This window comes from Streptomyces sp. NPDC040622, from assembly GCF_055593965.1.
In genome coordinates this window covers 440,581-498,251 of sequence record NZ_JBVIXD010000001.1, presented here as the reverse complement: position 1 = coordinate 498,251, position 57,671 = coordinate 440,581, and the positions used below count along the sequence as shown (strand labels likewise).

Sequence of the window (57,671 nt, the reverse complement as noted above, 5' to 3'; positions counted from 1 at the left end):
CCCTGGACGGCCCCCGCGCCCTGACCCTGCTCGGACTGCTCGGACTGCTCGGACTGCTCGGACTGGTCGTCGGCGCGCTCTTCTTCGACCTCGATGTGGGCCTGATGGCCCTCACCGTCACCGTCGTGCTCTCCCTGGTCTCCCCCGCCTCGGCCAGGGGCGCGGTGGACCGGTGCGCCTGGTCCACCGTGCTGCTGGTGTGCGGGATCGTCACCTTCGTCAGCCAGATGGAGCGCATGGGCACCATCGACCACCTCGGCAAACAGGTCGCGTCCATCCAGGCACCGCTCCTCGGCGCCCTGCTGATCTGCCTCATCGGCGCCGTCGCCTCGGCCTTCGCCTCCACCACGGGCATGCTCGGCGCCCTCATCCCGCTGGCGGTGCCGTTCCTGCTGGACGGCCGGGTGGGGGCCGTCGGGCTCATCACCGCGCTGGCCATCTCCTCGTCGGTCGTGGATGCCTCGCCCTTCTCCACCAGTGGCGCACTCGTGACCGCCAACACCCCTCAGGAGCAACGCGACGTCGTCTTCCGGCGGCTCATGGCGTGGGGCCTGGGCATCAGCCTGGTCGGGCCCCTCGTCACCTGGGGGCTCTTCGTCGTGCCGACGTCACTCTGAGCGGGCCGACCGGGCACATCGGCCCCGTTCCGGCTACCGCACGAACTTCCAGGTGATCCCGTTGATCACTCCGACGTCCAGGGGCGCGAGCCTGCCGAACGCCGTCTGGCTGAGGTCGATGTGCGTCGAGGCACAGGAAGGACACTTGTCCCGCACCGGCACGGTGATCGTCCTGCCCTGGTACGTCACCTGGACCAGGACGCCCTTGCACAGCGGGTCGTTGTTCGGGTTCGCGCTGGTCCACCAGGCGGCGGAGACGGCGACCAGGTCCTGCGTCGACGCGTCGATGGGCGTACCGCAGGCGCCGTACCCCTTGTCGTTGTAGTACGTGGCCTTTCCGTTCATCGGCTGGCCGATGGGTATGTCGGCGTGTGCCGGGCCGGCGCCGAGCGCGACACCTACCACCGCGGCGGTCACGACGCCGGTCCACCGTCTGAGCCTCATGAGGGACACCCCACTCCCGTACCGGGCACTCTCCTGCCGAGAGCGCTCTCATCCGGCGAGAGCTTGCGGGCCGGCCGCCCGGCTCATCAAGGCACCCACACCTCACATGGCGTCAATACGCGCTGAGGCACGGTCGGTTGAGGATCACGGGAGGTGCAGCTGGCGAGCCGGGAGAGGGCGGCCTCGCGAGCGTCACGCCCGCGCGTCGGGCCTCACCCGGAACGGCGCGATGGCGGCGTACGGCCGATGGCCCGCAGCCGATGGCCCGCAGCCGTTGGCCTGGGCCGTCGGCGCCGCCTCAGAACGCGTCGACCCGCGCGCGCTCGCTCGCCCCGCCCGAGAGGAAGGAGGCCATCGCCCGCCCCTCCTCCGCCACCTCCGCGCGCTCCGCCCGGGAGAAGCGGCGCAGCGGGGTCGCCACCACGGTGTCCTTGGCCACCGTCCATGTCGCGGCGACGCGGCCGTCGACCAGGACGACGCGTTCCCCGGCGACCGAGAGGCCCCGGTGGGCGTCGTCGATGATCCGGCCGCGGTCGTCGTAGCCGAGGATCGCGTTGTCGAAGGCGGGCAGGAAACGGACCGGCGCGGGGGTGTCCGGGTCGGGACGGGGTGCGTCGGGGAGGTCGAGCAGCTCCCTGCCGCGCTCGTCGCGGAAGGCGATCAGTTCCGCGCGGCTCGCGGCGACCGCGGCCGGCAGCCCGGCGAGCCCGCTCCAGGAGCGCAGGTCGGCGGTGGCCGCGGGTCCGTACGCGGCCAGGTAGCGGCGCACGAGCTTCCTGCCGACCGGGTCGGAGCCACCCTGGGACGGCGGGTCGATCTCGCGCCCCAGCCAGGCGGCGAGCGGGAGGTTGCGCACGCCCGCCTTGGTGCGCCACAGCCCGCGCGGCGGCAGCTGGACCATCGGTACGAGGCCCGCGATCAGCATCTCCCCCAGCGCGCGCGGCGCCGTCGTCGGCCAGCGGTCGGCGACGGCGCGCGTGAGCTCGGCCATGGTCCGCGGCTCGCCGTCCGCCAGCACGGCGCGGCCCGCCGCCGCGAGCTCGGCGAGGTCCACGCCGTCGAGCTCGCGGCGGTACACCCCGAGCACCCGCTGGCGCAGCATCGCGTCGTGCCGGGACCGCCAGGCCAGGGCATCGTCGGCGGTGACGAGGTGGACCGTGCGCCGCATGAGGTGCGTGCGCACCACGCGCCGCTCGACGAGCAGGTCGGAGAGGGTCCGCGCCTCGAAGGCGCACAGCCGGGACCAGAGTCCGACGAACGGCTCCTGCGGTTCCTGGGCCTGCAGACCGCAGAGGTGCGCGACGGCGTCCAGGGGCGGCAGGGCGGCGCGGTCGAGGAGCAGCTGGCGGGCGAGCGTCGCACGGCCGAGGGCCCGGGCGTCGAGAACGGTCACCGGGCCACCGCCGCCGGGCGCTCTTCGGCCGGCCGTTCCGTCGGCCGAAGGAGCGGTCGCAGGGGCGGTCGAGGCGGGGCGGCGTCGGTCATGGGGCGGCTCCTGGCTGCGCGGGATCGCCCCGGCGGGGGCGACGCGGATCACCCTTCCAGCAGTCGCGGTCAGGTTCTGTCCGCGACCCGCTGCGCGCCGTCCCCGCCGGACCGCCCGCTACCCCTTCGGCTCGCGGAAGCGGCCGAACACCTTCGTGAGCGTGTTCATCGGCGAGGTCTCCCCCTTGGTCTGCGGTTGCCCGGGTGGCCTGGGCACGCCGTCGCCGCCGGTGACCTCGGCCAGCGCGGCCTGGGCCGCGTCGGCCGCCTCCCGGTACAGGTCACGGGAGTTCGTCATGGCGTCCAGGGCCTCGGCGTACCTGGTGACCATGTCCTGGGCGTGGGCCAGCTCCTCCTCCGGCGTGAGCAGGTGCCAGCCCTGGCGCAACCGCGTCAGGGCAGCCTCCGCCTCGGCCGGCAGCGGGCGCGGCAGCGCGGCGAACTCCTTGATCCTGTCGAGGAGTTCCGTGGGCTCCGAGCCGTCGAGGAAGACGCTGCGCACCGTGAAACGGTCCGCGTCGTACTCCGGGAGCCGCGGCGTCGTGGGCAGGACGACGGCGCCGCCGCGCGGCATCCGCACGCTCAGCTCCCGCTTCATCGCGAAGTCGGCGATCTGTGCCTGCTCGGGCGTGCCCCGGTGCTCGACCACCCGGTGGCGCAGGCTCGGCGGCAGGAACGCCGAGACCGGCTGCTGCCCCTTCGCGTCCGGCGTCATGGCCTCGTGCACCACGACGTGCACGAACCAGCTCTGCCGGGTGCAGTCCTTCAGCAGGTGGCGCAGCTCGTCGTCGTCCTTGGGCAGGTGGTTGGCCACCCGCAGCCGGAGCTCCGACACCGTGTCGTGGTCCCAGGGAACGCGGTCACTGTCGGGCCAGAACATGGTGGCGGGCGAGGGCCAGTGCGCGTCCCACGCCTGCTCCGCCTCGGCGGCGAGGACCCAGGTGACGCCCTCGCCCTCCTTGCGGCGGGTGTCGGGGTCGTACGTGGTCAGCTGGGCACGCACGGTGACGTCGTCGGCCACGTGCCAGCGGGCCTCGAAGAGGCGACGGGCCGACGGGCCGGGGTCGGCGGCCTCGTCCCGCGGATGCAGGACGGTGGAGCGCGCCGCCTCGACGGGGTCGAGGTCCAGGAAGTCGTCGAGCACCCCGGCCGCCTTGAGGGCGATCAGGTTGCGCCGGACGTCCTGCTCGGGCTCGGGCCCGATGTGGCGGCCGCGCGCCAGCCACGCGGTGTCGGGGGCGGTGGTCGGTGGGGTGCTCTTGTTGGCCATGGAGTCGTTCTGTGGGTGATCGGGACTCGACCAGTATGGTCCGTGGGCCTGTCAATGGAAGCAGTTTCCCGTTCCCGGTTGCATCCGACCCTCCCCGGCGGCCCTCGCGCGCCGTCCCACGGGGTCGGGACGAACGCCCGGTACACCGCCCGTCACGCTGGGTCGAGCGCGTGGAGCCGGCCGCCGGCCTCGGCGAAAGCCACCGGAATCCGGCCCCCCACCGGGGCTTTTCCTCGATCCTGGCCGAATTACGGCGGTACCCGGGCAAACATCCCGGGGCCGCGATCATCGTATCGAGTTAATGTCGGCGGCTTTCCTTGGTCCGGGGGGCGGACCGGCCGTTAGGGTCCTCCTGAATCTGGCCGGATTCCCGTTCATATACCCCTTATTCCTCCTCTTGCCCTGCGGTGTCCGCATACGTGCGACACCGCTCCGACCTGCTCCGACCAAGGAGAGCTCACCCGATGACTGTTGACTCGAGCCCGGAAACGCGGCAGGACCAGCCGCCGCAGTCCAGCCTGGGCACGGCGGCCGCACGAAACCTCACCACCACGACCAAGTCCGCCCCGCAGATGCAGGAGATCACCTCTCGCTGGCTGCTGCGGATGCTTCCCTGGGTGGAGACCAAGGGCGGCGCGTACCGGGTCAACCGTCGCCTGACGTACACGGTCGGCGACGGAAGCGTGGAGTTCGTCCAGGACGGCGCCAACGTGCGGGTGGTCCCCCGCGAGTTGGGCGAACTGGCGCTGCTGCGCGGCTTCGACGACGCGGACGTGCTGAAGGCCCTCGCGGACCGGTGCGCCCAGCACGACTTCGGGGCCGGCGAGACCCTGGCGACCCGCGGCGCGCCCGCGGACCAGCTCCACCTGATCGCCCACGGGCGCGTCGGTCAGACCACCGTCGGCAGTTACGACGACGAGGTCACCCTGGACGTGCTCGCCGACGGCGACCAGTTCGGGGAGTACGCCCTCCTGGACGAGGACGCCCGGTGGGAGTCCACCTTCACCGCCGAGACCTCCGGCACCCTGCTGACGCTGTCACGCGCCGACTTCGAGTCCGTGGTGTCCTCGGCGCCGGACCTCCGGGACCACCTGGAGAACTTCAAGTCCCTCCCCCGCCAGCCCCAGAACCACCGCGGCGAGGCCGCGATCGCGATGTCGGCGGGCCACACCGGGGAGCACGAACTGCCCGGTGCCTTCGTGGACTACGAGTTGAAGCCGCGTGAGTACGAACTGTCGGTCGCCCAGACCGTCCTGCGCGTCCACACGAGGATCGCCGACCTCTACAACGGGCCGATGAACCAGACCGAGGAGCAACTCAGGCTCACGATCGAGGCGTTGCGCGAACGCCAGGAGCACGAGCTCATCAACAACCGGGAGTTCGGCCTCCTCCACAACGCCGACTTCAAGCAGCGCATCCAGCCGCACTCGGGTCCGCCCACCCCGGACGACCTGGACGAACTGCTCTGCCGCCGTCGCGGCTCGAAGTTCTACCTCGCGCACCCCAGGACGATCGCGGCGATCGGGCGCGAGTTCAGCGCCCGAGGGCTCTACCCGGACCACGTCGACCTCGGTGGCCAGCAGGTCCCCGCCTGGCGCGGCGTCCCGATCCTGCCCTGCAACAAGATCCCCGTCACGAAGGAGCAGACCAGCTCGATCCTCGTCATGCGTACCGGCGAGGAGAACCAGGGCGTCATCGGTCTGCATCAGACCGGCCTGCCGGACGAGTACGAACCGGGGCTGTCGGTGCGGTTCATGGGCGTCGACGAGACGGCGATCACCTCCTACCTCGTCAGCACCTACTACTCCGCCGCCATCCTCGTGCCGGACGCGGTCGGCGTGCTGGAGAACGTGCAGATCGGCCGCTGGGCCAACTAGCGGACCCGGCCGCCCACCTCACCTAGGAGCCATGGATGCCCGCGCCCGAGCCGACACCTCCACCGTCGAGCCTGCCCGAGGCCGCCGCCCCCTTCGGGGCGCAGATCCTCGCCGATGCCGCGGCCCGCGCCCGCGACATCAGGGCCGCCCTCGGCGGTCCCCCCGGCGCACCCTCCGCCGCAGCCCCGCCGTCCCTCGACACCCCGCCCCTCGCCGCCCCCGCCGTCGAGACACCGGCCGTCGAGGCACCGGCGTCCGCGGTGCCGACGCCGGGTCCCGGCCTGGGGCGGATCCTGGGCGGGCCCAGCGGCCTCGGTACCGCCGGCCTGCGGCTCGTCCCGGCGGTGGAACGCGCGACCCTGCCGGAACCGACGGGAGCCGCCGCGGAAGGCACCCCGATTCCGGGGCTGTACCACCATCCGGTGCCCGAGCCCGATCCGGTACGGGTCGAGGAGGTCAGCCGCCGGATCAAGTCCTGGGCGCTGGACGAGGTCTCCCTGTATCCCGACGACTGGGAGGAGGAGTTCGACGGCTTCTCCGTGGGCCGCTACATGGTCGGCTGCCACCCGGACGCGCCCACCGTCGACCACCTGATGCTCGCCACCCGCCTGATGGTGGCCGAGAACGCGGTGGACGACTGCTACTGCGAGGATCACGGGGGCTCGCCCGTCGGGCTCGGCGAACGGCTGCTGCTCGCACACACCGCCCTCGACCCCCTCCACACCACGCGGGAGTACCAGCCCGAGTGGGCCGAGTCGCTCCACGCGGACGCGCCCCGGCGCGCCTACCGCTCCGCCATGGAGTACTTCAACCAGGCGGCCAGCCCCTCGCAGACCGACCGGTACCGGCACGACATGGCCCGGCTGCACTTGGGATATCTGGCCGAGGCCGCCTGGGCACAGCTGGACCGGGTCCCCGAGGTGTGGGAGTACCTGGCGATGCGCCAGTTCAACAACTTCCGCCCCTGCCCCACCATCACCGACACCGTCGGCGGCTACGAACTCCCGGCGGACCTGCACGCGCAGCCCGCCATGCAGAAGGTCATCGCGCTCGCGGGGAACGCGACGACCATCGTGAACGACCTGTACTCGTACACGAAGGAACTCGACGCTCCCGGCCGCCACCTGAACCTGCCGGTCGTGATCGCGGAACGCGAGGGGCTCTCCGACCGGGACGCCTATCTGAAGTCGGTCGAGGTCCACAACGACCTCATGCACGACTTCGAGACCGAGGCGGCGGCCCTGGCCGCCGACTGCCCCCTCCCCGGCGTGCAGCGCTTCCTGCGGGGCGTCGCCGCCTGGGTGGACGGCAACCACTACTGGCACCAGACCAACACGTACCGCTACAGCCTGCCCGACTTCTGGTAGGAAGAATGGATTCATCTGTGACCAGCACCGACCTCACCGCCCCCGCCACCTCCGGCGCCTCGATCTTCATCCCCGGCCCCGCGACGCCCTACCAGGGGGACATCGCCCGCTACTGGAACGCGGAGGCCAGGCCCGTGAACCTGCGCCTCGGCGATGTCGACGGTCTGTACCACCACCACTACGGCATCGGCGACGTCGACCGGAGCGCGCTCGGCGACCCCGCCGACAGCGAGAGCGAGAAGAAGCTGGTCGCCGAGCTCCACCGGCTGGAGTCGGCGCAGGCCGACCTCCTCCTGGAGCACCTCGGCGACATCGGGGCCGACGACACGCTGGTCGACGCGGGCTGCGGCCGCGGCGGCTCGATGGTGATGGCGCACCAGCGCTTCGGCTGCAAGGTCGAGGGCGTCACGCTCTCGGCCAAGCAGGCCGACTTCGCCAACCGGCGTGCCGAGGAACTCCGCATCCAGGACCACGTCCGCGCCCGGGTCTGCAACATGCTCGCCACGCCCTTCGAGACCGGTCAGGCGGCCGCCTCCTGGAACAACGAGTCGAGCATGTACGTCGATCTGCACGACCTCTTCGCGGAGCACTCCCGCGTCCTGGAGGTCGGCGGCCGCTACGTGACCATCACCGGCTGCTGGAACCCGCGCTACGGCCAGCCCTCGAAGTGGGTCTCCCAGATCAACACGCACTTCGAGTGCAACATCCACTCGCGCCGTGAGTACCTGCGCGCCATGGCCGACAACCGTCTCGTGCCGCAGGCGATCATCGACCTCACCCCCGACACCCTGCCCTACTGGGAGCTGCGGGCCACGTCCTCGCTGGTCACGGGGATCGAGGAGGCGTTCATCAACTCGTACAGGGACGGGTCCTTCCAGTACGTGCTGATCGCGGCCGACCGCGTCTGAGCCGACGAGGAAGGAGGGCCGGGCACCACGCGCCCGGCCCCCCTTCCTCGTCCTCCTACGGTTTCCGCGGCTGGGTGCGCGGCAGCCGCGTCGCACCCGCGGCGGCGAGCAGGCAGAAGCCGAGCACCCACCAGAAGGTGTCGCCGAACGCCGACGAGACGTCGTCGCCCCCGGCGGAGAGCCGGTTCTCCAGGACGACCGCGAGGGCCGCCGTGCCCACCGAACCGCCCACGGTGTTCAGCAGGTTGAGCGCTCCCGAGGCGCGCGGGAGGTGTTCGGGCTCGATGCGGCTGTAGACGATGTTCATCACGGGCGCGCCGATCATCGCCATGCCGACACCGCGTACCGCGAGCGCCGCGATGATCACGGCGTCCGGCGGCTCGTGGCCGAGCTGGGTGAACGGCACCGTGCCCGCGACGATCAGCACGATGCCGGCGACCACCAGGGTGCGTGGGGCGACCTTGTCGATGGTGCGGTTGACGAGGACCGAACCGGCCGCCGCGCCGAGGCCCTGCGGGGCGAGGAGGAGTCCGGCCTCCCAGGCCGAGAGACCGCGTCCCGTCTGGAAGTACAGCGGCAGCAGGAACGTCGTGCCGAACACCGACGCGCCGAGGACGAGCAGCGCGAGGGCGGCGGCACCGAACGGCGGCCGCGTGAACAGCCGCGGGTCCACCAGCGGTGTGCCGCTGGTCCGCAGCCCGTGCACGGTGAAGCCGGCCAGCATCGCGAGGCCCGCCACCACCCCGATCGTGGCGGGGAGCGTGCGCCCGTGGGCGACCTCGGTCAGCCCGTACACCAGCACGGCGAGGCCCGGCGAGAGCAGCGCCGCGCCGCGCAGGTCGAACGCGGTCCGCCGCGGCGAGGCGGGCACCACGGGCACGTGGCGACGGGCCAGCAGGACGGCGACCGCGCCGATGGGCAGGTTGACCAGGAACAGCCACGGCCAGGACGCCACGCTGAGGATGGACCCGCCGACCAGCGGCCCGAACACCGGCGAGAGCAGCGGGACGACCGCGACGACGCTGATCACGCGGCCGGTGCGGTTGCGGCCCGCGATCCGGGCGAGCAGTGCCTGCCCGGTGGCGGGCAGCAGTCCGCCACCGAGGCCCTGGATCACCCGGAACACGATCAGGCTGGTCGCCGACCAGGCCAGCGCGCACAGCACCGAGCCGAGCAGGAACACGCCCACCGCGGCGAGCCAGGTCCGCCGGCCGCCGAAGCGGTCGGCCAGCCAGCCGGACGCGGGCACGGCGGCGACGACGGCCAGCAGGTAGGCGGTGCTCACCCACTGGATGTCGGCGACGGAGGCGTCGAACTCCTCGGTGAGGCGGTCGATCCCGACGCTGACGATCGTGGCGTCGAGCGTGGCCATGAACGTGCCGAGCACCAGGATGAACGCGATCCGCAGGAGCTGTCCGTCCACCCGCTCGGCCGGTGGCGCGACATCGCCGGTCATCGGCCCTCCAGGAGGTTGTGGACATCGCGGTCGAGGTGGTCGCCCAAGGTGCGGAGCAGGTCGAGCAGTTCGTCGGCGAGGCCGTCGACGTCCACCCCGGCCCGGTGGGCGAGCACACCCGTCCAGCCATCGCCCTCCGGCATGACCGTGAGGGTCACCGGGTGGTGCGTCGACTCGCGGAAACGGGTGCCGACGACCGTGAGCCCGGGGGCGGGTTCGCGCAGGCGGTCCGGGTCGACCGGATAGTTCTCGAACACCACCAGGCTGTCGAACAGCCTGCGCCGCCCGGTCAGCCGCTCCAGGTCGGGGAGGGCCACGTGGTGGTGTTCCACCAGGGCCCGCTGCCGGGCCTGCAGGTCGGCGAGCGTGTCGGCGAGGGTGCCGGCCAGGCGTGCGCGTACCGGCACGGTGTTGGCGAGCAGTCCGACGATCTCCTCGACGCCCTCCAGCTCCGGCGGGCGGCAGGCGACCATCGCGCCGAAGCAGACGTCCGCCCGGCCCGAGCGCCGGGCGAGCAGCACCGACCAGGCGCCCTGCACCAGCGTGTTGCGGGTCAGGCCGCGCCGCGCCGCGAGGTGGGAGAGGTCGGCCACCAGGGCCGCGTCGAAGGTGATGAGCGTGGGTTCCTGCCAGGCAGGGCCCGGTTCGCCCGCGGACAGGTACTCACCCTCGGGCAGGCCGTCCAACTCGGCGGCCCAGGAGGCGAGATCGGGCTCGTTCTCGCCGCGCCAGCGCAGGTAGTCGCCGAACGGTACGGGGGCGGACAGGTCCGGCGCCTCACCGCGGATCCGTGCCGTGTAGAGGTCGAACAGTTCGCTGAGGATCCGCGGGGCCGACCAGCCGTCGGAGAGGACGTGGTGGCTGGTCATGACCAGGTCGGCGCGTTCGGGTCCCGTCCTGATGACGGTCAGGCGCAGCAGCGGTCCCCGGGCGAGGTCGAACGGCTCGGCCAGGTCGGCCGCGAGGGCCTGATCGGCCGGTCCTTCGACGACGCGGAACTCCGGCCGGGGCGCCTTGGGGATGACCGCGAGGTCGGCGGGGAACACGGCGCCCAGGTTCGGGTGCCGGGCCAGCAGGTCGGCGCCCGCCGCGTCCAGCGCGTCGACGTCGAGCGCGCCGGCGAGCGAGAACGTCGACTGCACGGTGTACGGGTCGGGCCGCTCGGTGCGCGAGTGCCGCAGCATCACTTCCTGCAGCGGGGTGAGCGGCTGGATCTCGGCGATCGGCCGGTCGCTGTCGAGCGCGCTGATCTCGGGCGCTGCCGCGAGGTTCAGGAGCGCGGTGCGCAGGCATCCGGCCAGGTCCGCGACGTCGGTGGCGGTGAACAGCGCGGCGGGCCAGGTGATCCGGACGCCGAGCGCGTCGTCCCGTACCAGTGCGTTGACCATCAGGCTGTGCGGCAGGGGCAGGGCGTCGGTGCCGCCCGAGCCGAGCGGGTCGGCGTCCGGGGCGGGCTGCCACGGCGTCTCCCGTTCGGGAGCGCCGGGGAACTGCCCCAGGTAGTTCCAGGCGATCTCCGGCTCCACGGGGTCGAGGAGGCCGGCCGAGGTGAGGATGCCGTAGCCGAGTGCGTCGCCCTGGGCGCGCAGCCGTTGCCTGACCGCCTTCACGTCGTCGCCCGCGTCGAGCCTTACGGGGTGGACGGCCGTGAACCAGCCGACGGTCTGGGAGAGGTCGACCTGCTGCGGGCGGCCGTGGCTCTCCAGGGCGACCAGCACCTCGGTGGTGCCGCGCCAGGCCTCGACCGCGCGGACGAGCGCGGTGAGGAGGACGGCGTCCGGGGTGCTGCGGTAGGCGGCGGGCAGGGTGGTGATCAGGGCGCGGGTCGCCGCCGCGTCGAGGCGGATCTCGTGGTGCCGTGCCGTGGCCACGGTGTCCCTGGCCGGGTCGAGCGGTTCGGCCAGGGCCTGCGTCGCGGTCATCCGCCGCCAGTGCGGCAGTTCGTCGCGTCGGTCGGCGGCGCGCAGCGACCGCGCCCAGCCGAGGAAGGACTGTCCGTGCCGGGTGAGGGAACCGCCGGAGTGGGCGTGCGCCAGGTCGTCGAGGAGGACGCGCCAGGACACGCCGTCGGCGACGAGGTGGTGGGCGAGCAGGACGAGCCTGCCGGGCCGTTCGGGGCCCGCGTCCACCCACACGGCGCGCAGCAGCGGCCCGGTGCGGGGGTCCATCGCGTCGCGGGCCGCGGCGATGTGGGTGTCGACGAGGGTGCGCAGGTCGTCGTCCGTCGCGGGTGCGCGGGTCAGGACGTCGGCTCCGGTCACAGCGCCGACGGCCGGGATGTGCAGCACGTCGTCGCCGAGGCGGGCCCGCAGCACGTCGTGCCGGGCCAGGACCGCGTCGAGCACGGTCCGCCAGGTGGTCTCGTCGCCACCCGGCGGCACGCAGATCTCCACCCACTGGCAGAACCCGTCGGCGGCGTTCCCGGAGCGGCGCAGCAGGTCCCGCATGACCGGGGTGAGCGGCGCGTCTCCGACGGCGGGTGCCGTACCGCCGTCGAGGGCGCGGGCGCGGGCCGCGATGCCGGCGACCGTCGCCCCCTCGAAGACGTCGCGCGCGGTCAGGCCGAGCCCCTGGCGGCGGGCCCGTGAGACGACCTGCAGGGACACGATGCTGTCGCCGCCGATGGCGAAGAAGTCGTCGTCGGGGCCGACGGCGTCGGTGCCGAGGACGTCCCGCAGGACGCCGAGCAGTACCGCTTCGGCCTCGGTGGCGGGTTCGCGACGCGCGGCGGCGACGGTCTCGGGGTCGGGCAGCGCGGTGGGGTCGAGCTTGCCGCTGGGGCTCAGCGGCAGCCGGTCGAGGGGGACGAGGGCGGTCGGCACCATGTGGTCGGGGAGTTCCCCGGCCAGGAACTCGCGTATCCGCGCGGTGTCCGGTGCGGTGCCGTCGGTCGGGATGACGTAGCCGACGAGCCGGTTGTCGCGCACGATCACGGCGCAGGCGCGTACGTCGGGGTGCCGGGTCAGCGTGGACTCGATCTCGCCCAGCTCCACGCGGAATCCGCGCACCTTGACCTGGTGGTCGACGCGGCCGAGGAAGACCAGCTGCCCGTCGGGCCGCCAGCGCACCAGGTCGCCGGTGCGGTACATCCGTTCGCCGGGCGGGCCGAACGGGTCGGCGACGAACCGCTCGGACGTCAGGCCGGGGCGGCCGAGGTAGCCGCGGGCCAGGCTCGGGCCGCCGAGGTGGAGCTCGCCCGTGACGCCGACGCCGACGGGCTGGAGACCGCCGTCCAGTACGTAGGCGCGGACGTTGGGATCGGGCAGGCCGATGGGCAGCGGCCCTTCGTCGTCCGGGTCGTAGTGCCAGGTCACGGAGTTGATGGTGACCTCGGTCGGACCGTAGGCGTTGAAGAACGCCCGGCGGCCGCGGCCCCAGCGCCGCGCCAGTTCGGGGTCGAGCCGCTCGGCGCCGACGACGAAGAACACGTCGGGGTCGACGGTGCGGTCGTCGGGCATCGCGGCCAGGAACGACGGCAGCAGGTTCACGCCGGTCACCCGGTGCTCGACGATGTAGTCGAGCAGCTCGTCGCCGGGGACGCGGACCTCCTCCGGCGCGATGACGGAGGTGCCGCCGGACAGCAGCGGCACCATGGTCTGCCAGAACGCGACGTCGAAGCTGGTCGACGCGAAGTGCAGGTACCGGTCGTGCTCGGTGACGCCGACGACCTCCTCCTGCAGCGCGATCAGGTCGGGCACGCCGCGGTGGGTCACGCCGACGCCCTTGGGGCGCCCGGTGGTTCCCGAGGTGTAGATGACGTACGCGAGCGCGTCGTCGGTGAGCCTGGCGCGGGCCTGTGCCGGGTCGGTGTCCGGTACGGAGGCGAGGGTGGCCGGGTCGTCGAGGCGCAGGACCGGGATGTCGCGGGCGACGGGCAGGTCGGCGCCGGTCGACACGACGGCGGCCGGACTGATGTCGTCGAACATGTACGCGAGCCGCTCCTGCGGGTAGCTCGCGTCCATCGGGACGTACACGGCGCCCGCCTTGGCCACGCCGAACAGCGCCACGGTCATCTCGACGTCGCGTCCGAGCAGGACCGCGACCGGGTCCTGGGGCCGTACGCCGTGCGCGATCAGCGCGTGGGCCAGGCGGTTGGCCCGGCGGTCGAGATCCGTGTAGCTGAGGCTGCGGTCGCGGCAGACCAGGGCCTCGGCGTCGGGCTTGCGGGCCACCCACGCGGCGAACTCGTCGAGCCAGTGGCCGCGTTCCCTGGCGGGGACGATCTCGGTGCCGGTCCGCAGGATCCGCGCGCGCTCCTCGGCGTCGAGTGCGGGCAGCGCGAGGGCGGGCCGCGCCGGGTCGTCGACGATCTCCTTGAGGAGGTGGTGCAGCCAGCGGCCGTAGTCGCGCACCGCCGACCCGCCGAAGGCGCGCGGCTGGTAGCCGAGGCCGATGGTGATCTCGTCGTCGGGGATGACGATGACGGTCAGCGCGTAGTGCGTGGCGTCGGTGATGTCGACGCCCGCCAGGTCGAGCCCGGGGGCCAGCGGCGTGCGCTTCCTGCTGGACAGCGGGAAGTTCTCCATCACCAGCATGGTGTCGAAGAGTTCGCCGACGCCGACCGCCCGCTGGATCTCGGGCAGACCGACGTGGTGGTGCTCGGCGAGGGCGACGCTCTCGGCGTGCACGTGGGCCATGAGGTCCCGCACGCTCTGGTCCTGGGTGTGGCGGACGCGCACCGGGATGGTGGTGCCGAGCTGGCCGATCATCGACTCCACGCCGTCGACCTCGGCGGGCCGCCCGGACACCGGGCAGCCGAACACGACGTCGCGGCGGCCGGTGAGCTTGCCGAGCAGCAGCCCCCAGGCCGTCTGGAGGACGGTGGTCAGGGTGACGCCCTGTTCACGGGCGAACGCGCGCAGCCGGTCGCTGAACTCGCGACCCAGTGCGACGGTTTCGCGGCCGGGGCGCTCGACGCCGGTCCCGGCGCTCGCGGGTGCGAGCCGCGTCGCGTCGTCGACCCCGGCCAGCGTGTCCTGCCAGGCGGCGAGCGACACCTCGCGGTCCCGGCCCGCCAGCCAGCGGAAATACTCCGACAGGGGAGGAGAGGCGGGCGCGGCGGGGCCCCCGCTCAGCTCGGCGTAGATCGCGAGGAGGGTGCGGCCGACGATCGGCATCGACCAGCCGTCGAGCAGCGCGTGGTGGTTGGTGATGACCAGCTTGTGCTCCTCTGGTCCGACGCGGGACAGCAGGAAGCGGATGAGCGGCGGCCTGGCCGGGTCGAAGGGCCGCTCCAGGTCGACGCGCGCCGCTTCGGGGAATCCGTCGTCCTGGCGCCAGTCGAGGGCCACGTCGGCGGGGATCACCTGGACCACGTCGTCGCCCGCGGTGCCCAGGTACACGCGCAACGCGGGGTGGCGGCGCAGGAGTTCGCGGGCGGCCTCGGCCATCCGCTCCGGTACGAGGTCGCCGATCAGGGTCGTCACGGCCTGGACGACGTACACGTCGGCGTCCTGGTCGTCGCGGACCAGGGTGTGGAAGGAGAGACCGACCTGCAGGGGTGTGGCGGGCAGGACGTCGGTGAGGCGGCCGGTGCGTTCGAGGGCGTCGATGGCGCTCTGGTCGAGGTCGACCAGCGGCAGGTCGCTGGGGGTGAGTCCGCCCGCCGTGTGGCGGGCGTGCTCGGCCAGCGCGTCCAGGGCCGCGGCCCAGGCGTGCTGCAGGGCCGTCACCGTGTCGGCGCCGAGCACCTGGGTCGCGGCGGTCCACTCGACGGCAAGCCGGGGCGCGCCCTCCTCGTGGACGAAGCAGTTCAGGGCGAGGACCTGCTCGAGGGCCTTGGCGTCGGGCTCGATCACCGAGAAGGCGTCGCGCTCGGGCAGCTGCCATCCGGTGCCGGGCAGCGAGGCGAACCGGCCCAGGTAGTTCAGCAGGACGTCCGGCGGCGCGGTCGCCGCGAACTCGGCGCTGTGGTCCGGGTCGAGGTGGCGCAGCACGCCGTAGCCGATGCCGGCGTCGGGGACACCGCGGCGGGCCTCCTTGGCCGCGCGCAGCACCTGCCCCACACCGTCGGCCGCGGGCACGCGGACCGGGTACTCGCTGGTGAACCAGCCGACCGTACGGGACAGGTCGAGGTGTTCGCGGCCGTGGCCCTCCATCGACACGGTGACGGCGTCGCCCGACAGGCCCCACTCCCGCAGGGCCAGCACGAGCGCGGCGAGGAGCACCTCGTCGACGCCGGCGCGGTAGGCCGCGGGCAGTGTGGTGAGCAGCGCCTCGGTGACCTCGGGCGAGGCCACGGTCACCGACTGGCGGGCGGTGGCGACCGTGTCCCGTCGCTGATCGAGAGGGCGGGTGCCGATCCGGGACGCGTCGGCCAACGCGGCACGCCAGTGGGCGAGTTCGCCGCGGCGCGCGCCGGACTCGCCCTGTTCGGCGAGGAGCAGGGCATGGCGCCGCCAGGACGCCCCGGCGGGTTCGAGGGTGCCGCCCGTGCAGGCCGTGTACAGGTCGGGCAGCAGGATCCGCCAGGACACGCCGTCCATGGCGAGGTGGTGCACGACGACGACCAGACGGTCGGGCCCGCCGTCGCCGGTACGGAGCAGGGCCGCGCGCAGCAGATCGCCCGAGCGCGGGTCGAGCTGTCCGGCCAGGCGCCGGGCGAGGGCGGTCACGTCCTCGCCGTGGACCTCGTCGACGACGGCCTTGACCGCGCCGCGGGGCAGCACCTCAAGGCCGTCGCCCACGCGCAGGCGCAGGGCATCGTGGTGGTCGAGGACGGCCTGGACGCCCGCGACGAGTTCGCCGTGGGCGAGTTCGCCGACGCGCAGGGCGGTCCACTGCGCGTACGCGGCGACGACGTCGACGTCCGGGTGGGGGTCGAGCAGGCCGTGCACGATGGGCGGCGCCGGCACGGGTCCTGTCGGGTCGTCAGCCGGTCCCGCGACGTCCTCCACCAGGCCCGCGGAGGCGGCGAGGGCGGCGAAGCTGCGGCGGGCGAGGAGGTCGCGCGGCCGCAGTTCGAGGCCCTTGGCGCGCAGCCGGCTGCTGATGGTGATCGCGGTGATGCTGTCTCCGCCGAGGGCGAAGAAGTCGTCGTCCACGCCGACCCGTTCGGTGTCGAACACGTCGGCGAGGACGGCGCACAGCAGCCGCTCCCGCTCGGTGTCCGGCTCGCGTCCGCCGGCGGCCGCCGCGGGGGCGGGCAGGGCGGCGCGGTCGAGCTTGCCGTTGGGGGTGACCGGCAGTGCGTCGAGGACGACCACCGCGGCGGGCACCATGTGGTCGGGCAGCCGCTCGGCGAGCCGGGCGCGGACCTCGTCGGCGGTGACCGTGGTGGACACCACGTAGCCGATCAGCCGGGAGGCGCGCACGGTGGCGGCGGCCGCGGTGACGCCGGGCAGCGCGCCGAGCGCGGCCTCGACCTCGCCGGTCTCCACGCGGTGGCCGCGGATCTTGACCTGTCCGTCGCCGCGGCCGAGGTACTCAAGGCCCCGGCCCGGGACCCAGCGGGCCACGTCGCCGGTGCGGTACATCCGCTCGCCGGGCGCGCCGAAGGGGTCGGCGACGAACCGTTCGGCGCTCGCTCCCGGCCGGCCGAGGTAGCCGCGGGCCAGGTGCGGCCCGGCCAGGTAGAGCTCGCCCGTCCTGCCGTGCGGCACGGGCTGCAGCGCGCTGTCCAGGACGTAGGTGCGGGTGCCCGCGAGGGGGTGGCCGATCGTCGGCTCACCGCCGTCGATCCGCGCGGTCGTGGCGTCCACGGTGGCCTCGGTCGGGCCGTAGATGTTGCGCGCGGTGATCCCGGATTCGGCGATCCGGCGCCACAGGGCGGGCGGGGTCGCCTCGCCGCCGAGGACGAGGAGCGTCGGGCGCCGGTCGAGGAGGCCGCCGTCGATCAGCGGTGCGGCCATCGACGGCGTGGTGTCCACGATGTCGATGCCGTCGCGGGCGTACGCGGTGAGCAGGGCGTCGGCGTCGCGGATGGTCTCGGCGTCGTAGACGTGCAGTTGGTGCCCGCAGAGCAGCCACACGAGGTGGTCGAAGGCGGAGTCGAAGGCGAAGGAGTAGGTGTGGGAGACGCGCAGCCGCCGGCCCGCGGCGCCCTCGGCCTCGGCCACGACCGTGCGGCGCTGATGGTGCAGGAGCGCGGCCAGGCCGCCGACCCGGCCGAGCACGCCCTTGGGACGGCCGGTCGAACCGGAGGTGTGGATCACGTAGGCGAGGTGGTCGGGGTGGCGGGGCGCGGCGAGTTCGTCGGCCGTCAGGGGGGCGCCGGACAGTGCCGCGGCCTCGTCGAGGAGGGTGCTCCAGGGCAGTCCCTCCACCGTGTCGACGGCGGTCAGCACGAGCGCGGGCCGGGTGTCGTCGATCAGGTCGCGCAGCCGCTCGGGCGGGTGGGCGGTGTCCAGGGGCAGGAAGGCGGCGCCCGCGTCGAGGACCGCGAGGAGGGCGGCCACGGAGTCGGCGGAGCGGGGCAGCGCCAGCGCGACGACGTCGTCGGTGCCGATGCCGCGGGCCCGCAGCGCGCGGGCGACGCGGTGCACCCGGTCGGCCAGCCCGGCCGCGGTGAGCCGCTCGTCGCCGCAGACCAGGGCCGTGGCGCCGGGGTCGGCGGCGGTCGTCATGTCGAACGCGGTCGGTACGTCCACGGGCGTGCCGGGCAGCGCGGGCGGGGACCAGGCCGCGAGGATCCGGTCCACGTCGGTGGCCAGGGCGATCCGCCCGACGGGCCGCCCCTCGATCAGGCCCGACAGCAGGGCGCGCAGTCCGGAAAGCAGGCCGTCGACCGAGGCCTGGTCGTGGGTGCGGGCGTCGACCTCGAAGCCGAGCAGCAGCCCGCCGTCCCGTGCGGGCAGCACGCTCAGGCCCATGTCCTCCGGCGGTCCGCCCGCGACGTTGCGCATCACGCCGCCGGAGCCCGCGAAGTCGAGCGCCAGGTCGAAGGCCTTGAGGTTGATGCCTCGGCCGTGCAGGAGCGCGCCCGCGCCGGGCACGCCGAGGTCGCGCGGCAGGTCCTCGCCCCGGTAGCGCTGGTGGTCGCGCATCTCCTTCATGGCGGCGGCGACGCGGTGGCTCAGGTCGGCCAGGCCGTCGCCTGCGTGCACGCTGACGCGCAGCGGCAGGACGTTGACGGCCATGGCGGGGGTGCGCAGTGCGACGGAGCCGGTACGGCACATCAGCGGCAGCGCGAACACCACGTCGGTGTGGCCCAGCATGCGGTGCAGGAACGCGGCGTAGCAGGCGATGAGCGCCTCGCCCCAGGTGACGCCCTGCTCGTCGGCGTAGGCGCGCAGCCGGGCCGTCTCCTCGGGGGTGAGGGCGGCGCGGGCGGTGAGGGTGCGGTCGGGCGGCCCTGCGGCGGTGTCGGTGTCGCCGGTGTCGGGCAGCGGGGTGAACCGCTCCACCCAGTACGCGCGGTCCTCGGTGAAGCGGTCGCTGTCCCGGTAGGCCTGATCGGCGGCGACGAGGGCGGCGAACCCGCCGAACGTCGACGTGCGCGGCTCGGTCCCCCGCACCAGGGCGGTGTAGCGGGCGGCGGTGCGGCGGGCCAGCATCGCGGCGGTGTAGCCGTCGAAGATCAGGTGGTGGCCGAGCTGGGTGTACCAGACCTCGCGGTCGGAGAGCCGGATGACGGTACGTGCGTACAGCGGCCGGTCCACCATCCCCCGGCACGCGGCGCCCGCCCGCGCCCGCTCGGCGTCGACGAGCGCGTGGGCGGCGGCCACGGGGTCGGCCTCGCCGCTGAGGTCGACCACCTCGGGCGGCGCGACCGGCTCCTGACTGATCCTCTGGCGCGGGCCCTCCGGGGTGTCGTACACCCGCAGCCGCAGGGTCTCGGCCTCCTCGGTGGTGGCCCGGACCGCTTCGACCAGCGCGTCGACGTCGACCGGCGCGCCGCCGGATATCTCCACCACGTCGCCGACCACGTAGTACGGCGAGTCCGGCTCGAGGCGCTGCGCGTTCCAGATGCCCCTCTGGGCGCCGGTCAGGGTGAGCAGGCCGTCCGGGGAGGCGCTTGCGGTGCTCAACTTACTCTCCTTGAAGTGTGGGGACGACCATCGGCGTATCGGTCACCGGGTCGGGGACGATGACGCTCGGCAGGTCGAAAACGTCCTTGATCAGCGCGGCGTCCACGATGTCCCCGGGGTCGCCCTCCGCGACCACCCGGCCGCCCTTCATGGCGACCAGGTGGTCGGCGTAGCGGCACGCCTGGTTGATGTCGTGCAGGACGGCGATGACCGTCCGGCCCTCGTTGCGCAACCTGGCGAGCAGGCCGAGCAGTTGGTACTGGTGCGTGATGTCGAGGAACGACGTCGGCTCGTCGAGCAGCAGGTAGGGCGTCTGCTGGGCGAGCACCATGGCCATCCACACCCGCTGCCGCTGCCCGCCGGACAGCTCCTGCACCGGTCGGTCGCCCAGGTCCTCGACGCCGGCGGCGATCATCGCCTCGGTGACGGCCGCCTCGTCGTCCGGCGACCACAGGGCCAGCAGCGACTGGTGCGGGAACCGGCCCCGGCCCACCAGTTGGCGGACCTTGATGTCGTCGGGGGCCAGCGGGTCCTGCGGCAGGAAGCCCAGCTGCTTGGCCAGTGCCTTGGCCGGGTAGCCGCCGACTTCGCGGCCGTCGAACTCCACGTGCCCGCCGTCGGGCCGCAGCAGCCGCACGAGGGCGCGCAACAGCGTCGACTTGCCGCAGGCGTTGGGGCCCACGATGGCGGTGAACGCGCCGTCGGGAACGTCGAGGCTCAGCCGCGTCGACACCACCCGGTCTCCGTAGCGCAGGGTGATGTCCCGCGCGGTCAGGCGTGCGGTCACGCGCGCCCCACCTCCTTGGTCAACAGCCAGATCAAGTAGCAGCCGCCGACCGCGGTGCTCACCACGCCGACCGGCAGGGCGACGGGCGCCAGCAGCATCTGGGCGAGCAGGTCGGCGCCTTGGAGCATGACCGCGCCGGTCAGCGCGGCCGGGAGCAGCGGCACTCCGGCCGCGCCGGCGAGCCTGCGGCCGATCTGCGGGGCGGCGAGCGCGATGAACGCGATCGGTCCGGCCACCGCGGTCACCGTGGCCGTGCAGCCGACGCCGACCAGGACCATCAGGAGCCGGAGGCGGCCCATGGCGACCCCGGTGGTCACGGCGACCGCGTCGCCGAGGGACGCCTGGTGCATGGCGTGCGCCCGCGAGGCCATCAGGGCGAGGAGGACGGCGATCACCGTGAACGGGATCCCCAGGTCCTCCCAGCCGATCCCGGCCAGGGAGCCCGCGCTCCAGCCGACCGCGGCGATCGCCACCTCCAGGTCCGCGCGGAGCACGATCCAGGAGTTGAACGCGGTCACCATCGCGTTGACGGCGATGCCGATGACCACGAGCCGCATCCCGGAGAAGCCCCGGTCGAACGAGAGCAGGTAGATGACGCCGGCGACGACCAGTCCGCCGAGCACCGAGCCGGTGGCCAGTTGGACGGACGTGCCGGACAGCACGGTGAGGGCGACCAGGGCGCCGGTGTAGGCGCCCGCGTCGAGGCCGATCACGTCCGGGCTGCCCAGCGGATTGCGCGTGAGGTTCTGGAAGATGGCTCCGGCCACGCCGAGCGCGGTGCCGAAGACCAGTCCTGCCAGCACGCGCGGCAGCCGCCAGTCGGAGATGACCACGGAGCGGTCCGCCCCCGTCAGCGCGGCGAACACCTCGCCGGGACTGGCCCAGGAGGTCCCGTAGCAGAGCCCGAGCAGGCCGAGACCGAGCATCAGGGCGACCAGCGTCACGACGAGCACCACCAGGCGGCGCTCGACCTTCAGTGCGAGTGTGCTCACAGCGACCCCGCCCCGTAGCGGCGAACGGCCCAGATCAGCATGGGGCCGCCGAGGAACGCGGTCACGATGGCCACCGGCACCTCGCCGGTGGGCAGCAGCACGCGCGAGCCGATGTCGGCGACGAGCAGCAGGATCGGACCGAGCACCATCGTGTAGAGGATCAGCCACGGCACCGAGCCGCCGGCGGGCCTGCGCGCCAGGTGCGGCACGATGAGACCGACGAACAGGATCGGTCCCGCGATCGCCGTCGCCGCGCCGCTGAGCACGGTGATCAGCACGAGTGCGGCGCCCCGCACCCGGCCGACGCCCGCGCCCAGCGTGTGCGCGACGGTCTCGCCCAGGGTCAGGGCGTTGAGCGCCCGGCTCAGCAGCAGGGCACCGAGCAGGGCCGCGCCGATCACGGCCAACGGCAGGGCCATGGGCGCCTGTTCGCGGGCCGCGAGGGAGCCGACCGACCAGAACCGGTACGCGTCGAACGTGTCGGGAAGCATCAGCCGCATGCCCAGCGCGACACCGCTGAGCACCGCCGTCAGGGCCACGCCCGCCAGCACGAGCCGCAGCGGCGAGTGCCGGCCGACCGCCGCGACGAGGAGCGCGGCGAGGACGGATCCGACGACCGCGAAGCCCAGTTCGCCCGCCTGATTGACGGTCAGGCCGAGGGCCGAGCCGATGGTGATGGAGAATCCGGCGCCCGCGGTGACCCCGAGGATGCCGGGCTCGGCCAGCGGGTTGCGGGCCAGCGTCTGGATCAGCGCGCCCGCCACCGCGAGGGCGGCGCCCACCGCGATGGCGAGGAGGGCGCGCGGCGCCCGGACGTCCCGCACGATCACGTGGTCGTCGGTGCCCCGGTAGTCGAACAGTGCCCGGACGACCTCGCCGGGCGCGACCGAACGGGCACCGATGCCGATGCTGAGCACGGCGACGACGGCCAGCAGGACCAGACCGCCGACGAGCAGGCCGAGTTGCGGTACGGCCCGTCTGGTTCCGGCCGCCGCACCGGCGCGGCCCGCGGCGGTCACCGCTTCAGCAGCGGCGCGAACGACGTGTCGATCGCGTCCAGGGTCTGCATGGCCTGCCCGTAGGTCGCGGCCTCGGTGTAGCGGAGCGGGAAGGTCTTGCCGGCCTTGACGGCGGGCAGGTTCTTCCAGAGCTTGGAGTCCATGACGTACTTGACCGGCTTGGGCACGCTGCCGTCGGGGTTGACCGAGTACGTGATGGCGTCGGCCTTGCCGAGCGCGGCGGGGAGCTCCTCGATGGAGGGGTACTCGCTGACGGCCTTCGAGCCGGGGCCGGGCTCCTTGACCTTGCCGTAGTACTTCGCGCCGACGTCCTGGGCGATGTTGGTGCCCCACGAGCCGCCGAACTCGCGCTGGAAGGTGCCCTTCGCGGTCTCGCCGTACGCGCCGACGTGGCCCAGCTTCAGCTCGGGCAGCACGCTCTTGTACTTCTTGCCGAGCTCGCCGGCCTTGGCCTCGTAGGCGTCCTTCGCGGCGTCGTACTTCTTGAGCGCGCCCGCGGCGTCGGACTGCTCGTGGGTGAGCTTGCGCCAGGCGGCCGGGACGGTCGGGCCGAGCGCCACGACCGGGGCGATGCCCTCGAGCCGCTTGACGTCGATGTCGCCGAGCACGGGGGCGGGGACGCCGATGACGATCAGGTCGGGCTCGGCGTCGGCGATGGCCTCGTAGTTGGTCTCGGTCGCCAGCTCGCCCGCCACCTTGGGGGTCTTCTTGTAGGTGGCGAGGTCCTTCTTGCTCATCATCGGCTCGCCGCGCTTCCACGAGGAGATGCCGACGAGCGGTGCGCCGCCCTCGATCATGGCCGGCACGGCGTAGCCGGTGGCCACCACACGCTTCGGGTCGGCCGGGATGGTGATCTTGCCGTTGTCCGCGGCGAACACCCGGGTCTTGCCCTTGCCGGAGTCCTTGGACCCTCCGTCGGACGACCCGCACCCGGTCAGTGCCAGTGCCAGCGCCACGGCGCCGGCCAGGCCCGACGATCTGCGTATGGACATGCGATGCTCCTTGCTACTTAGGTAAGGCTCACCTTAGTGGATGGCCTTGTCGGCAGGACGACGGGGCAGACATCGGGCCCGCCCCGTCCGACCGGTGGGTCAGTGGTCGTCCTCGTCGAAGTCGGCGATGCCGCGCTTCCAGTAACCGGTGATGTCGTGGTCGGCCTTGCTCAGGCCCAACTCGTCGCGCACCCAGCGGCGCAGGGGCTTGATCTGCCCCGCCTCGCCGGCGACCCACACGTACACCCGCTCCCCCTCGGGAACGCTCACCGCGGTCACGGCCCGCTCCAGCGCACCACCCGTCCCCGGCGGCAGTTCGCCCCGGTGCAACCAGTGCACCTCGACGCCCTCGGGCGCGGACAGCTCGATCTCCTGCGTGGCGTCGGCGACTTCGACGAAGGCCCAGCCCCGCGCGGCGCGGGGCATCTCCTCAAGCCAGCGCGCGATCGCGGGCAGCGCGGTGATGTCGCCCGCGAGCAGGTAGCGGTCATAGGTGGTCGGCACGATCAGCCCGCCGGGCGGGCCCGCGACGTGCACGACGGCACCCGGCTCGACCCGGTGGGCCCAGTCCGACGCGAGACCGCCGTCGTGCGGGACGATGTCGATGTCGATCTCGCCCGTGTCCGGGTCGTAGCGGCGCACGGTGTACTCCCGCGAGGTGGGGGCGGGCCGCGGCCAGCGCAGCATCGCCCCGTTCCGCTCGGGCAGCCGCAGCGAGCCGTCCGCCTCGGGGAAGACGAGCTTGACGTGCTCGTCGGGAGCGTGGGCCTCGAACCCCTCGGTGCCCGCCCCGCCCAGCGTGAGGCGCAGCAGGCCGGTGCCGACCATGGCGGTACGGACGACCTCGACCTCCCGGAGGCCGATCGGGTAGCCCACCTTCTCTGCGTGCAGGCCCGCCCTCACCTCGGCCATCCGCTCCAGGTGGCGGTGCCGGTCGTCGACGCGGCTCACGCGGCACGCCCTGTCAGGAGCTCGGTCCAGTGGCCCAGTTCGGGCTGCTCGGCCAGGTCGGGGAACTCCAGCGTGGTCGCTCCCGCGTCGCGCCAGCGCTGCACCAGGGTCATGATCCGCACGGAGTCCAGGCCGAGGTCGAACAGGTCCTCCTCCGGTGCTATCTCGGAGGGGTCGCAGTCGAGCAGCTCCGCGATGTCGGCGCGGACCCGCTCGGGCGACAGGGTCTGGTTCATCGGATGGCTCCTTCGAGGGGGTACGCGGGGGGCGGGCCCGGCGCGTCAGCGGTGGTGGTGACCGCGCGACGACTCCGGGCGGCGCGCACGCACGCCCGGTCGTGGCACATGAGGGAGAAGCGGCCGGGCCACCCGGCCGTGGCCACGAACCGCGCATGCCGAAGCGGCACGAGCCTCTCCTCCCCCGTGGTTACTCAGGAAAGGCTAACCTAACTTAATCATGAGGGGTGCGTGAACGCCCGCGTCGTGGCAGGTCACCCCGCACGGCCTCGCACCGCGTGCCACCGCGTCACATCACCGCGCGGGCCCGCCGGTTGAACGATCCGCGCGGGCCCGTGGCGACGCCGTTCTACGTCGCGTCCAGGTCACGCAGCGCGTTCTCGACCACCTCGGTCAGCGCCGGATGGATCCACAGGGGACGTTCGGCGACCTCGCGGGCGGTGAGCCCGAAGGTCATCGCGAGGACGAGGGGCTGGAGGAGCGTGGCGGCCTGCGGCCCGAGCACGTGCGCGCCCAGCAGAAGGCCGGAGGTCCGGTCCGCGAGCACCTTGCAGAACCCCTGACGGTCCTCCAGCGCCCAGCCGTACGCCACGTCCTCGTACCGGCGCGAACCGACCACGTAGTCCCTGCCCTGCCTGCGGGCCTCCTGCTCGGTGAGCCCCACCTGGGCGATCTGGGGGCGGGTGAACACCGCGGAGGGCACCACGTCGTAGGACATCGAGCGCGGCTCGTCGGGGTGCAGGAGGTTGTGGGCCACCACCTCGGCCTCGCGATTGGCGACGTGCTTCAGGGGCGGTCCCGCCGTGATGTCGCCGAGCGCCCAGACGCCGGCGGCGTGGGTACGCAGCCGGGAGTCGACCTCGATCAGGCCGTCGCCGTCACAGGTGATGCCGGCCGGCGCCAGGTCGAGCCGATCGCTGTTCGGTTTCCGGCCCACGGCGACGAGCAAGGTGTCCGCCTGGAGCACCGCGCCGTCGTCGAGGGTGAGCCGCAGGTGTCCGGGGCGGCCGTCGACGCCCACCAGTTCCCGGCCCAGGCGCAGGTCGTAGGAGGAGCGCACGCTGTCGGTGAAGGCCGACGCGATCGACTCGTCCTGTTCGCCGAGCAGGACGTCCCGCTGTTCGACGACGGTGACCGTGCTGCCCGCCGTGCGGAAGACGTGGGCGAGTTCGGCGGCGATGTAGCCGCCGCCGAGCACGACCAGCCGTTCGGGGACCTCGTCGAGCCGCATCACGGTGTCGGACGTCTCGTAGGGCAGTCCCGCGTCGGCGACGACCGGCGGGACCACCGGCCGGCCTCCCGCAGCGACCACGATCCGGTCCGCGCCGAGGGTCACGGGCCCGTCGGCCGTCTCCACCAAGAGCTCGCGCTCGCCGGTGAATCGGGCCCGTCCGCGGTACACGGTCACGAAGTCCGACGCCCGGCGCCCCTCCTCGCCGTCGCGCGCCGCGGCGTCCAGCCGTCCGAACACGCGCTCCTGAACGGCGGGCCAGGAGAGTCCGGACAGGCTCGCCCCCACGTCGTGCCGCCCGGCCTCCCGCACGGTGTCCGCCACCTCGGCCGTCAGGGCGAGCATCTTGCTGGGGATGCAGCCCGCGTTGAGGCACGTGCCGCCGAAGGGGCCCTCGGCGACGACGGCAACGTCCAGGTGCGAGAAGCGGTCGTCGATCAGGGCGTTGCCGGAGCCCGCACCGAGGACGACGAGATCATGGTGTCGCATATACGCAATGTATCCAGGTATATACCTGGCATACCTCCGGAGCGGCCGCCGTCAGTCGATCGGCCCGGCATCCGCGTCAGTCGACGTCCGCCCGGGAGCCGCCCATGGCGAGGCCGTCGATCCAGTTGATGGAAGCGGTGCCGGCGTCGGTGCCCCAATAGGTTCCCCAGCGCGGCTTGTTGCCCAGGTCGTCCCAGGTGCGGGCGCCGGAGCGGGAGGCGATCTCCTGCCCGTCCAGGTACACGGAGAGCGTCCCGGAACTGCCCGAGTCAGCCTTGATGCCGAGCTGGACCGAGTGCCAGGCACCGGCCGACCAGGCGGCCGAGCCGATGGATATCCACTCCTCGCCGGGAGCGACGTACCAGACCTTCAGCTTCCCGTCCTCCACCTTCATGATCACGGGGTAGTTCTGGCTGTGCTGGTCGTTGGTGCCGTTGGACTTCCACTGGAAGACGGTCTGGGCGTCGCCCGTCTTGGTCATCGAGTCCCAGCCGAACCAGTACGTGCCGCCGTCCTTGAAGGCGTACTCGCCGCCGGCGGTCCGCACGTTGTGGGCCTCGCAACGGGGCACGCCGATCGGCTTGTTGAACTTGAAGATGTCGCCCCGGGAGCCTCCCCAGTTGTCGACGGTGACGCTCCCCGGCGCGTCGCACAGGGTGGTGCCGAAGACGCCGAGGCCGTTCGACGCGTCACCGTCCCAGAGCACGCTCCTGGGTGCGGCAGCCTTCGCCTCGCCGCGGGGTGCCTCGGCCTTCGCCTCGTGCCGCACGGTCTGGGGCGGTCCGGCGGAGGCCGCCGGATTGCCGAAGGATTCGGGGACGGCGACGCCCCAGGCCGCCACGGCGAGGACGGCGATACCGCTTGCTGAGGTCAGGGTCTTCCCGGTCCGGTTCACGGCGTGCTCCTGCGAGTTGGGGTGGGGGGATCGGCCTCCGGCCGCGCGCCACGCCTCCCGGCGACCGGGAGGCGGCACACGGACAGGCAAGGCGAACAGAGCAGGACGGACAGGCAGGGCGAACGGACCGGACGCCGGTGCCGCACCCCCTGCGCGGTACGCCTCGCGGCCAAGAGAGTGCCACCGGCTCGCGGCCACAGCAAGCGCTTGCACAACAGAGGCCTCAACCTTTACAGGGGTCTCGACCTTTCACGGCTCCGGCGCGTCCGGCATGGGCGCGCCCCCGGGACAACCGGGGGCGCGCCGAGGTGCCGGGGACTCACAGATGCCGGGTGACCGCCTGCTGCGCGCTCTCGGACATCGAGCGGACCGCCCCGGCCGCGCTCTCCGCCGCGCCGGTCACCGCGTCCGCGGCCCCGCTCAGCGCATGCGTGGCGTCGCGCCCGGTACGGCGGGCCGAACGGCGCCCCGACAGGGCCGCGGCGCGCGTGCGGTAGGCGACGGAGGGCTTGCCGTGGGTGTCGGCGGCCGCGATCAGGAGACCGCCGAGGAGCGCGAGGTTCTTGGTGAACTGGGTGCGCTGAGCGGCCCGCTGCTCGGGGTCCTTCTCCTTCCACCAGGCGTGCCCGGCCAGCGTGGTCGGCACCAGGGAGCCGGCCAGCGCGAGCGCGGCGACGCGCGGCAGGCGCCCGGTCGCCAGCATCAGACCGGCGCCCAGCTGCACCGCGCCGTTGATGCGGACGAGGCGCTCGGGATCCTCGGTGAGCCCGGGGATGCGGGAACTCACGGGAACCGCGACGGGCTCGGCGACGGGGGCCACGCCTTGCGGGCTCCGAAGGGTCTGCAGCCCTCCTGTGACGAAGGGGGCCGCGAGCAACGGACGTGCGCATTTCCTGAGAACAGCCATGCCGTCCGGCTTCCCTGAACGCGGCCACTCAGACACAGTTTCCCGTGGAGCGTTCCGCACCGGCATCACGGGATCCGCTCCGGGTACGGGAACAGCGACTTCGACAACCCCCACCGCCACGGCGGTGAGAGCCCGGGAGGACCTCATGGCCGGACTGTTCGCACGCATCAAGGCATACAGCCGCACACCGCAGGGGCGGCAGACCGTCAACTCGGTACGCCGAGCCGCCGCCGACCCGCGCAAGCGCGCGCAGGCCCGCTCGCTCCTGTCCCGCCTGCGCGGCCGCCGCTGACCGGCCTGCGCGCGGCGCGAGAGCCGTCTCCGGAAGGACTGATCGAAAATTTGGGCGAACGTCGATGAGTTTCTCCCTGGCCCGCGGTCTTCAGTGACAGTTGGTGCACCTCGGCCGCACGGGCGGCCGGCCGTACCGGCCGCCCGTACCGGGAAACACCTCAAGACCTCCAGGAGACCCCAGATGCGCACCCTGATCAGCACCGCCTTCATCTCGCTCGACGGCGTCGTGGAGGCCCCCGGCGGCGAGCCCGGCTACCGGAACTCCGGCTGGACCTTCCAGGACATCGAATTCCTCCCCGAGGCCTTCGAGATCAAGGGCCGGGAGCAGCGGGAGGCCGCCGCGATGATGATGGGCCGGGTCAGCTACGAGGCCTTCAGCCCCGTCTGGCCCGACATGGAGGACTTCGCCGACTACAAGGTGATGCCGAAGTACGTCGTCTCCACGAGCCTCGACGAGAAGGAGCTGGTGGAGAACTGGGGCGAGACCACGATCCTGCGCTCGCTCGACGACGTCGCCGCACTCAAGGAGACGGAGGGCGGCCCGATCATCCTGCACGGCAGCGCCTCCCTGAACCGCGCGCTCTCGGACGCCGGTCTCATCGACCGCTACCACCTGCTCGTCTTCCCCCTGCTGCTCGGCGCGGGCAAGCGCCTGTTCAGCGACACGGACAAGGACACCCAGCAGCTGCGGCTCGTCGAGCACCAGGCGTACGCCAACGGCCTGCAGAAGAACGTCTTCGACGTGGTCCGCTGAGGGGCCGGCCGGCGGGCGGAACGAGGTCGGGTAATCGCGTCCGGTGCGGGGCCCCTACTCTGTGCGGATGTTGGTCTACGCCCCGGCGGCTCTGCTCTTCCTCGTCTTCTGCTGGCGCATGGTCCGTGAACGCCGCCGGTTCGGCAACGCGGTGTTGCTGGGCCTCGCCACGCTCAGCGCGCTCGCGGCCTGGCTCTTCGACCTGGTCAAGGACGGCTCGACGTCGGGGCTCGTGGTCGCGTCGGCACTGCTCGGCCTGCTGGCCGTGGGGATCCTCGTCCTGGTGGGCCTGCTCTTCGTCAACGGCCTGCGCATGGTGCGCAAGGAGGGCAGGAGCCCCTCCAACCTGCTCTCCCTGATGGGTGCCCTGTGCATCGTCGGTGTCGTGGCCCTGGCGGTCACCGCGGCCGTCGTGCGGACACCGGTGCTGGTCGGAGTGGGCGTGGCGGCACTCGGCCTCGCCTGTTACCTCTCGTTCCTGTTCCTGTGCTTCGTCGTGTACGCGTTCCTGTACGGCCGTCTCCAGGTGCGCCGCAAGGCCGACTACGTGGTCGTCCTGGGATCCGGCCTCATCGGCGGGTCCACCGTCTCCCCGCTGCTGGCCAGCCGGCTGCTGCGGGCGCAGGAGGTGCACACGCAGCTCACCAGGCGCGGGGGCGCGCCGGTCCTCATCACCTCGGGCGGGCAGGGCCCCGACGAGGATCTGCCCGAGTCCCACGCCATGGCCGACTACCTGACGGAGCGTGGGTTCCCCGCCGACCTGATCGAGCGGGAGGACCGGTCGGCGACGACGGAGGAGAACCTGCGGTTCAGCAAGGCGATCATGGAGAAGGCCGATCCCGACTACCGGTGCGTGGTCGTCACGAACAACTACCACGCCTTCCGTGCCGCGCTCACCGCACGACGTACCGGGGTCAGGGGCCAGGTGGTCGGCTCGACCACGGCGTCGTACTTCTGGCCCAACGCGACGATCCGCGAGTTCGTGGCCATCCTCGTCGCCTACAAGCGGACCAACATCGCCATGTGTCTGCTGCTCGTCCTCGGCGGTGTGCTGGCCTGGGCCGCGCGCTGAGTCCGGCGGACCGCGCGCACGACGCGTGAGCGGCCGCGTCCCTGTCCCACGAAGGAGGCGGCCGCTCAGCTCGGAGGTGGGACCGCCCACTGACCGGTCAGCGGCCCCGGCAGGATGTCACCCCTGCACTCGGCACCTGCCCACGCCCCACGCGCTTACACACATTCTTTCGCGGACCGGCGAACCGGAGCGAGCGGCGGGGAGGGCGGCGGGAGCGGGCCGCCGCAAGAAGATCATCGCCTCCCCCGATCGCCTCCCCCGATCGGGGGAGCGTCTTCTCCCGCCTTTCCGCGATGTGCGCGAGAGCCCCCGGAATCCATGATCGTGTCCTGCCCGGCCGACCGGCCACGGGCAGCACGGACGACATCCCGCGGGAGTTGGCTCATGAGTGAGCAGGTACAGCAGACGATCCGTACCACCGGACGGCGGCGGAACGGCCGGCGCAGAGCCGCCACGGCCGTGACCGCGCTGGCCGTCGGCGTGCTGACCGCGGGGGCGCTCGCGCCGCCCGCCGCCTCCGCGGGACCGGACCCCGTCCAGCAGGGCCTGGACGCGCTGGTGCGCACCGACGGCATGCCCGCCGCACTGGCGAGCGTCGAGGACCGCGCCGGGCACGCCCGGACCTACACGGCGGGCGTCGGCGACCTGGCCACCGGCGCGCAGGTGCCCCGCGACGGGCAGGTGCGGATCGGCAGCAACACCAAGACGTTCACCTCGGTCGTCGTGCTGCAGCTGGTGGCCGAGGGGAAGATACGGCTCGGCGCCAAGGTCGACACCTATCTGCCGGGGCTCGTGCGCGGAAAGAAGATCGACGGACGCCGCATCACCGTCCGCCATCTCCTGCAGCAGACGAGCGGACTGCCCAACTACACCAAGGGCGACCTCCAGCCCCGGTACTACGAGCCGCGCGACCTCCTGGACATCGCCCTCACGTACGAGGCCGACTTCGCGCCCGGAAAGAAGTGGGCGTACAGCAACACCAACTACGTGCTGGCGGGCCTGATCGTCCAGAAGGTCACCGGCCGGCCCCTCGCCCAGGAGATCGACCGTCGCGTCATCCGGCCCCTCGGGCTGCGCCACACCTACTTCCCCGCCCCCGGCGACGAGACGATCCGCGAGCGCCACCCCAAGGGCTACTACGGGGAAGCGCCGGGCGCGCCGCTGCGGGACGTCACGGAGATGGACCCGTCCTGGACCTGGGCCGCGGGCCAGCTGATCTCCACCAACTCCGACCTCAACCGGTTCTTCACCGCTCTCCTGGGCGGCCGCCTCCTCCCGGCGGCCCAACTCGCCCAGATGCGCACCACCGTCCCCGCCGAGTACTTCGGCCACGGCGCCCGCTACGGCCTCGGGCTCGTGAGCAAGCCCCTGTCGTGCGGCGGCCGTTCCTGGGGTCACGGCGGAAGCTTCCCGGGGTACGAGACCCGCGGCGGCGTCACCGACGACGGCCGCGCCGCCAACGTCGCGGTGACCGTCCAGCCCACCGACAAGACCGCCGTCAAGCACCTGGAGAAGGTCGTGGACACGGCCCTGTGCCGCTGAACCGGCGCCCTTCGTGTCCTTCACCCCTCCTCCCCGCATGTCAGTTCAATAGAAATGCGGCTTTTATTCCTACGGTGAGCAGGTCGTACCCCACACTCACCCTGGAGTGCTCATGCGTCCTGCCCTGACTCGCGCCATCACCCTGTCCACCGGTCTGCTGCTCTGCGCCGCCCCGCTGGCGGCGGCTCCGGCCGTCGCGGCGCCGGGGGCCGCCGCCCACACCCAGGTGCAGCAGGCGGCTCCGAAGAAGCCGACGCTCTCCGCGAAGGCCACGGTGAAGTCGATCAAGGCGTGGCAGCAGTTCCGCGTGTACGGCTCCAGCACGCGCATGCGGGCGGGCACGCAGGTGACGCTGCAGCAGCTGCAGAAGAGGGGCTGGGTATCGCTGCCGATCCGGATGCACACCAACCGCGCCGGGGCCTACAACCTGCGGGTCAAGCTCGGCATCAGGGGCCACAACAAGATCCGCATCGTCGGCGGCGGCGCCGTCTCCAACACCGTGCAGGTCCTCATCCGCTGACCCGGGTCCCGCACCTCCGTGCGGGGCCGGCCTCCGGCGCGTCAGCACTCAGGCGGAGTCCCGCACCACCAGCTCCGGTTCGAAGATCAACGAGGTCGGTTCGGTGCGGGTGCCCTGGACGTGCTCCTGGAGCAGCCGGGCCATGGCCGCCGTCATCTCCTCCACCGGCTGGCGGACCGTGGTCAGCGTCGGACGGCAGGTGAGGGCGATGCTGGAGTCGTCGAAGCCGACCACCGACACGTCCTGCGGGACCCTGCGGCCCCGTTCGCGCAGGAGCTCGCAGGCCCCCTGCGCCATGAGGTCGTTCGCGACGAACACCCCGTCCAGATCGGGGTGTTCGGCGAGCAGCCTGGCCATCGCCTCGGCGCCGCTCTCGCGCGTGAAGCGGCCTTCGACGATCGGCACGTACGCCGTACCCGCGCGCTCCAGCGCCTCCCTGAAACCTGCCAGCCGCTCCTGCCCCGCCGGCAGGTCCAGCGGCCCCGAGACGGTCGCGGGCCTGCGCCGGTCTCGCGCCAGGAGATGCTCCGCGGCCAGCCGTCCGCCCTCGCGGTGCGCCAGGTCGACGTAGCTGATCGGCACGGGCCGCGCGGGCCGCGCGAAACACACGGCCGGGAGCCCTTCGGCGACGAGTTGCGCGGGCAGCGGGTCCTCCGCGTGCGTGGAGACCACGAGGGCGCCGTCCGCGCTTCCCTGCCGCAGGAATCCGGTCACCTGCTTCCTGGCCGCCTCGCTCTCGGCGACCATCAGGACCGGGTGCATCGAGCGGGGCCGCAGATACCCGACCACGCCGCTGACCACCCGCCCGAAGAAGGGGTCGGCGAACACCCGTGCCGCGAAGGCGTTCTGCGGCTCCTCGTCGGTCCCGCCGCCCTCACGCGGGCCTTCGCTCTCCTCGCCCGCACCCGAGATGACCAGGGCGATGGTCTCCGTGCGCCGGGTGACCAGGGAGCGGGCCGCCCGGTTGGGCGCGTACCCGGTGCGCTCGATGGCCTCGCGCACCACGTCGCGGATGGCCGGGTCGACGTTGCGCACCCCGTTGATCACCCGTGACACCGTCGCCCGGGAGACTCCCGCCTCCCGTGCCACGTCCTCGAGCGTCAGCGACTGTCTCTCCATGCGTGCACTCTAACTTCCCTTCGCAGCAAGGAGATAGAGCGCTCTCCCTGCACGGGGTGCCTGGTCACCGGCTTTCACGCACCTCCACCGCAGCGGTCAGGGGCAGGTCGCCCGCGGAACGCCCCACGAGCACCGTGAACAGCCCCGGTTCGGTGTGCCAGGCCCCCTGCGCCGTCGACCAGTGGCGCAGCGCGCGCCCCGGGACGCGGATGTCCGCGCTCACCGTCTCCCCCGGCGCGGCCGTCACCGCGGCATGGCCCGCCAGCCAGCGCACCGGCCGCTCCACCGCGGACCCGGGCCGGGCCAGATAGACCTGGACCACCTCGCGCCCGGGGCGGTCCCCGGTGTTCCGCAGCCGCACGCGCACGTCGAAGTCAGCGCCCGCCCGCACCGCCGCGGGCGCTGCGGCCCCCTCGTACGACCAGGTCGTGTAGCCGAGTCCGTGCCCGAACCAGTAGGCGGGCGTGTGCCCGGCGCGCAGCCATGCCCGGTGGCCGATGTGCGGGCCCTCCGCGTAGGTGAGGACGCCGTCCTGGGGGCGGGTGTCACTGACCGGGGCGTCCCGCAGGCGTGCTCCCCAGGTGGTCGGCAGCCGCCCGCCGGGCTCGGTACGGCCGAAGAGGACGTCGGCGAGCGCGGTGCCCGCCTCCTGTCCGGGGAACCAGGTGAGCAGTACGGCGGCGACGCCCTCCCGCCACGGCAGTTCCACGGGGCCGCCGGCGTTGACGGCCACGACGGTGCGCGGGTTGGCGGCCGCGACGGCGGTGACCAGGGTGTCCTGGTGGCCGGGCAGGGCGAGGGTGGTCCGGTCGTGGCCCTCCGCCTCGCTGCCCTCGGTGGTGCCCACCACGACGACCGCGACGTCGGCCCGCCGGGCCGCGTCGACGGCCTCGGCGAGCGCGCGGTCCGGGGCCGGTTCGGGCGGGGCCGCGGTGACGATCGTGGCGCGGCCGGTGTCCGGGGCCAGTTCGCGGCGCGCGACCACGAGCACCGGCTCGCGGGGGGTGATCTCGGCCCGTCCGTACCGGCAGGGCGGTGTGACGTGGACGACGGCCGGGTCGTCCGTGCGGCGCGGAAAATCGCCGTCGAGCAGCGTCCGCCCGCCGACGCTCAAGGACATCCGGCCGAACCCGCCGACGCCGAACGTCCACGTGCCGCCGACCGCCGGTGTGAGCAGCGCGCGGATCTCCACCGTGTGCGCGCCGGGCACGAGTGACGGCTCCAACAGGCTTCCGGTGGTGCGGTGTTCGGCAAGGAGCTCCTGCCCTTCTGCGTCCAGTACGCGCAGGAGGACACCGGGCGCGCCCGTGCGGGGGTCGGCGCAGTCCTCCGTGCCCAGTGGGGCGGGCGCGGCTCCGGTGGCCGGGCCGGGGGCGTGGATGATCCGGGCCCGGCCGCCCAGTCCGTCCCGGATGCCGTCCAGGGGCGTGACGATGCCTTCCGGGTGGACGCCCGCGCTGCCGCCGCCCTGCACCCGGGGCCGCACGGCGTGCGCGCCGATCACCGCGATCGTGCCCGTCTCCGCCTCGTCCAGGGGCAGCAGGCCCTCGTTGCGGAGCAGCACCGTGCCGGCGGCCGCGGCGCGGCGCAGCAGGGTGCGGGGGTCGGGGGCGGGCGCGGGAGGCGTGCGCGGACAGTCGTCGAGCGCGCCCACGCGGCGGGCGAGTCGCAGCACCCGGAGCACCTTGTCGTCGACCGCCTCCTCCGCCACACGGCCCGCGCGGACCGCTTCCACCAGTTCCTCGTCCCACGGGCCTGCCGGGCCCGGCATGACGAGGTCGAGGCCCGCACGCGCGGTGTCGGCCGTCGTGTGCACCGCGCCCCAGTCCGAGAGCACGGCGCCGTCGAAGCCCCAGTCGTCCTTGAGGGGGTGGGCCAGCAGCGGACTCGCCACCATCGTGGCCCCGTTGACGCCGTTGTAGCCGGCCATCACCGCCCAGACGCCGGCCCGCACGGCCGCCTCGAAGGGCGCGAGGTAGACCTCACGCAGCGTCCGCTCGGACACCTGGACGTCCACGCTCATGCGGCCCGTCTCGGAGTCGTTGGCCACGTAGTGCTTGGCGGTCGCGGCGACGCCGTGCGCCTGGATGCCGCGCACGAGGGCGGCTCCGGTGCGCCCCGCGAGTTCCGGGTCCTCCGAGGGGCACTCGAAGTGCCGGCCGCCGAGCGGTGAGCGGTGCAGGTTCAGGGTGGGGGCGAGGACGACGTCGACGCCTTTGCGCCGCGCCTCCCGGGCCAGGAGGCCGCCGAGCTCCTCGACGAGCCGGTCGTCCCACATCGCCGCGAGCGCCGTCATCGACGGCAGCAGCGCCGAGGTCCGCCGCTCGTCCCAGGCCTCTCCCCGGATCCCCGCGGGACCGTCCGAGGTCACCATCTGCCGCAGGCCCACAGCCGGTTCGGCCCGGGTGCGCCAGGTCGTCGCGCCGGTCAGCAGGCGTGCCTTCTGCTCCGGTCCCAGCTTGTCGACCAGTCGGACCAGCTCTTCGTCGGTCATCCGCACCGCCTTTCCAGCCTTTCGGGCAAGGTCCATGGGAGAGCGCTCTCTGGAGTGTCGAGGGGGCCGTCGCGGACGGGGGGGTCCTGGTCCGCGACGGCCCGTGTCCCCCGTGCGGCGGCCCGTCAGGGAAGGGCCGCGGCACAGGGGTGTCCGGTGTCAGGAGCTCAGCTGTAGATGCCGAACTCGTAGAGGGAGTAGCCGTATCCGGTACCGCGGGCGGTGCCGTTGACGCGCACGTAGCGGCCGGTGCCGTTGACGTCGAAGTCGTCGATGCCGCCGTTGCCGTCGCGCACCTCGTGGACGGTCCGCCAGTTCTGTCCGTCGTCGGAGGTCTGGATCGTGTACGCCTTCGCGTACGAGGTCTCCCAGTTGAGCTGGACGTGCTTGAACGACCGGCTCGCGCCGAGGTCGACGCGGAGCCACTGGGGATCGCTCCAGTCGCTGGCCCAGCGGGTGGTGGTCTTGCCGTCGACGGCGCCCGCAGGGGTGCAGGGGCAGTCGCCCCCGCCCGGCTGGTAGGAGGAGGCCGTCGCGGTCTTGCCGAGCGCGATGTTCGTGCCGTTGACCGGCGGGGGTACCACGCGCACCGAGCGGGTCTCGACGCCCACGTTGCCCTTGCCGTCGGTGACCTTGACGTAGATCTTCCAGACGCCGGTCCTGTCGGGTGCGGCGACCTTCAGACGGCCGGATCCCTCGTGCGTGAAGCGCAGGGGGCTGAGGTTCTTGTCCTTGTCGATGTACATGCTGTTGCCGAGGACTTCGTAGCTCAGCGGGTCCCCGTCGGGGTCGGTCGTCTTCGTGGTGAGGGTGAGCGTGCCGCCCGCGGGGACCTTGGACGCGTCCCCTTCGACGTTCATCTCGGAGATGACGGGCGGCGTGTTGTCGCGCGAGGTGTCCGCGCCGTACGCCTTCTTCACCGCGTAGTACGAGAGCCGCTTCTGTCCCGCGGGCAGGAGGTTGAACCAGATGCCGCCGAAGTCGTACTCGGTGCCGTAGTGGAACATCGTCGCGCCGAGCGCGACCCCCTTGTGCCCGGTGACGCAGTTCCAGGCCTTGGTGTAGCCCTCGGCCTTGGCGCGGTCGGTGGGCTCGGTGGGGGCTCCGTTGGCGTCGTCGGGGACCTCCCACTCCCCCGCGGGTCCCGTCTCGGTGACGATGTAGGGCTTGGTGTAACCGCCCTGCTCCCAGGTGGACTTGATGTCGCACACCGCGTGGTAGGAGTTCACGGCGTACAGGTCGAGGTCGGGGGCGTTCTTCTTGTAGTAGGGCCAGGCACCGGTCCACGCGTCGGTCGAGGTGACGGGGTGGTTGGGGTCGACGGAGTGGATCTTCTTGGCGATGTCGTTCACGAAGGTGGTGTAGGCGTCGCGCTGGCGCTCCAGCTCAGCTCCGGTGTAGCAGTTCTGCAGACCGAGCACCGACTCGTTGCCGACGTTCCACATCAGGACGCCGGGGTGGTCCTTGTAGGTCTGCACCCACTTGGGGAACTCCTCCAGCATCTGGCTCTTGTACGAGGTGTCGGTCAGGTAGTTGACGCAGCCGCCGCTGCCGGGGCCGCCGCCCGGCTGCAGCCAGAAGCCGGCGATCACCTTGACCCCGTTGGCGGAGGCCGAGTCGAACAGGGGCTTGCTGGAGGCGTCGGTGCCCCAGGTGCGGATCGTGTTGACGCCCATGGACTTGACGTCGGGCATGTACTTGTCGGCGTCGGCGACGGAAGGACCCCAGGTCAGTCCCTTGACCTGGTAGGGGGAACCGTTCACGGACAACTGCCAGTTGCCCTGGGAGCCGGTCACCTTGACCACGTTGCCGGCGGCTCCGGCCTGCTGGGCGGGGAGCGCGAGGGCGCCGCCGGCGAGCAGCGCGACGGTGAGCGGTACGGCCAGGCGTCTGGCGGCCGGCCGGGCTGCGTGGGCTGGGGGCATGCGGGGGTCTCCTGTGGGGGTGGGGTGAGGGGGTGGGCGCGCCGCGGTGCGCCGGCGCGGGGGGGCACTCCGGGGTGGGCAGGGGGGAGCCTTCCCACCCCGGGTGCGGGGCCGGGCGAAGGTCACCGCGCCCGGGACTCGGGGCGGGGGCCCGCCGTTCAGGAAGGGACGGTCACGGCAGCTCGTAGTTCTCGTCGAGCGCCGCGCCGGCCTCGGGGTGGGTCTCGTCGTAGCCGCGGGCGTTGCACTGCAGTCCGCCGACGACACAGTGGTCGACCAGCGCCTTGAGCGTCGGGGCGTCCCACGCGTTGAAGAAGTCGTAGTGGAACGAGTGGCCCTCGCCGCTCGCCAGCCGCACCTGTGAGAGGTCACCGTTGACGGGCCACGCCATCTTGAACTCGATCATGGGCAGCGCCACCGGGTGGGACGACGGGCAGACGTTGTCGTTGGTGCCGGGTTTCACCGTCGGGTAGGACATGTGGCTCTGGTGATCCGGCGTGTCCAGGTGCTTGCCGTCCCAGCAACTGGGCGCCTGGAAACGGATGTTGAGCTGGGTGTCCGCCGAGGTGGGGCAGTTCTTGGGGATGTCGACGTTGAAGTAGCTCTCGCCGCACTCCCAGCCCTCCACGAACCCGGGGTGGCGGCGGAACTCCTCCGCGCTCTGCATCGGGCTGCCGACGACGTAACGCAGCCCTTCGGGGAAGGGGCGCACGCTGGTGTAGTCGGTGACGCCGGCCTTGTAGTAGATGACCTGCGGTCCGATGGGCCGCACCGGCTCGTTGCCCTTGAACAGGGTCGGCATCCAGTACGCCGACTTGTCGCCGGGCGCCTTGCAGGCCGTGTTGCCCCGCTTCAGGGAGTCGGTGGTGCTGTGGGCGTCGGTCGTCGTGTTGCCCATGAAGGTGTGGTCGTGCGACTTGCCCGGCTGCCCCGGGTAGACGATCGGGTCGTCCGGCCTGGTGTGGGTCACCGTGCAGTTGGCCTGGAACTCGTGGAAGTAGCGGTGGGGCGGCGCCTTCACCGACGGCTTGCCCGTGGTGAGCGGCGACGTCGCCGGGATGAAGCCGTCGCCGTCGCGGTCCTCCGCCGCGGCGACGGTGGATTTGGCCATGGTGTGGCCCTGGTGCGAGGCGTGTGCCTGGCCGGTGGCGGACACACCGGCCCGCGCCGGGGCGTTGTCGGCGCCCGATGCCATCCCCGCGACCCCCAGTGAGGTCACCAGGAGCGCGCCGGACATCAGTAACCCTGAGATGATCTTCGATCTCCGTGCCATGGAGACCTCCTGCCACGTCAGTACGGACTGCGGTGGGGCGGGCGGCGCGGACGGGGACATACCGTCGGCCACCGCTCGCTGGACATGGATTCCCCTGGGGGAACCGTGGGGAGAGCGAGGAGAGAGATTCGCGAGAGGTCCGGGAGAGCGCTCTCCCGTTTCCGGAGTGTTGCGGCCCCGGCGCGAGCGTGTCAATAGAAAGTGAACGCGCGACCGTGCCGTCACCCCGTGGCGCGGAGCCCTCCCCTCGGCTCTTCAAGCCGCCGCCATCACCTAGCAACTGCCGCCATGCATACGTTTTTTGAAGCTTCATCAGCGAGAACACCGGTTACTGCAGAGCTACCTCTTGACTCGCTCTTCACTCGGATGAACTATTCCCGGTCAAGAGAGCGCTCCCCCAGCTCCTGAACGTTCACTTCCTGAAACAGGAGAGCCGCATGCCATCCACCCCCACGCGCCGCACCGTTCTGGGTGCGATCGCCGCTTCCGCAGCCGCCGCGGGCCTCGCGTCCACCGCCGCGCCGGCCTCGGCCCGTACCCCGGGAGCAGCCCGGCTTCCCGGCGGCGGCGACCTCGGCCCGAACGTGATCGTGTTCTCCCCTTCCACCTCCGGCATCCAGGCCAGACTCGACCAGATCTTCAAGCAGCAGGAGAGCGCGCAGTTCGGCACCGGGCGCTACGCCCTGCTGTTCAAGCCCGGCACGTACAACGGCCTCAACGCCCAACTCGGCTTCTACACCTCGATCGCCGGCCTCGGCCTGTCCCCCGACGACACCACGATCAACGGTGACGTGACGGTCGACGCCGGCTGGTTCAACGGCAACGCGACCCAGAACTTCTGGCGTTCCGCGGAAAACCTCGCGCTCGTCCCGGTCAACGGCACCAACCGGTGGGCCGTGGCGCAGGCGGCCCCGTTCCGCAGGATGCACATCAGGGGCGGCCTCAACCTCGCGCCCAACGGCTACGGCTGGGCCAGCGGCGGCTACATCGCCGACAGCCGCATCGACGGCAGCGTCGGTCCCTACTCGCAGCAGCAGTGGTACACCCGAGACAGCTCGGTGGGCGGCTGGGTCAACGCCGTCTGGAACATGGTGTTCTCGGGCGTGGAGGGCGCGCCGGGACAGAGCTTCCCGAACCCGCCGTACACGACGCTGCAGACCACACCGATCTCGCGCGAGAAGCCGTTCCTCTACCTCGACGGCGCCGACTACAAGGTGTTCCTGCCGGAGAAGCGAACCAACGCACGCGGCACGACCTGGGGCAACGGCACTCCGCGCGGCAAGTCCCTGCCGCTCACCCAGTTCTACGTCGCCAAGCCGGGCACCAGCGCCGCCACGATCAACCAGGCCCTGGCCCAGGGGCTCGACCTCCTGCTGACGCCGGGTATCTACCACCTCGACCGGGCCATCGAGGTGAACCGCGCCGACACCGTCGTGCTCGGTCTCGGCTACGCCACGCTCATTCCCGACGGCGGCGTGTCCGCGATGAAGGTCGCCGACGTGGACGGGGTGCGGCTCGCCGGCTTCCTCATCGACGCGGGCCCGGTCAACTCGCCGGTGCTGCTGCAGGTGGGCCCGCGGGGCGCCGGCCGGGACCACTCCGCCAACCCGGTCAGCGTCCAGGACGTCTTCATCAGGATCGGCGGCGCCGGGCCCGGCAAGGCCACGGTCAGCATGGAGGTCAACAGCCGCCACACGATCATCGACCACACCTGGGTGTGGCGCGCGGACCACGGTGCCGGAGTGGGCTGGGAGACCAACCGCGCGGACTACGGAGTGCGCGTCCACGGGGACGACGTACTGGCCACGGGGCTGTTCGTGGAACACTTCAACAAGTACGACGTGCAGTGGTTCGGCCAGCGGGGACGCACGATCTTCTTCCAGAACGAGAAGGCCTACGACGCCCCGAACCAGGCGGCGGTCCAGGACGGGAACGTCAAGGGCTTCGCCGCGTACAAGATCGACCCTTCGGTGACGTCCCACGAGGGCTGGGGTCTGGGCAGCTACTGCAACTACACCGCCGACCCGGGGATCCGCCAGGACCACGGATTCGCGGCGCCGAAGGTCGCCGGCGTCAAGTTCCACAACCTGCTCGTCGTCTCGCTCGGCGGCATGGGCCAGTACGAGCACGTCATCAACGACACGGGTGCTGCCACGTCAGGCACGTCGACCGTGCCGTCCACGGTGGTCTCCTACCCGTGACGTCGCGCGATCCGCGCAGCGGTGCGCTGCGCGGATCGCGGTCACGGATCACAGATCACGGATCACGGATCACGGTCACGGATCACGGACCGCGGCAGGCGTAGAACCTGAAGGCCGTTGCCGGGACGGCTAGTTGCCGATCTCGCGGTCCCAGTCCCGGTCGAGGTCCTTGTCGAACTTCTTCCCGCACGCGTTCCGGTCGTCCTGGCTCCTGGCGTCCCTCATGCAGTCCTTGAAGTCCTGCGTCGAGTCCGAGTTCAGGATCGATACGCCGAGGGCGATGATGAGCGAGGAGGCGATCAGTCCGAGCAGCCCGAGGACGGCACCGACGACCGCCATGCCGCGACCCGCGGCACGTCCCCGGCCCGCCTTGACCGCCGCGACGACGCCCAGGACCAGGGCGAGCAGCCCCAGCACGACGCCGCCCACCACGGTCCAGAACAGCACGCACGCGAGGATTCCCAGCACCAGCGCCGCGATGGCCAGGCCCCGGCCGCCGCCCGCTCGTGGCGGCGGCGCGGGCGGGCGCTGCTGCCATCCCTGGGGGTTCGGTCCGTCATACGCCGCCATGGAGCTGCCCTCGACTTCCTGGTCCCGAGCCCGCCGTCGACGCGGGCCGCCGACTCCGGCCATCGTCACAGACCCTCCGGTGGGCCGCATCGGAGGACGGCGCGGATGTGCTCCGTTCGTGTGCACGGGGACCGGGGAGCGGTTCCGCTGAGCCGGAACACGCGACCCGTTACGGATGGAGCGTTATGGGTGGAGGGGTGCGGGTGAAGGGGTGCGGGCCTCGCCGCTCCGTCGTTCAGCGCTTCGCCAGGATCGCGTCGACCGTCTCGCCCAGCGTCTGCCCGGAGCTGTCGAACCACTCGCCCTCGCCCGCGAGTTCGCCCCGCATCGCCTCGTCCAGGAAGGACCAGTCGTCCGCGAGGACCTTGTCCCGCGCGGTCAGGCGCCGGGAGACGACGTCCATCGACGGGGCGAGCACGATCAGGCGCAGCGGGAGGCCCTTCAGCTGCTCCCGGTAGAACTCCAGGTGCGCGCGCCGGACCACCACGTCGTCGATGACCGACACGACACCCGCGGCGTGGAAGCTGCGCGCGAGGACCGCGCCGTTGCGGGCGCGCAGCAGCAGTTGGCGGTCTGCCTCCCGGTCCTCGTGCGGCTGGGGCAGCCGGCCGCCGGACAGGATCAGCTCCTGGAGATGGTCGCCCTCGATGTGCGCGCCGAGCGGGAAGCGCCGGGCGAGGGCCGCCGACACCGAACTCTTGCCGGACCCCGGTACACCGACGACGAGGAACACGTGCGGGGCCGGTTCGCCGTCGACGACCTGCCCCTGGAACGAGTTTTCCGGCATGCCTTCTCTGCTCCCTTTCGCCCGGTGGAACGGTGGATCGCAGGATGCTACATCCGGCGGACCACGCGCGCCGCCCCGAAACCGTGCGGATGCAACGCAGTGCGAACAAATGTGCTTCACGCCGCGCACACAATCTGCACCGCGATCTTTACCCAACGGTTGATTGATGTACCAAGTCCCAGCTCAGGGGCGTGAATTACTCAATCTTTGGCAAGTTTTTGCTCTGTCATCAGACAGTAATGCGATGGCAAAGTGGAGGTCACGTCGGCCTCTCAGGCTGTCACCGGGGGCGAGCACCGCCCGCTGCCCGGAACGGGACAACGTCGTCCCGCCGTCACCATCGACCCGACCACACCGCGTCCCGGCACCGCCGCAGTGACGCAGGAGGCAGGCCACCTTGAAGTCCCTGATCGACAACGCACGTTCGTTCGCGACGACACACGTCGCGGACCCCCGGAACGCCTCGGCCTTTGAAGCCCTCGGCGCCGGACAGTCACCCGAAGCCCTGTTCGTCACGTGTTCCGACTCGCGTGTCGTCCCGGCCCTGATCACCGGAGCCCGCCCCGGCGAGCTCTTCGAACTCCGCACGGCGGGCAACGTCGTCCCGCCCTACCCCTCGGGGGCACCCGCCGACGACGTCGGCCGGCCCATGAGCGAGGCGGCCACCATCGAGTACGCGGTCTGCGTGCTCGGTGTCCGCGACATCGTCGTCTGCGGACACTCCCACTGCGGCGCCGTCGGCGCACTGGTGCGCGGCGAGGACCTGTCGGCCGTGCCCGCCGTGCGCGACTGGCTGGAGCACTCCGTCGCCCCCGACGACGCCCTGCGCTCGCTCACACCGACCTCCCCCGACGTGGCGGAAGCCGTGCAGACGCACGTCCTGGCCCAGGTGGAGCGGTTGCGGGCCTACCCCTGCGTGCGGGAGCGGACCGACGACGGCTCGCTCACCCTGCACGCCTGGTACTACGAGGTCCACACGGGCACCGTCACCGCCCACCGGTCGGGCGACGGCCACCGGGCGTTCGGTCCGTTGTGAGGGCTGCCGCCACCCGCTGACCGGCCCGTTCCCACGACAGGACCCCCACCCTCATGTCCTCCCATCCCCCGCACCCCTCCCCCCTCGGCTCGCCCTTCCGCGCCCTGCGCGAACCGGGCGTGCTGCGCCGGGACATCCTCGCCTCACTCGTCGTCTTCCTCGTCGCGCTGCCGCTGTGCGTCGGCGTGGCCGTCGCCTCCGGCGTCCCCGCCGAGCTGGGCCTGGTCACCGGCATCGTCGGCGGCCTGGTCGTCGGCTGCCTGCCGGGCAGTGCCCTGCAGGTGAGCGGCCCCGCCGCCGGACTGACCGTGCTCGTCTTCGAGGCGGTGCGCGAGTTCGGGCTCCCCATGCTCGGCGCGATCGTCCTGCTCACCGGCGTGTTCCAGGTCGCACTCGGCCTGCTGCGCTGCGGCCGGTGGTTCCGCGCGATATCGGTCTCCGTCGTCCAGGGCATGCTGGCGGGCATCGGCCTCGTGCTGATCTTCGGCCAGCTCTACACGATGGCCGGGGCCAAGCAGCCGCTCTCCGGCATCGACAAGATCGCCGGACTGCCGGGCCTGCTCGTCGACACCGTGCAGGACACCACGGCGCTGACCGCCGCGGCCGTCGGTCTCGGCACCATCGCCGTACTCGTACTGTGGCCGAAGCTGCCCTCGGCGGTCCGTGTGGTGCCCGCCCCGCTGGCCGCCGTCGCCCTCGCCACCGCCGTCACCACGGGTTTCAGCCTCGACGTGGCGAACGTGTCGGTGCGCGGCATGGTCGACGCCATCCAGCCCCCGGGCCTCGGCGACCTGGCCGACCTCGGCAGCGTGGCGGTTCTCGGGACCGTTCTCGCGTTCACCCTGATCGCCTCCGCCGAGTCGCTGTTCAGCGCGGCGGCCGTGGACCGCATGCACGACGGTCCGCGCACGCAGTACGACAAGGAACTTCTCGCCCAAGGCGTCGGAAACACCGTGTGCGGAGTGCTCGGGGCCCTGCCGATGACCGCGGTCATCGTCCGCAGCTCCGCCAACGTCCAGGCCGGTGCACGCACGCCGCTCTCCCGGATCCTGCACGGCGTGTGGCTCCTGCTGTTCGCGGTGCTCCTGCCGGCCGCGCTCGGCATCATCCCGCTGGCGGCCCTCGCCGGCGTCCTGGTCCACGCGGGCTGCAAGCTGATCCCCGTCAAGGAGATCGTGCCGCTCGCCCGCGCCCACCGGGGCGAGGCGGTCATCCTCGCCGTCACGGCCATCGCGATCGTGGCCACCAACATGTTCGAGGGCGTGGTGCTCGGCCTCGTGCTCGCGGTGGCCAAGTCCGCCTGGGAGACCTCCCATGTCCACCTGGACGTACGGGAGTTGACCGACGGCCGGATGATCGTGACGCTCACGGGCAACGCCACCTTCCTGCGCCTCCCGCGCATCCTGGAGACGCTGGAGGCCATGCCCAAGGACCGGCCCATCGAGCTGGACCTGACGGCCGTCCGCCATCTGGACCACGCCTGCCGCACCACGCTGGAGAACTGGGCGTTGCGGCACAACGACAGCGATACGGAAGCCGTACGGATGAAGACGGCCCCGGTGGCCGGGTCCTGACGGACCCCCGTACCGGTCACGGCTCATCGTTGTCCCAGCTCCGGGTGGCGGGCACCGACGCTCGTCACCCGGTGATCCCACCCCCTCACTCGGCACAGTGTGCCGACCGATCATGGAGGTTTCACCATGGAACAGCTCATCAAGCGCATGACGGAGGAGTCCGTGTGGCGCAAGTGGGTCGCCGCCAACTCGGCCCAGGGCACGAAGGAAGGCTGCATCAGCGCCACGCCGAAGAGCGGCTGCATCAGCGCGACCGGCAAGACCGGCTGTATCTCCTGATGCACTGACCCGGCGGGGCGGTGGGGGCGGCTTCTTCCGTCCCCACCGCCCCGGCCCTCACTCCCCCGCCCCCTGCCCCGCACCGGAGCCCCCTTGAACCGCCTGCCGAGCGCCGACGTCCTGGACCAGGTCCGGGACATCCCCCTCTACCGCGCGTCGATCGAGCGCGGCGACTTCCCGATTCTCGAGAAGCCGGAGATCGCCCGGGACTTCCCCGCCAACTGGATGACACCCGATCTCGAGCGTGCCCTGGAGACGGGCGATGCCGAGTTCGTGCTGTCCACCGGGACCAACCACGCCCGGATGCAGCTCATCCGGCCGCCGTACTTCCTGCTCCGCTCGTACTACCGCCTGTGGAGCGAGCACCCCGAACTCGGTGCCCTCTGGCACGCGGGAGGCCGGCGGATCTCGCTCACCACCGTTCTGGCCACCGAGCACGTCGCCCGCGTCAACGCCCGCAAGCCGGGCGCGACCCCGGGCGAACGCTGGCTGGACGAGCGGACGCTGTACCTCAACCGGCGGCTGGACCCCGCCGACTGGGACCGCGCCGAGGTCGAGCGGATGATCGCCGAGATGCGTGAGGTGAGCGCCGCGCACCCGGACGGCTCGTACCTCCTCGACTGTTCCGGCTACCACCTGGCGCACTTGGTCCGCAGGATCTCCGAGTGGGACCTGTGGGACCGCTTTCCCCGGCCGGCCGGGATCGTGCACGCCTACGAGTACACGCCGCTGAACGTCCGCGCGTATCTGCGCTCCCACTTCGACTGCCCGGTCGTCGACCTCTTCGGCAGCACGGAACTGGGCTACCTCTTCTACAGTGACGGCGACGGCGGCTACCGTCCCTATCTGCACGGCATGAGCGTGGAGTTGATCCCGGTGGAGCCGGGCAGCGGCATCCACAGCCTGATCGTCACCAGCGTCCGCAACCCGTACATGCCGCTGGTGCGCTACCGGTCGGGCGACTGCGTCCGTACCGGCGACGGCAGCACCGACCCGGAGCGGATCGTCTCCTTCTGCGGCCGCGAGAAGGAACTGCTGCCGACGCCCCGCGGCCCCCTCGCCCAGGCCGATCTCGACGCGCGGGTGGGTGCCGCGTCGCCGCGCGTCTTCCTGCACCAGCTGCACCTCCCCGGCGAGGGACAGGGCCTGCTCCGGTACACGACCTTCGACGGCACACCGCTCACCACCGCCGAGGAGAGCGAACTTGCCACCTCGGTAGGCGAGTTGACTGCCCGGTCCTGCCAGGTGGAGCACCAGAGCCACGTGCCCATCGGACGCTCCGGCAAGTACGCCTGGCTGACCACGCCGTAGCGACCGCCCCGGCGAACGCACCCCCGACAGGATCACGCCATGCACACACCCGCACCGCACGCCCCCTCCGCCACCGCCCTCGACACCGAACAGGGCCCTACCGCCGAGGCGTTGCTCGGCGCCACCCTGCACGACGAGGTGGTCCGGTACTTCGCCGCGAAACCCGACGCCCCGGCCGCCGCGGTCGTCACCCACCAGGTCCGCGAGTGCCTGCGCTACCTGTACCTGGTCTCCCGCCACCCCGACCGGCTCGGCGGCCTCTTCCTCCCCGTCGAGCAGGACATCGACGAGATCTGGCACTACCTCATCCTGCAGACCCGCGAGTACCAGGAGCTGTGCGAACAGCGACTGCCCGGCAGGCACTTCATCCACCACCGGAGCGTGTCCTACGACAGCTACCAGCAGGAGCCGGGGCGCGAGACGGCCGCGGAGGAGGCGCTGCGATGGATCCCGCTCTACACCGCGGCGTTCGGGCCCTACGACGAGGACGGCCTGCCCCACTGGACGGTCGTGCGGTTCCTGCACGACGAACTGGAGCTGTCACTGACGGAGATCGCGTCCCTGGCCGGCACCGCAGAAGGCTGAGTCCGCCCCGGGGCGGACTCAGCCCCGCCCCGGTCTCCGGTCCGGCCGTCCGCTCGCACAGCCACGACGTCGGCAGGAGTACGCGTGGTCCCCCTCGGGCGGCCGGCGGCCCGAGGCCGAGCAGGTGACAGCCGGTTCCGTCGGCCACGAATCCGCAGGGGCGACGAGCTGCCCCGCGCCCGGTCGTCGCGGGCCGCGGCGGACGAGGCGATGGAGAGACCCCCGACCCCACGCCACGCCGGCCTGGAGGTCAAGCAGGCTTGCTCCAGGCTCTGTTACCGCACCTCACCGCGGATCACGAGGTATGCCGTGCCGCTCGAAGGCGACCGGGCCGCCGCCCGCCCGCGGACAGGTGGACGGTAACGCCCGGCGCGCTCACCGTCAGGTCGGGCAGGCGCGGGACGAGCCGGCGCCTGAGGAGCGTCGGCCCGCAGGAGAGCGTGAACGGTCCGGCCGCACACCGCCGTGAGATCTGCCGGGCCGACGTGCCGATCCGGTCGAGTACGTCCCATCGCCCTCAAGGCGTACGCACCGCCCTCGACATCGCCGGGCGGGGGCGTCGCCGACCGCACCGGTCTGCTCACGGCGGTTGCGATCAGCCTCCGGGACGGCTGCTCCCGTGCGCCATGACGGCAACTCCCTTGCGTCACAACACCTTTGGCCACCACCCGCGCCATAGTAATGTGACATTTTACTGAGCGGTCTCCGTATCCCTACCGCCCTCCTCCGCCTCGCCCCGCCGTCCCGTAGTCCCCTCGCCTTCAGGGAGTCCTCGTGACCGATTCCGGCCCCCGCCCCACCACGGCGCTGCACACCGGCAGCCATGACCTGGCCATCTCCCCCGAGTTGTCCCGCTTCATGGCCGCGTCCTGGGCACCGTCACCCCTCCCGGACTCCGCACGGGCAGCCGCGTACGCCGTCACCCCGGCGCGCCGGGCCCGGCTCTCCGCCCGCTTCCCCGGTGAGCGGCTCATCGTCCCGGCGGGCGACCTCACCGTCCGCTCGAACGACTGCGACCACCGCTTCCGCCCACACAGCGCGTACGCCTGGCTGACCGGGCTCACCGGCGAGGACCAGGCAGGTGCCGTCCTGGTCCTGGAACCCTCGGGACCGCACGGACACGAGTCGGTGCTCCACCTCCGGCCGAGGTCCCCGCGCGTGGCCGGCGACGAGGAGTTCTACCGGGACCGGCGCTATGGCGAGTTCTGGGTCGGGCGCCGGCCCGACCTCGCCGAGGCGGAGCGGCTCACCGGCATCCGGTGCGCCCACCTGGACACCCTGGGCTCGCCGACCGGTCGTGATGCCACCAACGATCCCGAACTGGGTGCCGCGCTCTCCGAGTTGCGCCTGATCAAGGATGCCTGGGAGGTCGAGCAGTTGCAGGTGGCCGTCGACCACACCACCGCCGGTTTCGAGGACGTGGTCCGCGCCCTGCCGCGCGCGCTTGCCCACCCGCGCGGAGAGCGCTGGATCGAGGGGGTGTTCGGGCTGCGCGCCCGCGCGGAGGGCAACGGCACCGGCTACGAGACGATCGCGGCTTCCGGCGCCCACGCCTGCGTCCTGCACTGGATCCGCAACGACGGGCGGCTGAACCGCGACGAACTCCTGCTCCTGGACGCCGGCGTGGAGACGGACACCCTCTACACCGCCGACATCACCCGCACCCTGCCGCTGTCCGGCCGCTTCTCGCCGGTCCAGCGCCAGGTCTACGAGCTGGTGCTCGCCGCCCAGGAGGCGGGCATCGCGGCGCTGCGCCCCGGCGCCCGCTTCCGTGACTTCCACCGGGCGGCCATGCGCGTCGTCGCGGAGGGACTCGCCGACTGGGGCGTTCTCAAGGACCCGGAAGGCGACCTGTACCGCCGCTACACCCTGTGCGGCAGCGGCCACATGCTCGGGCTCGACGTCCACGACTGCGCCAGGGCGCGGGCCGAGACGTACCTGGACGGTGTCCTGGAGGAGGGTCAGGTCCTCACCGTGGAGCCCGGCCTCTACCTCCAGCCGGACGACGAGACGCTCCCCGCCGAGCTGCGCGGGATCGGGGTACGGATCGAGGACGACCTCGTCGTCACATCACAGGGCGCCCGGCTGATGTCGGGCGCCCTGCCGCGGACCGTCGCCGACATCGAGGAGTGGATGGGCGCGCTGCTCGACGGGGCCCTGTGACGTCAGGCCGCGTACCCCTTCGGCGGGATCAGGGTGGCGAGCTGGTCGAAGGAGAGCCAGTAGATCTGGTTGCCGCCGAAGGACGCGGGGTCGGCGATGAGGACCGTGCCGTTCGCGTCGTCGTACCCGATGACCGTGAAGTAGTGGTAGATCGTCTGGTCCGACGGGTAGCCGGGCGGCTGGTTGCCGGGCGGGGCCACGATGTTGGCCACCAGCGGGTAGTTGTTGTCGATGTCCAGGACGATGTCGCGCCACAGCAGGTCCTTCTGGGCCTGGGTGGGCGGGTCGTTCGGCATCTCCTTGGTCTCGTACCAGCCGGTGCCGAGGTTGGCGTTGAGCACGCCGGTCACCTGCCCGATGTGGTCGGTGCCCGCCTCGGTGGTGCCGAGCTGCGCGGCCAGGGATCCCTGGCTCGGCGGGGCGATGCGGGCGGACAGGGCGATACGGGTGGCGGCGGGACCGCACCAGTAACCGGTCTCCTGGACCTGGTAGTCGACCGGGAGCGTGTGCGTGCTCGCGGTCTGCGCACCGCCGATCCGCAGCCGCGTGCCCGGCTCGTTGTGGCCGCTGACGACGGCGGTGCCGGCGTGTGAGCCGTGTGCGAGCACGGAGACGCTCTTCCGGGGCGTGGGGTCCGTCTGGGCCGCGGCCGGGCAGGCGAGGGCGCCGACGGCGGCCACGGCGATAGCGGTGGCGACAAGTCTCTTACGCATACGGACTCCTGGGGTGCGTGGGGGCGCGGTGCGGGGGAACCGCGAGGGGGGATGCGCGTGCGAGAGCCCGCCAAGCATCGCTTCATGCCCATGACAGTCGCAACGGATGAAAGCCAGGGCTTACGGCCCGTCGCTCACCGCGGCCCGCGTGCACCGCCGCGCAACAGCGCACGCCCCTCCGCGGTCGCCACGTGGAAGGACCGTCCGGCCCGGCGCACCGTGGTCACCAGGCCCGCCGCGCGCAGCACCTTCACGTGCTGGCTGACGGCCGGATGCGTGACCGCGAGGAGGCGGGCGAGCTCGACGGTGGAGGCGCCGGTGCGGACCGCCCGGAGCACGGCGGCGCGCGTGTGCCCCATGAGCGGACCGAGGGCGTCGCCGCCCGGCCGGTCGGCGTGCGGGTCACCGATCCAGTCCGCCGCGTGGTCGATGGGGTACACCAGGACGGGAGGCAGTTCCCCGTCGGCCAGCGTGATGGGTGTGGGCCAGCAGAAGAACGACGGCTGCAGCATCAACCCGCGCCCGTCCAGCAGCAGTTCGTGCTCCACGGGATAGTCGGCCTCCAGCACCGGCGGCCGCCAGCGGAACCGTGGCCCGAGTCCCACGAGCAGGGCCTCGGTGCCGCCGTCGAGGAGGCTGTGCAGCCGCACGACGCGGTCGGCGTCGACGTGTGCGCGGATGCGCTGCCAGAACGGGGCGAGGGCCTCCCCGTGGTACGTCTGGAGGGCCCGCCCCAACTCCCGCAGGGCGTCCCGGTCCCCGCCCGCGAGCGACCGCGTCCAGCCGGGCAGCCGTCGGGCCGCGGCCACCCGCGTCAGATCGGCGCGAAGGCGCGGCCGGGGCGTGCTGACGAGGGTGTCGACGGCCGCCTGGAGCGACGCGCAGTCGCCGTGGGTGGGGGTGAGGAAGTCCGGTGAGTCACCCCGGGGCGGCAGCAGGGGCGCCAGGAGCCGGCTGCTGTCCGAGAGGCGCGGCAGCGCCCAGCGACGCCACTCGCCGAACACCCGCGCGCCGTCCCGCCGTTGGAGGGTCTGGACGCTGTTGGTGATCTCCCACAGATAGTCGGGCCCCGGGGCGACCCGCACCCGTGCGAGGTCCTGTGCCGTGAAGTGCACCCGCAACATGGCCTGCCCCTCCCCCTGTGCCCCTGCCCCGCCCCGCGGGCGCCCGCGTCCCGGCTAGTCCTGGTACACGCGGTCCGTGCCGGGACCGCCGGACAGGGTGTCGTTGCCCGGGCCGCCGTGCAGCAGGTCGTCACCGCTGTTGCCGTAGATGGTGTCGTCGCCCTCGGCGCCGTACAGCTTGTCGTTGCCGCGCCCGCCGAGGATCTTCTCCCCGTCGGCGCTGCCGTACACGGTGTCGTCGCCGTCGCCACCGGTCAAGGTGTGCCCGTCGGCACCGGCGACCGCGCGCAGGGTGTCGTTGCCCGGGCCGCCGTCGCAGTCGTAGCGGCAGCGGGTCAGCGTGTCGTTGCCCGGCCCCCCGAAGGAGCCCTCGCCGTACACGCCGCCGCCCGACTCGAGGCGGTCGGCGCCCTCGTCGCCGTGCTGGGCGACGCGGCCATCGCCCTTGAGGGTGTCGTTGCCCGAGCCGCCGTGGAACTGCAGGTAGGCCCGGTTCCCGGAGGCCACGGTGACCGTGTCGTCCTTGTCCCCGACGTGCACGGCGAGGGTGAACAGGTCGGATGCCCTGTCGCCGGGCTCGGAGATCGTGCAGGTGACGCGCGTCCGGTCGGCCCGGTCCGGATGGCTGCACTCCGGCCCGGTGGAGATCGCGACCCGGTCGTCGAGCGTGACGTCGAACACTCCGTGGTTCTCGTCGGTGGCGCGGTAGCGGGTCGAGACGGCCAGCTCGTTGGTCTGCCCGGCGGCGGCGTTGTACTCGAGCCGCGATCCGGAGACGGCTTCCACGGTCGCGGCCGGGGCGGCGGCCGGGGCGGCCAGGGACGGCGTGGCGGTGAGGGCGGTGACGGCCGCGGAGCAGACCAGCACGGCGGCGATGCCGAGCGGACGGGGACGCCGGAGGGGTAACGATCGAGCGAACATGCGTGGTTCTCCAAGGTAGTTCGGCGATGCGGTCGGCACCTCGGGTGCCGTCGGTGGTGGTCCCACCTCACCCGGGTCAGACGGTTCCCACGGGCCTCCGTTGCCCGGGGATACCACTTGTTCACCAGGGGTTCATCGCCGTACGACCGGGTGCCACGCGGTGTTCCCGCGCGGCTCGGCCGATCTTCACCCGGGGTATGCGGCCATCGGGGCGTGCTCCCGCGCCGGCCCCGCGCGGCACGGGAGTCTCGCGCTCTACCTGCCGGGCGCGTCGAACGTCCACGCGGCCCCGGTCCCCGGGCCGACGGTGAGCGTCGAGCGGCCGATCCGCTCCTCGTGGCGGTGCTTCGCGGCCTTGTTGAGCGAGAACCTGACCTCGCGGAGCCCGGACTCCTCGCGGGTCGCGGCGTCGAGCCGGATCGTGGTGCCGCCCCGCCGTGCGAGGGCACCGTCCCCCGGCAGGGACCGCACGTCGAACCCGCCGGCCCGCAGCAGCGGCACCGTGCTGGCGACGTCGCGGCGCGAGGCGGCGAGCCGCAGGTAGGTCACGTCACGCATCTGACGGTCGCGGTACTCGTCGTTCAGGTAGCGCTCACGCCCGACGTCGCCGGGGTGGGCGGCCGGCTCGGTCTTGCTCCGCGGGTCGGCGAAGTACTCCGGCCGGTACTCCATAGACCAGGCGCCGAAGGAGTCGTACTGGTCGGCGGCGATGACGAAGAAGCCGTCGAACCACGGCACCGGGACGCCGTCGCCGAAGTCGCGCGTCTGCAGGAAGTCGGCCGGGGTGACGCCCTGGTCCCGCACCCGCTCGCGGACCGTCGCGAGGTCACCCTCGCGCTCGACCGACAGACCCATTCCGGTGGCGCCGAAGTCGCCGTCCCTGCCGGGCAGGTCACCGACCCCGAACAGTTCGAGGTAGGTCTCACGGCCCATCAGGTAGCGGCCGGTCCAGGTCTGGCCGTCGGACCCGGTCGTGGTGCGGACCTGGAAGTTCGCGAACGTCCGCAGATAGTCGGAGTGCTCGATGGCGTCGGCGGTCTCCCGGTCGAGGACACCGTAGGCGTGGTTGTAGTACAGCAGTTGCCGATCGGAGGAGGGACGGCTCCCGCCGTCCGGCGACGCCCACGCACTGCCCTCGACCGCCCACACGAGGGCGGCGGCGAGGGCCACGACGAGGGCCATGACCAAACGCGACTTCCGGCGCAGCAGCATGCAGGCGATCGTAGGACGGGCAGGCCCGCGGACGCTGCCAGTCCGGGGAGGGCGGCGCGAGAAAGTTCGTCCCGGACGCCCGTGCCATGACGCACGGGGATACGGGCCGGCGGCGGACGATTTCGTTCCTGCCCGGACCGTGGGGTACAGTCGATCTTGAGCGCGCCGCCGAAGTACCGGTAGCGGGCCCGGCGTTGGTGGTCCAAGGAAAGGCGCCCCACTTCCTGTGGGGAGATGCAGGTGCAAGGCCTGCCCAGCGCTCTTGAGAGAAGGCCCGGACTCCTCAGGGAGTCCGGGCCTTCCGCTGTTCTCGTCAGCGCAGCAGACCCGCCCGGCCCGACCTCGCCGTGGAGACGAGCTCGGCCACCGTGGCGAGTTTGACGCGCGGGCGGCCCGCGCTGCGGCCGCGCGTGACCTCGGCCCGTTCGATGGCGGCCAGGCCGCGCGCGTCGACCACCTGCCGGTTGCGTCGACGGGCGAGGCGGTGGAAGGCCCTGGTCGCGTGGCGCGGGGCGGGCAGCGCGCCCGCGACCGCGTCGGCCAGCAGGGTGGAGACGGTCTCGGCGGCGCAGGTGCGGTTGGCGCCGATGCCGCCGCTGGGGCCGCGTTTGATCCAGCCCACGACATAGGTGCCCGGCCGTCCTTCGACCCGCCCGCCCTCGTGGGGCACGGTGCCGTCGGCCTCGTCGAAGGGCAGCCCCGCGACGGGCACACCGCGGTAGCCGATCGCGCGCAGCAGCAGGCCCATCGGCAGCGTCCGCTCCCCCGCGTCCGTCGTCACGCGCACGGCGTCCACGCGCTCCGTGCCGAGGACTTCGACGGGTTCGCAGTGGAAGCGCAGCACGATCCTGCGGCCCGGCGCGGGGGGCCGCTCCCCGTCGGCCCGTGTGCGGGTGACACCCCGCAGCACCGCGGCCTTGCTCCGGGGAACGGCGTCGTCGACGGCCCGCCCGACGCGCGGGTCGTGGTCGTCGACGACGAGGTCGACGCCCGGCAGGTGCTTGAGGGCGAGCAGCTCGGACCTGGTGTAGGCGGCGTCCTCGGGTCCGCGGCGGGCGAGCAGCACCACTTCGCGCACCTTGCTCTCGCGCAGCGCCACCAGCGCGTGGTCGGCGATGTCGGTGCGGGCCAGGGTGTCGGGGTCGGCGAGCAGGATCCTGGCGACGTCCAGGGCCACGTTGCCGTTGCCGACGACGACCGCGCGCTCCGCCGACAGGTCGATGCCGTCCGGCGCCGCGTCCGGGTGGGCGTTGTACCAGGCGACGAACGCCGTCGCGGAGATGCTGCCGGGAAGTTCCTCGCCCGGGATCGTCAGGCGGCGGTCGGCGGAGGCGCCCACGGCGTAGATCACCGCGTCGTGGTGGGCGGCGATCTCTTCCGGGGTGACGTCCGTGCCCACGTCGAGGCCCAGGTGCATCCGCACCCTCGGGTGCGCGTGGAAGCGCGCGAAGGTGTCGCCGACCTTCTTGGTCGCGGGGTGGTCCGGTGCCACGCCGTAGCGTACGAGGCCTCCCGCGACCGGCAGCCGGTCGATCAGGGTCACCTCGGTGCTGGTGTGCAGGAGCAGGTCCTGCACGGCGTACATCCCGGCGGGGCCCGTGCCGACGACGGCGACCTTCAGGGGCGCGAAGTCCGCGGGCAGGACGCGGGGGAAGTCCGGCTCGCCCCAGGTGTGGAAGTTCGGTCCCCGAGAAGCGGGCCCGCCCGTCCCGACGGCCGCGTCGGCCCCCGCGTCGCCTTCGTAGTACGCCGCGTTGATCCCGGCGTACTCCTTCTGCGCGAGCGGCAGGCTGTCCACGGGGAAGATCGCGTCGACGGGGCAGGCGTCGGCGCAGGCGCCGCAGGCGATGCATGTCCGCGGGTCGATGTGCAGCATCTCCGTGCTGCCGAACGCCCGCTCCTGCGGGGTGGGATGGATGCAGTTGACCGGGCACACGGCGACGCAGGTGGCGTCGTTGCAACAGGTCTGGGTGATGGCGTAGGTCATGGTCCGTCGGCTCAGCTCGGGCTCGGATCCGTCGCGGCGGATCGGATCGGTCGGATCAGGTGGTGCGCCGCGCTCAGATGAGGTGGGCGCGCTTGTAGAACACCAGGGCCGGCTTGGTGAGCAGGCCGCACGAGGCCAGGAACTCCATGAGGCCCGAACAGCTGGACCGCATCATGGACTTGTGGTGCTCGTTCGCCTTCGCCTCGGCGAGCGCGCGCTCCTCGTCGAGTCCGGCGTTCGCGTACACCTTGCGGTTCACCATGCTGGTGACGATGACGTACGACGCGATCGCGATGATGAGGGCGTTGATCTGGCGGCGTGCCCGGCCCGCGCCCGCCAGCCGCTTGCGCGTCTGGTCGCGGGCGAACTTCATGTGCCGCGACTCCTCGACGACGTGGATGTTGTTGATGGTGCGGACGAAGGGCACCACCCGCTCGTCGCGCATCCAGTCGCGCTGCATGACGTCGAGGACCTCTTCGGCCACGAGGATCGCGGCGTACGCGGCCTCGCCGAAGGCGACGGACTTGAAGACCCTGCCGAGTTCGGCCGCGAACCGGTGCGGCCGGTAGGCGGGGGCACCGAGCTTCTCGGCGCCGCGGGCGAACATGATGGAGTGGCGGCACTCCTCGGCGATCTCGGTGAGCGCCCACTGGACCTCGGTGCTCGTCGGGTCCTTGGCGTAGACGTCGCGCAGCACCATCTGCTGCAGGATCATCTCGAACCAGATGCCCGTGCTGGCCACCGAGGCGGCCTCCTGCCGGGTCAGCTCCTTCTGCTGCGCCTCGGTCATGTCCTGCCAGTAGGCGGTGCCGTAGAGCGTGCTCCACTCCGGGCTCGCGCCGTGGAAGTCGCGGTCCAGCGGCGTCTCCCAGTCGACCTCGGTGGCCGGGTCGTACGCCAGCACGGCGGCCGAGTCCAACAGCCGCCGGGCCACATCGCCCTCCGGGGACTCGCCTTCCGTGCTCGGCCGAACAGTGCTGCTTGCCATGCTGCGGCTCCTTGGCTCCAGACGTCCAGGCAGCGGGCACGGCGCCTTGTCGCACGGCAGGCCGCGACCCCCTTGTTAGACGGAATGTATAACAAGGGGGTCGGGTGCGCCTACCCTCGAGTAAGTACGAGATTGAACGGCGCAGGTGGGTCCGGGTACCGGCGGTCAGCTGCTCGTCGCGGGCCACCGGATCTGCGTGCTGCACGCGGAGACGATCAGGGCCGAGGCGGCGACGGCGGCCAGGCCCCAGACGAGACTGCTCGCGTTCGCGATGAACCCGATGAGCGGCGGACCCGCCAGCAGGCCCGTCGTCCCCATGGCGGCGACCAGGGTCAGCGAGTCCGAACCCTGCCCGGCCGCGGCCACGTAGACGCACGGGGTGACGGCCGCGATGCCGAGACCGACACAGGCGAAGCCGAGCAGCGCGGGGACGAGGCCGCCGCTGAGCAGGGCCAGGGCCAGACCCGCGCCGGCCAGTACGCTGCCGGTCAGCACGATGCGGCCGTCGCCCCAGCGGCTGCGCCACCCGTCGGCGAAGAGGCGGGCGATGAGCATCATCCCGGAGACGACGGCGATGCCCAGCGGCGCCACTTCGGCGGACGCCTCGGCCACGTCCTCCAGGTAGAGCGCCGACCAGTCGTTCATGGCGCCCTCGGTCACCGTGCCGAACGCCATGGCGACGCACATCCACAGCGTCACGCGGGAGGGCAGGGCCCACTTGGCGCCCTTCTTCGGCGCCGCCGGCTTCTCCTCGGCGTCCGCCGTCCCGGCCGTCTCGGCCGGGTTCTCCGGCAGAAGTCCCGTTCGCGCGTACGCCGTCAGCAGGAGCAGCAGAGCCGCCGCCGCCGCGAAGTGCACGGCGACCGACGAGGTGGCCGCGTGCATGCCGGAGGCGAGCAGCGCCGCGAGCAGCGAGCCGCCGCTGAACGTGGCGTGCAGCCGGGCCATGGCGTTGCGCTCGAAGCGCTTCTCCAGCTCGGCGCCCTGCGCGTTCATGGCCACGTTCAGACAGCCCACGAGGACCCCGTCGACGCACATGACGAGAAGCGCGACCGGGTAGCTGGGCGCCGCGGCGAGCGCCGGGAGCACCAGGGCCAGACAGAGCGCCGACAGGAGCGCGAGGCGCTGCGAGCCGAGGCGCCGCATCAGGGCCGCCACCAGCGGGAACGACACGGCCGCGCCGATGCCGGCGGCCATCAGGAGCACACCGACCTCCGCCGCGGTCAGGTCGAGGTCCGACTTGATGGCGGGGATCCGCGCGGCCCAGGTGGCGTACTGGAAGCCCAGCGCGCAGAACAGCGCCGCGATGGCCAACTGGCCGCGGTGGAAAGGATCA

General features: G+C 72.4%; 44 protein-coding genes (3 of these 44 cut by a window edge). 16 read left to right on the top strand and 28 right to left on the bottom strand.

What is annotated here, in order from left to right; all coding sequences use genetic code 11:
• On the top strand, window positions 1-617 hold the 3' portion of the coding sequence (locus ACZ592_RS02250) for an SLC13 family permease (RefSeq protein ID WP_471579579.1). 196 nt of this gene lie to the left of the window's left edge; the window shows 617 of its 813 coding nt (coding positions 197-813); its start codon lies beyond the left edge, outside the window; its stop codon occupies window positions 615-617.
• A gap of 33 nt (window positions 618-650) precedes the next feature.
• Here ACZ592_RS02250 and ACZ592_RS02245 read toward each other — a convergent pair whose 3' ends face one another.
• The 3 genes from ACZ592_RS02245 to ACZ592_RS02235 form a co-directional block, all read right to left on the bottom strand.
• A complete protein-coding gene (locus tag ACZ592_RS02245; RefSeq protein ID WP_471579578.1) occupies window positions 651-1,061 on the bottom strand; it encodes a cysteine/serine endopeptidase inhibitor in 411 nt (136 codons plus the stop codon).
• A gap of 298 nt (window positions 1,062-1,359) precedes the next feature.
• Window positions 1,360-2,454, bottom strand: coding sequence for a winged helix DNA-binding domain-containing protein (locus tag ACZ592_RS02240; protein WP_471579577.1), 1,095 nt, complete (start codon window positions 2,452-2,454; stop codon window positions 1,360-1,362).
• 210 nt (window positions 2,455-2,664) lie between these two features.
• Window positions 2,665-3,816 carry a hypothetical protein gene (locus ACZ592_RS02235; RefSeq protein ID WP_471579576.1) on the bottom strand — a complete coding sequence of 384 codons (1,152 nt, stop codon included), beginning with the start codon at window positions 3,814-3,816 and terminating at the stop codon, window positions 2,665-2,667.
• 464 nt (window positions 3,817-4,280) lie between these two features.
• On the opposite strand from ACZ592_RS02235, the gene ACZ592_RS02230 reads away from it, so the two are divergent.
• The 3 genes from ACZ592_RS02230 to ACZ592_RS02220 are packed head-to-tail and all read left to right on the top strand — an operon-like array spanning window position 4,281 to window position 7,968.
• Window positions 4,281-5,693 carry a family 2B encapsulin nanocompartment shell protein gene (locus ACZ592_RS02230; RefSeq protein WP_471579575.1) on the top strand — a complete coding sequence of 471 codons (1,413 nt, stop codon included), beginning with the start codon at window positions 4,281-4,283 and terminating at the stop codon, window positions 5,691-5,693.
• Window positions 5,694-5,728: 35 nt separating this feature from the next.
• A complete protein-coding gene (locus ACZ592_RS02225; RefSeq protein WP_471579574.1) occupies window positions 5,729-7,060 on the top strand; it encodes a family 2 encapsulin nanocompartment cargo protein terpene cyclase in 1,332 nt (443 codons plus the stop codon).
• A 17-nt stretch (window positions 7,061-7,077) separates the two neighbouring features.
• The gene (locus ACZ592_RS02220) at window positions 7,078-7,968 is read left to right on the top strand and encodes a geranyl diphosphate 2-C-methyltransferase (RefSeq protein WP_471579573.1); all 891 of its coding nucleotides are present in this window, start codon (window positions 7,078-7,080) and stop codon (window positions 7,966-7,968) included.
• Between the two features lie 55 nt (window positions 7,969-8,023).
• Here ACZ592_RS02220 and ACZ592_RS02215 read toward each other — a convergent pair whose 3' ends face one another.
• The 11 genes from ACZ592_RS02215 to ACZ592_RS02165 all read right to left on the bottom strand — a co-directional run bounded on the left by ACZ592_RS02215 (window position 8,024) and on the right by ACZ592_RS02165 (window position 27,891).
• Complete coding sequence (locus ACZ592_RS02215; protein WP_471579572.1) at window positions 8,024-9,424, bottom strand: MDR family MFS transporter; 1,401 nt, start codon at window positions 9,422-9,424, stop codon at window positions 8,024-8,026.
• Complete coding sequence (locus ACZ592_RS02210) at window positions 9,421-19,392, bottom strand: amino acid adenylation domain-containing protein (protein WP_471579571.1); 9,972 nt, start codon at window positions 19,390-19,392, stop codon at window positions 9,421-9,423. The genes ACZ592_RS02215 and ACZ592_RS02210 overlap by 4 nt, the downstream gene beginning before the upstream one ends.
• A gap of 1 nt (window position 19,393) precedes the next feature.
• Complete coding sequence (locus ACZ592_RS02205; protein WP_471579570.1) at window positions 19,394-20,179, bottom strand: ABC transporter ATP-binding protein; 786 nt, start codon at window positions 20,177-20,179, stop codon at window positions 19,394-19,396.
• The gene (locus ACZ592_RS02200) at window positions 20,176-21,105 is read right to left on the bottom strand and encodes a FecCD family ABC transporter permease (RefSeq protein WP_471579994.1); all 930 of its coding nucleotides are present in this window, start codon (window positions 21,103-21,105) and stop codon (window positions 20,176-20,178) included. Before ACZ592_RS02200 ends, ACZ592_RS02205 begins: the two co-directional genes overlap by 4 nt.
• A gap of 62 nt (window positions 21,106-21,167) precedes the next feature.
• Complete coding sequence (locus ACZ592_RS02195; RefSeq protein ID WP_471579569.1) at window positions 21,168-22,190, bottom strand: FecCD family ABC transporter permease; 1,023 nt, start codon at window positions 22,188-22,190, stop codon at window positions 21,168-21,170.
• A complete protein-coding gene (locus ACZ592_RS02190; RefSeq protein ID WP_471579568.1) occupies window positions 22,187-23,182 on the bottom strand; it encodes an ABC transporter substrate-binding protein in 996 nt (331 codons plus the stop codon). The genes ACZ592_RS02195 and ACZ592_RS02190 overlap by 4 nt, the downstream gene beginning before the upstream one ends.
• A 99-nt stretch (window positions 23,183-23,281) precedes the next feature.
• Window positions 23,282-24,133, bottom strand: a complete 852-nt coding sequence (locus tag ACZ592_RS02185; RefSeq protein WP_471579567.1) for a siderophore-interacting protein — start codon at window positions 24,131-24,133, stop codon at window positions 23,282-23,284.
• Window positions 24,130-24,369 (bottom strand): phosphopantetheine-binding protein, encoded by a 240-nt coding sequence (locus tag ACZ592_RS02180; RefSeq protein WP_471579566.1) that lies wholly within the window; start codon window positions 24,367-24,369, stop codon window positions 24,130-24,132. Before ACZ592_RS02180 ends, ACZ592_RS02185 begins: the two co-directional genes overlap by 4 nt.
• A gap of 349 nt (window positions 24,370-24,718) precedes the next feature.
• The gene (locus ACZ592_RS02175; RefSeq protein WP_471579565.1) at window positions 24,719-26,089 is read right to left on the bottom strand and encodes a mycothione reductase; all 1,371 of its coding nucleotides are present in this window, start codon (window positions 26,087-26,089) and stop codon (window positions 24,719-24,721) included.
• A 76-nt stretch (window positions 26,090-26,165) separates the two neighbouring features.
• Window positions 26,166-26,984 (bottom strand): heparin lyase I family protein, encoded by an 819-nt coding sequence (locus tag ACZ592_RS02170; protein ID WP_471579564.1) that lies wholly within the window; start codon window positions 26,982-26,984, stop codon window positions 26,166-26,168.
• Window positions 26,985-27,303: 319 nt separating this feature from the next.
• Complete coding sequence (locus ACZ592_RS02165; protein ID WP_471579563.1) at window positions 27,304-27,891, bottom strand: DoxX family protein; 588 nt, start codon at window positions 27,889-27,891, stop codon at window positions 27,304-27,306.
• Between the two features lie 145 nt (window positions 27,892-28,036).
• Between ACZ592_RS02165 and ACZ592_RS02160 the strand changes: the two genes are divergently transcribed.
• The 5 genes from ACZ592_RS02160 to ACZ592_RS02140 all read left to right on the top strand — a co-directional run bounded on the left by ACZ592_RS02160 (window position 28,037) and on the right by ACZ592_RS02140 (window position 32,073).
• A complete protein-coding gene (locus ACZ592_RS02160) occupies window positions 28,037-28,183 on the top strand; it encodes a hypothetical protein (protein WP_471579562.1) in 147 nt (48 codons plus the stop codon).
• A 183-nt stretch (window positions 28,184-28,366) separates the two neighbouring features.
• Complete coding sequence (locus ACZ592_RS02155) at window positions 28,367-28,939, top strand: dihydrofolate reductase family protein (protein WP_471579561.1); 573 nt, start codon at window positions 28,367-28,369, stop codon at window positions 28,937-28,939.
• A 67-nt stretch (window positions 28,940-29,006) separates the two neighbouring features.
• Window positions 29,007-30,011, top strand: coding sequence for a YdcF family protein (locus tag ACZ592_RS02150; protein ID WP_471579560.1), 1,005 nt, complete (start codon window positions 29,007-29,009; stop codon window positions 30,009-30,011).
• 384 nt (window positions 30,012-30,395) lie between these two features.
• Window positions 30,396-31,553, top strand: a complete 1,158-nt coding sequence (locus ACZ592_RS02145) for a serine hydrolase domain-containing protein (RefSeq protein WP_471579559.1) — start codon at window positions 30,396-30,398, stop codon at window positions 31,551-31,553.
• 112 nt (window positions 31,554-31,665) lie between these two features.
• A complete protein-coding gene (locus ACZ592_RS02140) occupies window positions 31,666-32,073 on the top strand; it encodes a hypothetical protein (RefSeq protein WP_471579558.1) in 408 nt (135 codons plus the stop codon).
• Window positions 32,074-32,121: 48 nt separating this feature from the next.
• Here the strand turns inward: ACZ592_RS02140 and ACZ592_RS02135 are convergent, their stop codons facing one another.
• The 4 genes from ACZ592_RS02135 to ACZ592_RS02120 all read right to left on the bottom strand — a co-directional run bounded on the left by ACZ592_RS02135 (window position 32,122) and on the right by ACZ592_RS02120 (window position 38,884).
• Entirely contained in the window at window positions 32,122-33,192 is a 1,071-nt protein-coding gene (locus ACZ592_RS02135) for a LacI family DNA-binding transcriptional regulator (RefSeq protein ID WP_471579557.1), read from the bottom strand.
• A 64-nt stretch (window positions 33,193-33,256) separates the two neighbouring features.
• Window positions 33,257-35,686 carry a glycoside hydrolase family 3 C-terminal domain-containing protein gene (locus ACZ592_RS02130; protein ID WP_471579556.1) on the bottom strand — a complete coding sequence of 810 codons (2,430 nt, stop codon included), beginning with the start codon at window positions 35,684-35,686 and terminating at the stop codon, window positions 33,257-33,259.
• Window positions 35,687-35,853: 167 nt separating this feature from the next.
• Window positions 35,854-37,611, bottom strand: a complete 1,758-nt coding sequence (locus ACZ592_RS02125; RefSeq protein ID WP_471579555.1) for a discoidin domain-containing protein — start codon at window positions 37,609-37,611, stop codon at window positions 35,854-35,856.
• A gap of 172 nt (window positions 37,612-37,783) precedes the next feature.
• A complete protein-coding gene (locus tag ACZ592_RS02120; RefSeq protein ID WP_471579554.1) occupies window positions 37,784-38,884 on the bottom strand; it encodes a DUF1996 domain-containing protein in 1,101 nt (366 codons plus the stop codon).
• A 437-nt stretch (window positions 38,885-39,321) separates the two neighbouring features.
• Between ACZ592_RS02120 and ACZ592_RS02115 the strand changes: the two genes are divergently transcribed.
• On the top strand, window positions 39,322-41,085 hold the full coding sequence (locus ACZ592_RS02115; protein WP_471579553.1) for a coagulation factor 5/8 type domain-containing protein: 1,764 nt from the start codon (window positions 39,322-39,324) through the stop codon (window positions 41,083-41,085).
• A 129-nt stretch (window positions 41,086-41,214) separates the two neighbouring features.
• Here ACZ592_RS02115 and ACZ592_RS02110 read toward each other — a convergent pair whose 3' ends face one another.
• Complete coding sequence (locus ACZ592_RS02110; protein ID WP_471579552.1) at window positions 41,215-41,655, bottom strand: DUF4190 domain-containing protein; 441 nt, start codon at window positions 41,653-41,655, stop codon at window positions 41,215-41,217.
• A gap of 235 nt (window positions 41,656-41,890) precedes the next feature.
• A complete protein-coding gene (locus ACZ592_RS02105) occupies window positions 41,891-42,442 on the bottom strand; it encodes an AAA family ATPase (protein ID WP_471579551.1) in 552 nt (183 codons plus the stop codon).
• 397 nt (window positions 42,443-42,839) lie between these two features.
• Here ACZ592_RS02105 and ACZ592_RS02100 point away from each other — a divergent pair, with 397 nt between their 5' ends.
• From ACZ592_RS02100 to ACZ592_RS02075, 6 genes are all read left to right on the top strand, one after another.
• The gene (locus tag ACZ592_RS02100; RefSeq protein ID WP_471579550.1) at window positions 42,840-43,478 is read left to right on the top strand and encodes a carbonic anhydrase; all 639 of its coding nucleotides are present in this window, start codon (window positions 42,840-42,842) and stop codon (window positions 43,476-43,478) included.
• A 53-nt stretch (window positions 43,479-43,531) separates the two neighbouring features.
• Complete coding sequence (locus ACZ592_RS02095) at window positions 43,532-45,052, top strand: SulP family inorganic anion transporter (protein ID WP_471579549.1); 1,521 nt, start codon at window positions 43,532-43,534, stop codon at window positions 45,050-45,052.
• Between the two features lie 126 nt (window positions 45,053-45,178).
• The gene (locus ACZ592_RS02090) at window positions 45,179-45,331 is read left to right on the top strand and encodes a hypothetical protein (RefSeq protein ID WP_471579548.1); all 153 of its coding nucleotides are present in this window, start codon (window positions 45,179-45,181) and stop codon (window positions 45,329-45,331) included.
• 93 nt (window positions 45,332-45,424) lie between these two features.
• Window positions 45,425-46,642: a hypothetical protein gene (locus ACZ592_RS02085; RefSeq protein ID WP_471579547.1), complete on the top strand. Its 1,218-nt coding sequence runs from the start codon at window positions 45,425-45,427 to the stop codon at window positions 46,640-46,642.
• 39 nt (window positions 46,643-46,681) lie between these two features.
• The gene (locus tag ACZ592_RS02080) at window positions 46,682-47,227 is read left to right on the top strand and encodes a glycine-rich domain-containing protein (protein ID WP_471579546.1); all 546 of its coding nucleotides are present in this window, start codon (window positions 46,682-46,684) and stop codon (window positions 47,225-47,227) included.
• Window positions 47,228-48,001: 774 nt separating this feature from the next.
• Window positions 48,002-49,390: an aminopeptidase P family protein gene (locus tag ACZ592_RS02075; protein ID WP_471579545.1), complete on the top strand. Its 1,389-nt coding sequence runs from the start codon at window positions 48,002-48,004 to the stop codon at window positions 49,388-49,390.
• Window positions 49,391-49,392: 2 nt separating this feature from the next.
• Here ACZ592_RS02075 and ACZ592_RS02070 read toward each other — a convergent pair whose 3' ends face one another.
• A complete protein-coding gene (locus ACZ592_RS02070; RefSeq protein WP_471579544.1) occupies window positions 49,393-50,103 on the bottom strand; it encodes a C39 family peptidase in 711 nt (236 codons plus the stop codon).
• A gap of 134 nt (window positions 50,104-50,237) precedes the next feature.
• Window positions 50,238-51,227: an ArsR/SmtB family transcription factor gene (locus tag ACZ592_RS02065; RefSeq protein WP_471579543.1), complete on the bottom strand. Its 990-nt coding sequence runs from the start codon at window positions 51,225-51,227 to the stop codon at window positions 50,238-50,240.
• A gap of 54 nt (window positions 51,228-51,281) precedes the next feature.
• Window positions 51,282-52,148, bottom strand: a complete 867-nt coding sequence (locus tag ACZ592_RS02060; RefSeq protein ID WP_471579542.1) for a calcium-binding protein — start codon at window positions 52,146-52,148, stop codon at window positions 51,282-51,284.
• Between the two features lie 255 nt (window positions 52,149-52,403).
• Window positions 52,404-53,360, bottom strand: coding sequence for a DUF5829 family protein (locus tag ACZ592_RS02055; protein WP_471579541.1), 957 nt, complete (start codon window positions 53,358-53,360; stop codon window positions 52,404-52,406).
• 313 nt (window positions 53,361-53,673) lie between these two features.
• The gene (locus ACZ592_RS02050; protein WP_471579540.1) at window positions 53,674-55,347 is read right to left on the bottom strand and encodes an FAD-dependent oxidoreductase; all 1,674 of its coding nucleotides are present in this window, start codon (window positions 55,345-55,347) and stop codon (window positions 53,674-53,676) included.
• Between the two features lie 73 nt (window positions 55,348-55,420).
• Window positions 55,421-56,335, bottom strand: coding sequence for an AurF N-oxygenase family protein (locus tag ACZ592_RS02045; protein ID WP_471579539.1), 915 nt, complete (start codon window positions 56,333-56,335; stop codon window positions 55,421-55,423).
• 165 nt (window positions 56,336-56,500) lie between these two features.
• Window positions 56,501-57,671, bottom strand: partial view of an MFS transporter gene (locus tag ACZ592_RS02040; RefSeq protein ID WP_471579538.1) — the 3' portion only. It continues 14 nt past the right edge of the window; 1,171 of the gene's 1,185 nt are visible here — the last part of the coding sequence; the start codon falls outside the window, past its right edge; the stop codon is at window positions 56,501-56,503.
• Window positions 57,669-57,671: the end of a GNAT family N-acetyltransferase gene (locus ACZ592_RS02035; protein WP_471579537.1), read on the bottom strand. Its footprint extends 615 nt past the window's final position; the window shows 3 of its 618 coding nt (coding positions 616-618); the start codon falls outside the window, past its right edge; the stop codon is at window positions 57,669-57,671. Before ACZ592_RS02035 ends, ACZ592_RS02040 begins: the two co-directional genes overlap by 17 nt.

Excerpts from the sequence above, each read along its gene's own strand:
- ACZ592_RS02160 (WP_471579562.1), top strand. The coding sequence starts at position 28,037 with ATGGCCGGACTGTTCGCACGCATCAAGGCATACAGCCGCACACCGCAG.
- ACZ592_RS02175 (WP_471579565.1), bottom strand. The coding sequence starts at position 26,089 with ATGCGACACCATGATCTCGTCGTCCTCGGTGCGGGCTCCGGCAACGCC.
- ACZ592_RS02095 (WP_471579549.1), top strand. The coding sequence starts at position 43,532 with ATGTCCTCCCATCCCCCGCACCCCTCCCCCCTCGGCTCGCCCTTCCGC.
- ACZ592_RS02115 (WP_471579553.1), top strand. The coding sequence starts at position 39,322 with ATGCCATCCACCCCCACGCGCCGCACCGTTCTGGGTGCGATCGCCGCT.
- ACZ592_RS02140 (WP_471579558.1), top strand. The coding sequence starts at position 31,666 with ATGCGTCCTGCCCTGACTCGCGCCATCACCCTGTCCACCGGTCTGCTG.
- ACZ592_RS02230 (WP_471579575.1), top strand. The coding sequence starts at position 4,281 with ATGACTGTTGACTCGAGCCCGGAAACGCGGCAGGACCAGCCGCCGCAG.
- ACZ592_RS02090 (WP_471579548.1), top strand. The coding sequence starts at position 45,179 with ATGGAACAGCTCATCAAGCGCATGACGGAGGAGTCCGTGTGGCGCAAG.
- ACZ592_RS02130 (WP_471579556.1), bottom strand. The coding sequence starts at position 35,686 with ATGACCGACGAAGAGCTGGTCCGACTGGTCGACAAGCTGGGACCGGAG.
- ACZ592_RS02055 (WP_471579541.1), bottom strand. The coding sequence starts at position 53,360 with ATGCTGCTGCGCCGGAAGTCGCGTTTGGTCATGGCCCTCGTCGTGGCC.
- ACZ592_RS02145 (WP_471579559.1), top strand. The coding sequence starts at position 30,396 with ATGAGTGAGCAGGTACAGCAGACGATCCGTACCACCGGACGGCGGCGG.
- ACZ592_RS02050 (WP_471579540.1), bottom strand. The coding sequence starts at position 55,347 with ATGACCTACGCCATCACCCAGACCTGTTGCAACGACGCCACCTGCGTC.
- ACZ592_RS02165 (WP_471579563.1), bottom strand. The coding sequence starts at position 27,891 with ATGGCTGTTCTCAGGAAATGCGCACGTCCGTTGCTCGCGGCCCCCTTC.
- ACZ592_RS02080 (WP_471579546.1), top strand. The coding sequence starts at position 46,682 with ATGCACACACCCGCACCGCACGCCCCCTCCGCCACCGCCCTCGACACC.
- ACZ592_RS02200 (WP_471579994.1), bottom strand. The coding sequence starts at position 21,105 with ATGCTCGGTCTCGGCCTGCTCGGGCTCTGCTACGGGACCTCCTGGGCC.
- ACZ592_RS02190 (WP_471579568.1), bottom strand. The coding sequence starts at position 23,182 with ATGTCCATACGCAGATCGTCGGGCCTGGCCGGCGCCGTGGCGCTGGCA.
- ACZ592_RS02045 (WP_471579539.1), bottom strand. The coding sequence starts at position 56,335 with ATGGCAAGCAGCACTGTTCGGCCGAGCACGGAAGGCGAGTCCCCGGAG.
- ACZ592_RS02125 (WP_471579555.1), bottom strand. The coding sequence starts at position 37,611 with ATGCCCCCAGCCCACGCAGCCCGGCCGGCCGCCAGACGCCTGGCCGTA.
- ACZ592_RS02225 (WP_471579574.1), top strand. The coding sequence starts at position 5,729 with ATGCCCGCGCCCGAGCCGACACCTCCACCGTCGAGCCTGCCCGAGGCC.
- ACZ592_RS02070 (WP_471579544.1), bottom strand. The coding sequence starts at position 50,103 with ATGCGTAAGAGACTTGTCGCCACCGCTATCGCCGTGGCCGCCGTCGGC.
- ACZ592_RS02105 (WP_471579551.1), bottom strand. The coding sequence starts at position 42,442 with ATGCCGGAAAACTCGTTCCAGGGGCAGGTCGTCGACGGCGAACCGGCC.
- ACZ592_RS02155 (WP_471579561.1), top strand. The coding sequence starts at position 28,367 with ATGCGCACCCTGATCAGCACCGCCTTCATCTCGCTCGACGGCGTCGTG.
- ACZ592_RS02245 (WP_471579578.1), bottom strand. The coding sequence starts at position 1,061 with ATGAGGCTCAGACGGTGGACCGGCGTCGTGACCGCCGCGGTGGTAGGT.
- ACZ592_RS02180 (WP_471579566.1), bottom strand. The coding sequence starts at position 24,369 with ATGAACCAGACCCTGTCGCCCGAGCGGGTCCGCGCCGACATCGCGGAG.
- ACZ592_RS02235 (WP_471579576.1), bottom strand. The coding sequence starts at position 3,816 with ATGGCCAACAAGAGCACCCCACCGACCACCGCCCCCGACACCGCGTGG.
- ACZ592_RS02150 (WP_471579560.1), top strand. The coding sequence starts at position 29,007 with ATGTTGGTCTACGCCCCGGCGGCTCTGCTCTTCCTCGTCTTCTGCTGG.
- ACZ592_RS02215 (WP_471579572.1), bottom strand. The coding sequence starts at position 9,424 with ATGACCGGCGATGTCGCGCCACCGGCCGAGCGGGTGGACGGACAGCTC.
- ACZ592_RS02110 (WP_471579552.1), bottom strand. The coding sequence starts at position 41,655 with ATGGCGGCGTATGACGGACCGAACCCCCAGGGATGGCAGCAGCGCCCG.
- ACZ592_RS02135 (WP_471579557.1), bottom strand. The coding sequence starts at position 33,192 with ATGGAGAGACAGTCGCTGACGCTCGAGGACGTGGCACGGGAGGCGGGA.
- ACZ592_RS02060 (WP_471579542.1), bottom strand. The coding sequence starts at position 52,148 with ATGTTCGCTCGATCGTTACCCCTCCGGCGTCCCCGTCCGCTCGGCATC.
- ACZ592_RS02065 (WP_471579543.1), bottom strand. The coding sequence starts at position 51,227 with ATGTTGCGGGTGCACTTCACGGCACAGGACCTCGCACGGGTGCGGGTC.
- ACZ592_RS02120 (WP_471579554.1), bottom strand. The coding sequence starts at position 38,884 with ATGGCACGGAGATCGAAGATCATCTCAGGGTTACTGATGTCCGGCGCG.